Annotated in this window: 55 protein-coding genes (2 of these 55 only partly in view); 20 read left to right on the top strand and 35 right to left on the bottom strand. The window is 70.2% G+C overall.

Features of this window, described 5'->3' with window-relative positions; translation table 11 throughout:
• Both BZB76_RS19235 and BZB76_RS19230 read right to left on the bottom strand, forming a co-directional pair.
• Positions 1-120, bottom strand: partial view of a TlyA family RNA methyltransferase gene (locus BZB76_RS19235; RefSeq protein ID WP_121435785.1) — the start only. The gene continues 684 nt to the left of window position 1, outside the view; 120 of the gene's 804 nt are visible here — the first part of the coding sequence; its start codon is at positions 118-120; the stop codon falls past the left edge of the window.
• A 9-nt stretch (positions 121-129) separates the two neighbouring features.
• Positions 130-357 carry a hypothetical protein gene (locus tag BZB76_RS19230; RefSeq protein ID WP_121435784.1) on the bottom strand — a complete coding sequence of 76 codons (228 nt, stop codon included), beginning with the start codon at positions 355-357 and terminating at the stop codon, positions 130-132.
• A 114-nt stretch (positions 358-471) separates the two neighbouring features.
• On the opposite strand from BZB76_RS19230, the gene BZB76_RS19225 reads away from it, so the two are divergent.
• A complete protein-coding gene (locus BZB76_RS19225) occupies positions 472-813 on the top strand; it encodes an SCP2 sterol-binding domain-containing protein (protein WP_121435783.1) in 342 nt (113 codons plus the stop codon).
• A gap of 1 nt (position 814) precedes the next feature.
• On the opposite strand, the gene BZB76_RS19220 is transcribed toward BZB76_RS19225, so the two are convergent.
• Positions 815-1816 (bottom strand): HAD-IIA family hydrolase, encoded by a 1002-nt coding sequence (locus BZB76_RS19220; protein WP_121435782.1) that lies wholly within the window; start codon positions 1814-1816, stop codon positions 815-817.
• Between the two features lie 8 nt (positions 1817-1824).
• Positions 1825-2271: a tetratricopeptide repeat protein gene (locus BZB76_RS19215; protein WP_121435781.1), complete on the bottom strand. Its 447-nt coding sequence runs from the start codon at positions 2269-2271 to the stop codon at positions 1825-1827.
• 72 nt (positions 2272-2343) lie between these two features.
• Between BZB76_RS19215 and BZB76_RS19210 the strand changes: the two genes are divergently transcribed.
• Positions 2344-3678: a DUF1015 domain-containing protein gene (locus BZB76_RS19210; RefSeq protein ID WP_337959760.1), complete on the top strand. Its 1335-nt coding sequence runs from the start codon at positions 2344-2346 to the stop codon at positions 3676-3678.
• Between the two features lie 7 nt (positions 3679-3685).
• Here BZB76_RS19210 and BZB76_RS35935 read toward each other — a convergent pair whose 3' ends face one another.
• From BZB76_RS35935 to BZB76_RS19155, 11 genes are all read right to left on the bottom strand, one after another.
• Complete coding sequence (locus tag BZB76_RS35935; protein WP_246007050.1) at positions 3686-5311, bottom strand: hypothetical protein; 1626 nt, start codon at positions 5309-5311, stop codon at positions 3686-3688.
• A gap of 227 nt (positions 5312-5538) precedes the next feature.
• Positions 5539-6384, bottom strand: coding sequence for a crotonase/enoyl-CoA hydratase family protein (locus BZB76_RS19200; RefSeq protein WP_211343077.1), 846 nt, complete (start codon positions 6382-6384; stop codon positions 5539-5541).
• A 20-nt stretch (positions 6385-6404) separates the two neighbouring features.
• Positions 6405-6896 carry a metallophosphoesterase family protein gene (locus BZB76_RS19195; RefSeq protein ID WP_121436207.1) on the bottom strand — a complete coding sequence of 164 codons (492 nt, stop codon included), beginning with the start codon at positions 6894-6896 and terminating at the stop codon, positions 6405-6407.
• 332 nt (positions 6897-7228) lie between these two features.
• The gene (locus BZB76_RS19190) at positions 7229-7618 is read right to left on the bottom strand and encodes a hypothetical protein (protein ID WP_121435779.1); all 390 of its coding nucleotides are present in this window, start codon (positions 7616-7618) and stop codon (positions 7229-7231) included.
• 102 nt (positions 7619-7720) lie between these two features.
• Positions 7721-8569 carry an ABC transporter permease gene (locus BZB76_RS19185; RefSeq protein ID WP_121435778.1) on the bottom strand — a complete coding sequence of 283 codons (849 nt, stop codon included), beginning with the start codon at positions 8567-8569 and terminating at the stop codon, positions 7721-7723.
• A 43-nt stretch (positions 8570-8612) separates the two neighbouring features.
• On the bottom strand, positions 8613-9449 hold the full coding sequence (locus BZB76_RS19180) for an ABC transporter permease (protein WP_121435777.1): 837 nt from the start codon (positions 9447-9449) through the stop codon (positions 8613-8615).
• A complete protein-coding gene (locus BZB76_RS19175; protein ID WP_121435776.1) occupies positions 9446-10249 on the bottom strand; it encodes an ABC transporter ATP-binding protein in 804 nt (267 codons plus the stop codon). The genes BZB76_RS19180 and BZB76_RS19175 overlap by 4 nt, the downstream gene beginning before the upstream one ends.
• A gap of 1 nt (position 10250) precedes the next feature.
• Positions 10251-11348: an ABC transporter substrate-binding protein gene (locus BZB76_RS19170; RefSeq protein ID WP_170180681.1), complete on the bottom strand. Its 1098-nt coding sequence runs from the start codon at positions 11346-11348 to the stop codon at positions 10251-10253.
• Positions 11349-11416: 68 nt separating this feature from the next.
• On the bottom strand, positions 11417-12472 hold the full coding sequence (locus tag BZB76_RS19165; RefSeq protein WP_121435774.1) for an alcohol dehydrogenase catalytic domain-containing protein: 1056 nt from the start codon (positions 12470-12472) through the stop codon (positions 11417-11419).
• Positions 12473-13222, bottom strand: a complete 750-nt coding sequence (locus BZB76_RS19160) for an RraA family protein (RefSeq protein WP_121435773.1) — start codon at positions 13220-13222, stop codon at positions 12473-12475. It lies immediately after the preceding gene.
• Positions 13219-14124 (bottom strand): amidohydrolase family protein, encoded by a 906-nt coding sequence (locus BZB76_RS19155; protein ID WP_121435772.1) that lies wholly within the window; start codon positions 14122-14124, stop codon positions 13219-13221. Before BZB76_RS19155 ends, BZB76_RS19160 begins: the two co-directional genes overlap by 4 nt.
• Positions 14125-14326: 202 nt before the next feature.
• Here BZB76_RS19155 and BZB76_RS19150 point away from each other — a divergent pair, with 202 nt between their 5' ends.
• From BZB76_RS19150 to BZB76_RS19140, 3 genes are all read left to right on the top strand, one after another.
• On the top strand, positions 14327-15178 hold the full coding sequence (locus BZB76_RS19150; RefSeq protein WP_337959759.1) for a glutamate racemase: 852 nt from the start codon (positions 14327-14329) through the stop codon (positions 15176-15178).
• Between the two features lie 113 nt (positions 15179-15291).
• Positions 15292-18072 carry an FAD-binding and (Fe-S)-binding domain-containing protein gene (locus tag BZB76_RS19145; RefSeq protein ID WP_121436206.1) on the top strand — a complete coding sequence of 927 codons (2781 nt, stop codon included), beginning with the start codon at positions 15292-15294 and terminating at the stop codon, positions 18070-18072.
• Positions 18073-18296: 224 nt separating this feature from the next.
• The gene (locus BZB76_RS19140) at positions 18297-20441 is read left to right on the top strand and encodes a chitinase C-terminal domain-containing protein (RefSeq protein WP_246007047.1); all 2145 of its coding nucleotides are present in this window, start codon (positions 18297-18299) and stop codon (positions 20439-20441) included.
• A gap of 111 nt (positions 20442-20552) precedes the next feature.
• Here the strand turns inward: BZB76_RS19140 and BZB76_RS19135 are convergent, their stop codons facing one another.
• The gene (locus tag BZB76_RS19135) at positions 20553-21284 is read right to left on the bottom strand and encodes an IclR family transcriptional regulator (protein WP_121435770.1); all 732 of its coding nucleotides are present in this window, start codon (positions 21282-21284) and stop codon (positions 20553-20555) included.
• A gap of 92 nt (positions 21285-21376) precedes the next feature.
• On the opposite strand from BZB76_RS19135, the gene BZB76_RS19130 reads away from it, so the two are divergent.
• The 3 genes from BZB76_RS19130 to dmpG are packed head-to-tail and all read left to right on the top strand — an operon-like array spanning position 21377 to position 24092.
• Positions 21377-22174, top strand: a complete 798-nt coding sequence (locus tag BZB76_RS19130; protein WP_121435769.1) for a 2-keto-4-pentenoate hydratase — start codon at positions 21377-21379, stop codon at positions 22172-22174.
• The gene (locus tag BZB76_RS19125) at positions 22171-23067 is read left to right on the top strand and encodes an acetaldehyde dehydrogenase (acetylating) (protein ID WP_121435768.1); all 897 of its coding nucleotides are present in this window, start codon (positions 22171-22173) and stop codon (positions 23065-23067) included. Before BZB76_RS19130 ends, BZB76_RS19125 begins: the two co-directional genes overlap by 4 nt.
• The gene (dmpG, locus tag BZB76_RS19120) at positions 23064-24092 is read left to right on the top strand and encodes a 4-hydroxy-2-oxovalerate aldolase (RefSeq protein ID WP_121435767.1); all 1029 of its coding nucleotides are present in this window, start codon (positions 23064-23066) and stop codon (positions 24090-24092) included. Before BZB76_RS19125 ends, dmpG begins: the two co-directional genes overlap by 4 nt.
• A 37-nt stretch (positions 24093-24129) precedes the next feature.
• Here dmpG and BZB76_RS19115 read toward each other — a convergent pair whose 3' ends face one another.
• Positions 24130-24522, bottom strand: coding sequence for an STAS domain-containing protein (locus BZB76_RS19115; RefSeq protein WP_147449473.1), 393 nt, complete (start codon positions 24520-24522; stop codon positions 24130-24132).
• A gap of 136 nt (positions 24523-24658) precedes the next feature.
• Between BZB76_RS19115 and BZB76_RS19110 the strand changes: the two genes are divergently transcribed.
• The gene (locus BZB76_RS19110; RefSeq protein WP_121435765.1) at positions 24659-25261 is read left to right on the top strand and encodes a TetR/AcrR family transcriptional regulator; all 603 of its coding nucleotides are present in this window, start codon (positions 24659-24661) and stop codon (positions 25259-25261) included.
• 60 nt (positions 25262-25321) lie between these two features.
• The gene (locus tag BZB76_RS19105) at positions 25322-26173 is read left to right on the top strand and encodes an SAM-dependent methyltransferase (protein ID WP_121435764.1); all 852 of its coding nucleotides are present in this window, start codon (positions 25322-25324) and stop codon (positions 26171-26173) included.
• 31 nt (positions 26174-26204) lie between these two features.
• On the opposite strand, the gene BZB76_RS19100 is transcribed toward BZB76_RS19105, so the two are convergent.
• On the bottom strand, positions 26205-27071 hold the full coding sequence (locus tag BZB76_RS19100; RefSeq protein WP_121435763.1) for a universal stress protein: 867 nt from the start codon (positions 27069-27071) through the stop codon (positions 26205-26207).
• A gap of 76 nt (positions 27072-27147) precedes the next feature.
• Here BZB76_RS19100 and dacB point away from each other — a divergent pair, with 76 nt between their 5' ends.
• Entirely contained in the window at positions 27148-28602 is a 1455-nt protein-coding gene (gene dacB / locus BZB76_RS19095) for a D-alanyl-D-alanine carboxypeptidase/D-alanyl-D-alanine endopeptidase (RefSeq protein WP_170180680.1), read from the top strand.
• 94 nt (positions 28603-28696) lie between these two features.
• Complete coding sequence (locus tag BZB76_RS19090) at positions 28697-29689, top strand: TIGR01777 family oxidoreductase (protein ID WP_121435761.1); 993 nt, start codon at positions 28697-28699, stop codon at positions 29687-29689.
• Here BZB76_RS19090 and BZB76_RS19085 read toward each other — a convergent pair.
• The 6 genes from BZB76_RS19085 to BZB76_RS19060 all read right to left on the bottom strand — a co-directional run bounded on the left by BZB76_RS19085 (position 29674) and on the right by BZB76_RS19060 (position 36951).
• Positions 29674-30624 carry a sugar ABC transporter substrate-binding protein gene (locus BZB76_RS19085; RefSeq protein ID WP_170180679.1) on the bottom strand — a complete coding sequence of 317 codons (951 nt, stop codon included), beginning with the start codon at positions 30622-30624 and terminating at the stop codon, positions 29674-29676. The two genes, BZB76_RS19090 and BZB76_RS19085, sit on opposite strands and share 16 nt — an antisense overlap.
• Positions 30625-30667: 43 nt before the next feature.
• On the bottom strand, positions 30668-31672 hold the full coding sequence (locus tag BZB76_RS19080; RefSeq protein ID WP_121435759.1) for an ABC transporter permease: 1005 nt from the start codon (positions 31670-31672) through the stop codon (positions 30668-30670).
• On the bottom strand, positions 31669-33231 hold the full coding sequence (locus tag BZB76_RS19075) for a sugar ABC transporter ATP-binding protein (RefSeq protein ID WP_121435758.1): 1563 nt from the start codon (positions 33229-33231) through the stop codon (positions 31669-31671). Before BZB76_RS19075 ends, BZB76_RS19080 begins: the two co-directional genes overlap by 4 nt.
• 364 nt (positions 33232-33595) lie before the next feature.
• The gene (locus BZB76_RS19070; protein WP_121435757.1) at positions 33596-35611 is read right to left on the bottom strand and encodes an NACHT domain-containing protein; all 2016 of its coding nucleotides are present in this window, start codon (positions 35609-35611) and stop codon (positions 33596-33598) included.
• 127 nt (positions 35612-35738) lie between these two features.
• The gene (locus tag BZB76_RS19065) at positions 35739-36233 is read right to left on the bottom strand and encodes a phosphatase PAP2 family protein (RefSeq protein WP_147449472.1); all 495 of its coding nucleotides are present in this window, start codon (positions 36231-36233) and stop codon (positions 35739-35741) included.
• A gap of 124 nt (positions 36234-36357) precedes the next feature.
• Positions 36358-36951: a class I SAM-dependent methyltransferase gene (locus BZB76_RS19060; protein WP_121435755.1), complete on the bottom strand. Its 594-nt coding sequence runs from the start codon at positions 36949-36951 to the stop codon at positions 36358-36360.
• A gap of 122 nt (positions 36952-37073) precedes the next feature.
• Here BZB76_RS19060 and BZB76_RS19055 point away from each other — a divergent pair, with 122 nt between their 5' ends.
• Entirely contained in the window at positions 37074-37781 is a 708-nt protein-coding gene (locus BZB76_RS19055) for a hypothetical protein (protein ID WP_121435754.1), read from the top strand.
• 30 nt (positions 37782-37811) lie between these two features.
• On the top strand, positions 37812-38315 hold the full coding sequence (locus BZB76_RS19050) for a hypothetical protein (RefSeq protein ID WP_121435753.1): 504 nt from the start codon (positions 37812-37814) through the stop codon (positions 38313-38315).
• Between the two features lie 12 nt (positions 38316-38327).
• Here the strand turns inward: BZB76_RS19050 and BZB76_RS19045 are convergent, their stop codons facing one another.
• Together BZB76_RS19045 and BZB76_RS19040 are read right to left on the bottom strand one after the other, a co-directional pair.
• Positions 38328-38855, bottom strand: a complete 528-nt coding sequence (locus BZB76_RS19045; RefSeq protein WP_147449471.1) for a carbohydrate-binding protein — start codon at positions 38853-38855, stop codon at positions 38328-38330.
• Between the two features lie 207 nt (positions 38856-39062).
• Complete coding sequence (locus tag BZB76_RS19040) at positions 39063-39554, bottom strand: carbohydrate-binding protein (RefSeq protein WP_121435751.1); 492 nt, start codon at positions 39552-39554, stop codon at positions 39063-39065.
• A 392-nt stretch (positions 39555-39946) separates the two neighbouring features.
• On the opposite strand from BZB76_RS19040, the gene BZB76_RS19035 reads away from it, so the two are divergent.
• Positions 39947-40591, top strand: coding sequence for a hypothetical protein (locus BZB76_RS19035; RefSeq protein ID WP_147449470.1), 645 nt, complete (start codon positions 39947-39949; stop codon positions 40589-40591).
• 46 nt (positions 40592-40637) lie between these two features.
• On the opposite strand, the gene BZB76_RS19030 is transcribed toward BZB76_RS19035, so the two are convergent.
• Together BZB76_RS19030 and BZB76_RS19025 are read right to left on the bottom strand one after the other, a co-directional pair.
• Positions 40638-42185 carry an MFS transporter gene (locus BZB76_RS19030; RefSeq protein WP_121435749.1) on the bottom strand — a complete coding sequence of 516 codons (1548 nt, stop codon included), beginning with the start codon at positions 42183-42185 and terminating at the stop codon, positions 40638-40640.
• Positions 42186-42451: 266 nt separating this feature from the next.
• Positions 42452-43378 carry a hypothetical protein gene (locus BZB76_RS19025; protein WP_121435748.1) on the bottom strand — a complete coding sequence of 309 codons (927 nt, stop codon included), beginning with the start codon at positions 43376-43378 and terminating at the stop codon, positions 42452-42454.
• Between the two features lie 360 nt (positions 43379-43738).
• Between BZB76_RS19025 and BZB76_RS19020 the strand changes: the two genes are divergently transcribed.
• Together BZB76_RS19020 and BZB76_RS19015 are read left to right on the top strand one after the other, a co-directional pair.
• Entirely contained in the window at positions 43739-45751 is a 2013-nt protein-coding gene (locus BZB76_RS19020) for a DUF262 domain-containing protein (protein WP_170180678.1), read from the top strand.
• A 96-nt stretch (positions 45752-45847) separates the two neighbouring features.
• A complete protein-coding gene (locus BZB76_RS19015; RefSeq protein ID WP_147449469.1) occupies positions 45848-47107 on the top strand; it encodes a hypothetical protein in 1260 nt (419 codons plus the stop codon).
• Positions 47108-47455: 348 nt separating this feature from the next.
• Here the strand turns inward: BZB76_RS19015 and BZB76_RS19010 are convergent, their stop codons facing one another.
• On the bottom strand, positions 47456-47878 hold the full coding sequence (locus tag BZB76_RS19010; RefSeq protein ID WP_121435745.1) for an ATP-binding protein: 423 nt from the start codon (positions 47876-47878) through the stop codon (positions 47456-47458).
• A gap of 63 nt (positions 47879-47941) precedes the next feature.
• Complete coding sequence (locus BZB76_RS34250; RefSeq protein ID WP_147449468.1) at positions 47942-48142, bottom strand: hypothetical protein; 201 nt, start codon at positions 48140-48142, stop codon at positions 47942-47944.
• 83 nt (positions 48143-48225) lie between these two features.
• Between BZB76_RS34250 and BZB76_RS19005 the strand changes: the two genes are divergently transcribed.
• Positions 48226-49101 carry a helix-turn-helix domain-containing protein gene (locus BZB76_RS19005; protein ID WP_121435744.1) on the top strand — a complete coding sequence of 292 codons (876 nt, stop codon included), beginning with the start codon at positions 48226-48228 and terminating at the stop codon, positions 49099-49101.
• A gap of 2 nt (positions 49102-49103) precedes the next feature.
• Positions 49104-49304: a DUF397 domain-containing protein gene (locus BZB76_RS19000; protein WP_121435743.1), complete on the top strand. Its 201-nt coding sequence runs from the start codon at positions 49104-49106 to the stop codon at positions 49302-49304.
• Between the two features lie 408 nt (positions 49305-49712).
• Here the strand turns inward: BZB76_RS19000 and BZB76_RS18990 are convergent, their stop codons facing one another.
• The 5 genes from BZB76_RS18990 to BZB76_RS18970 form a co-directional block, all read right to left on the bottom strand.
• Positions 49713-50279: a hypothetical protein gene (locus BZB76_RS18990; RefSeq protein ID WP_147449467.1), complete on the bottom strand. Its 567-nt coding sequence runs from the start codon at positions 50277-50279 to the stop codon at positions 49713-49715.
• A gap of 873 nt (positions 50280-51152) precedes the next feature.
• A complete protein-coding gene (locus tag BZB76_RS18985; RefSeq protein ID WP_121435740.1) occupies positions 51153-52085 on the bottom strand; it encodes an HNH endonuclease in 933 nt (310 codons plus the stop codon).
• A 329-nt stretch (positions 52086-52414) separates the two neighbouring features.
• On the bottom strand, positions 52415-52792 hold the full coding sequence (locus BZB76_RS36695; protein WP_420534794.1) for a hypothetical protein: 378 nt from the start codon (positions 52790-52792) through the stop codon (positions 52415-52417).
• A gap of 237 nt (positions 52793-53029) precedes the next feature.
• The gene (locus BZB76_RS34840) at positions 53030-53269 is read right to left on the bottom strand and encodes a protein NO VEIN domain-containing protein (RefSeq protein ID WP_170180677.1); all 240 of its coding nucleotides are present in this window, start codon (positions 53267-53269) and stop codon (positions 53030-53032) included.
• 277 nt (positions 53270-53546) lie between these two features.
• A complete protein-coding gene (locus tag BZB76_RS18970) occupies positions 53547-55256 on the bottom strand; it encodes a serine/threonine-protein kinase (protein ID WP_246007045.1) in 1710 nt (569 codons plus the stop codon).
• Between the two features lie 322 nt (positions 55257-55578).
• On the opposite strand from BZB76_RS18970, the gene BZB76_RS18965 reads away from it, so the two are divergent.
• Positions 55579-56526 carry the 5' portion of an outer membrane protein assembly factor BamB family protein gene (locus tag BZB76_RS18965; protein ID WP_121435737.1) on the top strand. Its footprint extends 276 nt past the window's final position, so only the first 948 of its 1224 coding nucleotides appear in the window; it begins with the start codon at positions 55579-55581; its stop codon lies beyond the right edge, outside the window.

Below are 56526 nucleotides of genomic sequence, written 5' to 3'. Positions count from 1 at the left end.
CGCCGCCGCCCGGCCGCCGACCCGGACCCGCCCGTCGTCGATCAGACGGGACGCGTGCTCGCGGGAGCGGGCCAGGCCGCGCCGGACCAGCTCCGCGTCCAGTCGACGCCTAGTGGTCATGGTCGATGCTCACGGTCGGTGTTCATGCTCTTCGGGGTCGTGGTCGGCGGAGGCGAGGAGCTCTTGGAGCCGCTGGTGGACGTCCTCGAAGATCTCCACATGTTCGGGGACGGGTCGCCCGGCCAGGTCGGCGAGGCGGGCGATGGCGGCGTCCACCCGCGGATCGCCCGTCGGGTCGGGCGGCGGCGCGGCCGGGACGTCGGGGACGTCCGGTTCCCGCGCGGCCTCGTCGGACATCACGTTTACCTCCCAGTGGACCCTCGGCGCCCGGGACGAGTCGCCTCCGGCTCATGCTGAACGCTACCGTCCCTGAACGACACCGTTGTCGACGGAACGGGGAACGGCCTGACCATGGCGAACGAGGAGGAGTGCCTGGCGGCGCTCGGACGCATCGCGGCGCGACTGGCGGACGTGGACGCCGACCGGCTCGCCGAGCACGCCGTCGAGCGGACGATCAGCTGTCGCGTCGCGGACCTCGGCGTGGCCTACCGCACCCGGTTGCACGAGGGCGGTCTCGATCCGTTCGAGCCCGACGGCGACCCCCGGGAGGCCCAGGTGCGGCTCACCGTGGACAGCGACGACCTCGTCGCCATGGCCGACGACGACCTGCATCCGACCAGGGCGTGGGCGGAGGGCAGGCTCAAGATCGAGGCGAGCATCTTCGACCTGCTCCGCCTCCGCAAGGTTCTGTGAGTCACAGCGCCAGCGACTCCACGGCGTCGGTGAGGGCGGCGCGGGGCGGGGGCTCGTCGGTGGTCCAGGCGGCGGAGGCGAGGGCGCGGAGGCCGTCGTAGGGGTCGCCCGAGCCGGTGATCGTGAACGTGTCGCCGTCGCGGCGGGCCGTCCAGCCCCCACAGCGGTGGGCGTCGCCGTCCCGGACGGTCCGCGGGTGCGGGACGAGGAGCCCGGTCAGGTCGGGCGCCAGGTACGTCGGGCGCCGGTTCGGTGGTGCGGTGAGGGCGTCCAGGGGTTCGGTGACGCCGGTGAAGACCAGGAGGCTGTCGGCGCCGCCGTTGTGGGCGCCCTCGATGTCGGTGTCGAGACGGTCGCCGACGACGATCGGGTTCCGGGCGCCGGTGCGCAGGATCGACTCCTGGTGGAGTGGACGTCCCGGCTTGCCGGTGACGATCGGTTCGACGCCGGTCGCGGAGCTGATCACGCGGAGCAGGGCGCCGTTCCCCGGGTTCGGGGGTCCCTCCCCGCCGGGGATGGTCAGATCGCCGTTGGAGCCGACGAACAGCGCGCCCGCCGCGACGGCCTTCGCCCCCTCCGACAGCAGCCCGTAGCCGAGGTCCGGATGGAAGCCCTGCACGACGGCCGCGGGCCGCTCGGCCGCCGTCGACACCGGGCGCAGCCCCCGCGCGTACAGGGCGTGGCGCAGGCCCATGCCGCCCACCACGAGCACCGGCGCCCCGGCGGGCAGCCGCTCGGCCAGCAGCCGGGCCGCGGCCTGCGCCGAGGTCACGACGTCCGCCGCGTCCGCCGGGACGCCGACGTCGTTGAGCAGCGCGGCGACCGCGGACGGGGTCCGCGAGGCGTTGTTGGTGACGAACGCCGGCCGCTGGCCCGCCGCGCGGGCCTTGGCGAGCGACTCCGCCGCCGCCGGGACGGCCCGGCGGCCGACGTAGACGACCCCGTCGAGGTCGAGCAGGGCGACGTCGTACGCCTCGCAGAGGGGGGTGTCGCTTTCCTTCATCGGGCTCCTCATCGGCGCCGGTACTCCAGGGTGGCCCTGGCGTGCCGCAGCGCGTTCGCGTAGTCGCGGTTCTCGGGACGCATGGCGGCGGCGAGCGCGAGATGCTCCACCGCGCCCTCGAAGTCGCCCATCCGGCTCAGGGACAGTCCGAGGCCGAACCGCGCGTAGTCCTCGGCGGGCTCCGCCTCGACGATCCACCGGAAGCTCTCCGCCGCCGCGTCGAACCGCCGTGCCCCGAACTGGGCGCGGGCGAGCGCCTCCCGGATGCTGTGGGATCCCGGTTCGGCGTCGGCGGCCCTGGCCAGCAGTTGCAGCGCCGCCGCCGCGCTGCCCGTCCTGAGCAGCTCCAGGCCCCGCGTGTACCACTCGTAGACGCCTCCGGCGGGCGGGGCCGCATGCTCGCCCGGATCATCCCCGGGGGAATCCTCCGACCGTCCAGGAACTTGATCTTCCATGTGGACCTCCCCTCGGAATTCGACCGTACCCGCCGGGCCTCCGAACGCCCTTCGACGATTAGCATGCCCGGGATGGACGACGACCTCCCCTCCGGCCTCGGGCCGGAGGAGTTCAGCGCCCGCATCTTCGGCACGTCCGCGCCGCGGACGGGCGGCGCGCTGGAACTGGCTCCCTTCCGCGGCGTCCGGTTCGTCCCGGAGATCGCGGGCGACCCGGCGTCGGTGACCACGCCCCCCTACGACCTGATCGACGACGCGACCGCGTCACGGCTGCTGGCGAGCGGCGGCCACAACATCGTCCGGCTGAACCTGCCGCGCGCGGCCGGGGAGAGCTACGACGCGGCGGGACGGCGGCTGCGCCGGTGGCTGGACGAGGGCGCCCTCGCCATCGACCCCGACCCGGCCCTGTACGTGTACGAGGCGGCCCGCGGCGGGACGGTCCTCCAGCGCGGCCTGATCGGGGCCCTCGGGCTCCGCCCCGAGTCCGACGGGGTGGTGCTCCCGCACGAGAACGTGTTCCCCGGCCCGGTTCGCGACCGGCTCGCGCTGATGCTGGCCGCCGACGCCAACCTGGAGCCGATCTTCCTGGTGTACGAGGGCGGCGGCGACGCGGCCCGGATCGTGGACGACGCGTCCACGGACACTCCCCTGCTGGACTTCCGCGCCGACGACGGGCTCACGCACCGGCTGTGGCGCGTCTCCGATCCCGCGCTGCACGCGCGGGTCGCCGCCGACCTGCGCGGCCGGCGGGCGCTCATCGCCGACGGCCACCACCGGTACGCCACCTACCGCGCCCTCCAGGCCCACCGGCACGCCGCCGGCGACGGGCCCGGACCATGGGACGCGGGCCTGGCCATGCTGGTCGACTCCACCCGCTACCCACCGCACCTGGCCGCGATCCACCGCGTCCTGCCGGGGCTCCGTCCGGGCGATGCCGTGGCGCGGGCCCGCGCGGTGTTCCGCGTCACCGACTTCACGGACGAGCCCGCCGCGCTCCAGGCGCTCGCGGACGTGTTCGCCTCCGGAGGCGGGCCCGCGTTCCTCCTCGGCGGCGGCGACACCCTGCACCTGCTCACCGAACCCGAGGCGGACGCGCTGAGCCACTCCATGCCGTTCGAGCACTCGCCGCGCTGGCGCGGGCTCGACACCGCCGTCCTCGACCATCTCCTCGTCGGGAACCTGTGGAACGTCCCCGAGAACGAGGACGCCATCCAGGTCGTGCACGACGACCCGTCCGCCGCGATCGCCCGCGCACGCGCCGCGGGCGGGACCGCCGTCGTCCTGAACCCGCTCAGGGTCGAGGACGTCCTGGCCGTCGCGGACGCGGGCGAACGCGTCCCCCGCAAGTCGACCTCGTTCGGCCCGAAGCCCCGCACGGGACTCGTTCTGCGCCTCCTCGACCCCTGATCGGGCGTCAGTCCTCCGGGGGCGGCGGCTCCTCCTCGACGGCGGGCGTCGTCGGCTCCAGGAACACCGCCGACGTCCCCGGCAGGTCCGCCGCCTCCGCCTCGACACCGTCACCGGTGCCGGCCTGTTCCGTGCCGGCCTGTTCCGTGCCGGCCTGTTCCGTGCCGGCCTGTTCCGTGTCGGCCTCTTCGGTGTCGGCCTCTTCGGTGTCGACGATGTGGAGGCCGTCGAGTTCGGCGTACCGTTCGGCGGCGTCGGTCTCGCCGTCCCGGTCGGCCGCCGCGGCGCGGGCGAACCAGTCGGCCGCCTCGCTGCGCCGTCCGGCCTCCTCCAACGCGTCCGCGTAGGCGTAGAACAGCCGCACCGACCACGGCCGCAGGCGCCGGTCGCGCAGCTCGGGGATCTGCAGCGTCACCACCGCCGCGTCGTGCTGGCCGAGGTCGCGGCGCACGCCCGACTCCACGATGCGCAGCTCGACGCGGCCCATCGGGTCGAGGTTGCGCGCCTCCGGCGACTTGATCAGGTCGAGGGCGCGTTCGGGACGGCCGAGCCCGCGTTCGCAGTCGGCCATCACCGGCAGGTAGGCGTCCTCGCCCGAACTCAGCCGGCGCGCCGCGCGCAGTTCCGCGAGCGCCTCCGCCCACTCGCCCGCGTGGTACGCCGCGATCCCGGCGGCCTCCCGGACGATCCCGACCCGGGACGCGAGACGACGTGCCGCCCGCGCGTGCCGGTGCGCCTGCTCGGGCTCCTCCTCGGCGAGGCGCCCGGCCATCACCAGGTGCCGGGCGACCTTCGTGGCCAGGTCCTTGGGCAGGGTGCGCAGCTCGACACGGGCGTCCGGGTCGAGTTCCTCGCCCGTCACGTCGTCCGGCAGGAGCGGATCATCGTGCTTGGGCGCCGGACGCTCCCGCTCCTCGGTGCGCGCCCGGCGGTCGCGCGGCGGCCCGTAGGAGCGTCCGCCGCCGCGCCTGTCGCGGTCTCCCGGTCGCTCCTGACGCTTGCCGCCGAACCGTTTGCCGCCGCGCTCGTCCCGGTCCTGGGGACGGCGGCCTTTCGGACGTTCCTCGAACCGTCGCTCACCCCGGCGTCCACCCGTCCGGGGACCCTCCGGGCGTCCGTCACGGCGCGGCCCCCCACGCGGGCCACCGCCCGAGCCCTTTCCGGCGCGTCCGTCCGGCCGCTCGCCGCGCGGGCCACCGGAGCCGTAATCCCGGCGGGCGTCACCCCGTGCGCCTCGGGGACCGCGTTCGCCGCGTTCGCCGCGTTCGCCCTGCTGACCCCGTTCGCTCCAGCGACCCCGTTCGCCGCGTTGTCCCCGGTCACCCCGCTCGCCGCGTGGCTCCCAGCCGCGCGCCTCCCGGTCCTTGCGGTCACCGCCCGGACGGCCGCGACCGCCCTTGGGCGCGCCGGCTCGGGGTGCGCCGCCCTTGGGCGCACCACTGCGAGGCGCACCGCTGCGGGGTGCGCCGCCTCGGGAACCGCCTCCGCGCGGACCGCCGCCCTTGCGGGCTCCGGGGTCTCCGGGCCCGCCCCGGGCGCCGCCTCCACGACGGGCGGCCGGGTTCCGCCTCCCGTCGCCGCCCCGCCGCTCGCGGTCGTCGCCGCCGCGACCGTCCTCTTCCGCGCTCATCACGTCCGTCACTGTTCTAGAAGCTGGTTCCGTGGACTCCTGCAGCCTACGTCCCGGCCGCACGACACGCGTCGAGGGCCGCCCGGAAATGGGACGGCCCCCGACTAATTCGAGTCGGTCGCATCCTACTCCCCCGGGCGCTCTCCATGCGGCGTCATCGGCGTTGAAGCACGCCACTTCCGACGGCCGGACGCGAATTTCCACTATTAAGGGAGCCGGAATAAATGGCGTCAGACAGGGTCGGTGAATTCCGGTGGGCGCTTCTCGAAATAGGCGTGGACGGCCTCGACCTGGTTGGGGGAACCGCGCAGGGCGTCGAGCGTGCGGGACTCTTCGAGAAACTGTCCGGCCAGGTCGGCGTCCGCGGCCCGGTTGAGGAGGTGTTTCGCGCCGCGGACGGCGTCCGGGCTGTTTCCGGCGATCTCGCGGGCCAGCTCGAGCGCCGCGGCGCGCGGGTCGTCCGCGGTCCGGGTCGCCAGGCCGAGGCGGACCGCCTCCGCGCCGGTGATCATGCGTCCGGTGAAGGTGAGCTCCTTCGCCACGTCCTCGCCGACGAGGCGGACCAGCGCGGCGGTCCCCGTCATGTCGGGCACCAGCCCCCAGCGGATCTCCAGGACGGACAGCGTCGCGTCGGGCGCGGCGATCCGGATGTCGGCGCCGAGCGCGATCTGCAGGCCGCCGCCGAGGGCGTGGCCGTGGACGGCGGCGATGACGGGCTGCGGCATCTCGCGCCACACGTGCACCACCTGTTGGGCGAAGTTGGTGGCGCGGCCCGGCTCCCGGGCGGTGATGTCGTGCACCAGCCGTCGGAACCGGGCGCTCGCCCCGGCGGGCGGGGCGTCGGCGGCCATGGCGGCGAAGTTGGCGCAGTCCAGCCCCGCGCAGAACGCGCGGCCCTCGCCGGACAGGACGACGGCGCGGACGGACGGGTCCGCGGCGAGCGCCTCACCGGTCTCGGCGAGCGCGTCGAACATGGCCATGTCGAGGGCGTTCAGTTTCTCGGGGCGGGCGAGCCGCACGTCGGCGACCCCGCCGTCGACGTGCACGGTCACGCGGTCCGCCAGGTCATCGCCCATGCCGGGCCCCCGTTTCGGTGTCAGGTGACGGGAACGATCCTCGCGCCGGTGAGGCGACCGTCGCGGATGTCGAGAAGGCCGAGCGTGCCGTGCGGTTGGCGGCGCCGGTCGGTGGGCGAACCGGGGTTGAAGACGCGGACGCCGTCGCCGGTCTCGTCCAGGGGAATGTGCGAGTGGCCGAAGACGACCAGGTCGGCGCCGGGGAACCAGCGGCGCATCCGGGCCGTGCGGCCCCGGGCCTGACCGCTGTCGTGGACCATCGCGACGGCGAGGCCGTCGAGGTCGAGTTCGAGCCGCTCGGGGGCGCCCCACGCGGCGACGTCCGGGCCGTCGTTGTTGCCGAGTACGGCGTGGACGGGCGCGAACTCGGCCAGCTCGTCCAGGACGGAGGCGACGCACACGTCCCCGGCGTGCAGGATGACGTCCGCGCCGCGCAGATGCTCGGCCACGCGCGGCGGGCACGACCTCCAGCGTCTGGGAGCGTGCGTGTCGGAGATGGCCACCACTCTCACACCGCCCATTGTCCCGCTCGTCCGGACGGACGACACCGGACGTGATTCAGGCCACACCCGCACCGGTGGGTGATTTTGCCACGGCACCTTCTGTACACCAGTGGGAAACAACTGTAAGCACCGTGTCATTACACCCCGCTGACGGGCGGAGTTAGGCTCGAATTCCTCGCGTTCGTCCAGAAGGATTCCGGCCGTACGCCCCCGGTCGTTCCGACACGGCGACCCAGCACCGCGAGGACCCAAGGGGCGGTCGGGTCTCGCGGTGGATGATCACTCCCTTGCACCGACCTCGGGATCCGGCCGCCTCCGCGGTTGGCCCCCGCCGGGCGGGTTCAGCCGAGCTGGACGCCGAAGAACAGGGCGGCCAGCGCCCCGATCGCGCCGAGCGCGCCCCAGACGGCGAGCCCGGCCTTCGACGAGGCGCGCGTGTGCAGGAACGCGGCGACGCCGGACAGCAGGACGAACACCAGCTTCACCTCCAGGGTCCGCCGCGCGGCGTCGCCGAGGTCGCCCGCCGTGATGTTCCAGACGCCGGTGAGCACCAGGACGGCGAAGGCGGGCCAGGCGATCGTGTTGAAGCGGCGCGCGGCGACCTTGGTGACGCCCTCGTATCCGCGCAGCGCGGGCACGAGCGCGCCGAGCGTGATCTGCCCGCCGACCCAGATCGTCGCGGCGAGCACATGCAGGAAGATCCGCAGATCGGCGGTGGTGACGGCGAGCAAGGACGACCTCCGGGCGACGGAACGGTGGGACCGGTCTGGATCGGTTGACGGGACGTTATCGCCCGCCCCGACCGGACCCCCGCACCACCCCGGCGCGGCGCGTCATCGGGACGACTCGAAGAACCGTTCCGTGCCCGCGCGGACCACCCCGAAGAGGATCTTGTTCTGCAGGACGCCGAGCACCATCAGCACGACCAGCACCGAGAACTCCGCGGCCACGTTGATCGCCTCGCTGTAGGTGAGGAGCAGCTGGCCGAGCCCGCCCGCCGAGGGCGCGACGAACTCGCCGACGATCGCGCCGATCAGCGCGAACGCCATGCTGATCTCCAGCCCGGACACGATCCCCGGCATCGCGGACGGCAGCGAGACGCGGAAGAACCGCTGCCGGGGACTCGCGCAGAACGCCGTCGCCATCTCCAGCCGCGTCTCCGACACCGTGGTCAGCGCGGCCAGCGTCGCGATCACGGCGGGGAAGAACGCCAGCATCGCCGCGAAGCTGAACTTCATCGTCAGCCCGAACCCGAGCCACAGCACGCACACCGGAGCGAGCGCGATCTTCGGCAGCGACTGGAACGCCACGACGTACGGGTACAGGACGAACCGCACGAGACGGGACTCGGCCATCAGGGTGCCGAGCACGACGCCCGACCCGGCGCCCAGCACGAACCCGATGAGCGTCGCCTTCCACGTCTGCCAGGTGCTCTCCCCGATCTGCTCCATGAAGATCTCCGAGCGCATCACCTCGAACACGTCGGTGGGCCTGGGGATCACCACCCCGCTGATCTCGAAGCGGGAGATCACGAGCTGGATGAGCAGGACCCCGACCACCCCGACGACCACGGGCGGCAGCAGAAGGAACGCCGCGCGGGCGACGAGCCCGGTGCCCGGGGGCCTGCGGGCGGCGGGCTCCCTGCGCCGGACGCGGTCCGGCGCGGGCGTCACCTTACTCATGGACCACCTCACTCAACTCATGGGCCACCTCGCTCATCGGGCCTCACTCATTGGGCATCCGCTCCAGGACGAAGTGCCGGGCGAGCCGCACCAGCAGCGCGAGCGCCAGCCCGACCGCGACGAGGATCACCAGCACGGCGAACTCCTCGGCCAGCCGGAAGTCGCGCTGGTAGACCTGCAGGATCACGCCGACACCGGCGTTGGCGCTGATCAGCTCCCCGGCGATGGCGGCGAGGAACGACAGCACCACCGAGATCTCCAGCCCGGAGAAGATCGGCACCACCAGCCCAGGGAAAACGATCTTGCGGCGGATCTGTGACCTGGACGCGCCGAACGCGGTGGCCATCTCGATCCGGCCCCGGTCGGTCTCGGCGACCCCCGCCATCGTGCTCACCAGGATGGGGAACAGGGTGGCCGCGCCGACCAGTCCGATCTTGGACTCCATGCCGAGCCCGAACCAGATCACGAAGATCGGGGCCAGCGCGATCGGCGGCAGCGCCTGCAACGCCACCGCGTACGGGTAGAAGCCCTGCCGCAGGATCCGGGACTCACCGAGCAGCACCCCGAGCACCACCCCGGCCGCGAAGCCGATGAGCAGCCCGAAGAACGCCTCGCCGAGCGTCGTGCGCAACGCCCGCAGGTACTCGCCCCACTCGCCGGACGGGCCGAGCGCCTTCAGCACCGCGTCCAGCTTCGGCACCGAACTCCCGTCGCCCTGCACCCCGGACGGCAGGATCTGCCAGGCGGCGAGCAGCGCGGCGGTCACCACCACCAGGCCGCCCCAGCGCACCGCCGCGGCCCCGCGCCCCGCCGCCCCGTCCGCGCGCCCCTCCACGCGCGGCGGGGCGACGGAACGCGCGTCGGCGGACGGCGCGGTCATCCGCCGACCTTCGACTCGGCGGCGAACAGGCGGTCCCGGACCTGCCCGCACACCTCGGCGAACTCCGGCGTCGCCATCAGCTCCTTGGTCCGCTCCCTGGGGAACGGCGGGGTGACGACCTCCACGACGGTGCCGGGACGCTCGGAGAGGATCACCACCCGGGTGGACAGCAGCACCGCCTCGTCGATGCCGTGCGTGATCAGGACGGCGGTCTTCTCCGTCTCCCGCCAGATGCGGTTCAGGTCGATGTTCATCTGCTCCCTGGTCAGCGCGTCCAGGGAGCCGAACGGCTCGTCGAGCAGCAGCAGCCGGGGGTCGTCGGCCAGGGCCCGGCAGATCGCGACGCGCTGCCGCATCCCGCCGGACAGCTCCTTGGGTCGCCGCGTCTCGAAGCCCGCGAGCCCGGCCCGTTCCAGCAGCCCGGACACCCGTTCGCGGGCCGCGTCGGTGACCTTGCCGTGCAGTTCGACGGGGAACAGGCAGTTGGACATCACGTCCCGCCAGGGCAGCAGCGTCGCGTCCTGCAACGCGATGCCGATGTCGCGGCGCGGCCCGGTGACCGGCTCTCCCCAGACCCGCACCGTGCCATGGGTGGGACGGAGCAGCCCGGCGATCATCTTCAGGATGGTGCTCTTACCGCAGCCGCTCGGGCCGACGATGCTGACGAACTCGCCGGGCCGGACGGTGAGGTCGACGTTCCTGACCGCCTCGGTGTCCTGGACGACCCGCCGCCCCCGGCCACGCCCGGCGAACACGTGACGCAGACCGGTCAGCTCCACCGCGTGCTCTGTCGTGGTCATCTCAACCCTCGAACCTGTAGTTCTTCGCCGCGGTCTTGATCTTCTGGGGGTCGAAGTCGTTGAACGCCGGCACGAACTCGTTGGTCACGAACTGTTCGGCCTTGAAGGCGGTGGGGGTCAGCTTGGTGGCGACCGAGAAGTCGCTCCACGCCTTCACGCCCTCCTCGGGGAAGGAACCCCAGTTCTTGCCCGCGTCCGGGTCACCGCTGATGATGTGCGTGGTGCGCAGCGCGAGGATCCGTTTGTTGTCCTCCATCTTCTTGTCTTCGGGCACGCCGGGGATGTTCGTCTTGGGGTAGATCTCGTACATCATCTTGATGGCGGCCTCCGGATTGGCGGTGGTGAAGACGTTCGCCTTCGCCATCGCCCGGCCGAATCCCTCGATCACCTTCGGGTTGGCCTTCATGTACGACTGTTTCGCGGAGAACCCGGTGGAGAAGAGCTGCTGGGACAGCGACGACTTGAAATAGCGGAGTTTGGCGCCGAGGTTCTCCATCGCCGCGTACTGCGAGTCGAACAGCATCAGCGCGTCCACCCGCTTGCTCTGCAGCGCGTGGTACGCCCCGGCCTCCAGCCCGACCGACACGAACTTGACGTCCTTGTCCGGGTCCATGCCCTGTTCCCGCAGCAGCGCCTGGGCCAGCGGGATCGTCCCGCTGCCCAGGCTCTGCGCGCCGATCTTCTTGCCCCTGAAGTCGGTCCAGTTCCGGATGGGGCTGTTGGCCTCCACGGCGAAGCTGGCCACCTGCGACCGCGCCCAGTTGAAGAACATCCGCTGGTCGGAGTCGTTCTTCACCGCGTCCGGGATCAGGGCCTGCGGGACGGGCGCGGCCATGTCCATCTGCCCGGCGGCCACCGCCTGGATCGCCTGCGTCGAGCCGGGCGTGAACGTGGTCTCGACCTTGAGCCCCTCCTCCTTGAAGTAGCCGAGGTAGCGGGCCACCGAAATGGCCGCGAAACTGGAGTTCATCGCCTTGATGGACAGCGCGACCTTCACGGTCCGCAGGTTCTCGCCGTCCTCCTGGGAATTGCCGCCGTCGCCGCCGCATCCGGTCGCCGCCAACGCGACCGCGAGCGCCCCCACCACGACCCGGAACATCAGAGAGCGCGATCTACGAGGTCCCATCCTGGTCCTGCCTCCCAGTTGATGCGGCGTTCATCGGGGACTCATCCGGCGGTGTCGGGGACCAGAAGAATGCGTCCGGTCACCGAGCCGCTCTCCAAAACTTCGTGTGCACGCGGCGCCTCCGACATCGGAAGCGTGTCGGTCACCACCGGGGTCACCAGGCCCCGGTCCATCAGCGTCAGCACGTCCTCGAGCTGCCGTTTGGTGGTGCTGGCCGCCGACAGGATCGAGATGTCACGGCCGCGCCATCCGACCAGGTCCGCCTCCACCACGGGCGGTGTCCGCTGCACCTCTCCGATCAGGACGAGGCGTCCGTGGAGGGCGAGGGTATTGACGCTGGACAGGAAGGACACGGCGCCGACGTTCTCCAGCACGATGTCGCAGCCCCGACCGTCGGTGACGTCCATGACGTCCTTGCCGTAGTCGGCGCCGCGCTCGACGAGCAGGATCTCGTCCGCGCCCGCCTCCCGGACCGCCTCGACCTTGCCGGGCGAGGTGGTCTGCGCGATCACGCGGGCGCCCGAGGCCTTCGCGAGCTGGATGGCGTGCAGCCCGATGCCGCCGCCCGCCCCGGTGACCAGCACCGTCTCCCCCAGCTCCAGCCGCGCGACGTCCCGTAGCGCGTTGAGGGCGGTGCCGATGGCGCAGGACGCGACGGCGACGTCCGGGGACGTGAGGCCCGGCGGCACCTTCACCAGGCTGCCGTCCGACACCGCCACCAGCTCGGCGTAGCCGCCGTTCAGGCCGATGTCGCCGAGGAACACCTTGCGCGGGCAGCGGGTCTCGCGGCCCGTCCGGCACTCCCGGCACTTGCCGCACACCCGCTGCCGCTGGTTGGACACCACCCGGTCGCCGACCGCGAAGTCCACGACGTCGGCGCCGACTTCGACCACCTCGCCGACGACCTCGTGACCCGGAATGATCGGGAAACCGGTGCCCTGCACCCGGTCGCCGCGCCGGACGAGCACCTCGTGCATGCACGCCCCGCACGCCTCGACCCTCACCACGCACTCGTCACGCGCGGGTCGCGGCGGCTCCATGTCCGTCCACGTCATCACGCTCGGCGGACCGGTCTCCTGGGCGACGACGGCCTTCATCTACGCTCCGTTCCGTTTCTCCTCGCCGGGCTCCGGCCCGGCCTGATCCCATTCGGTGTCGAGGAAGCGTCCGCCGTCGGCGGGGAAGTTGCCGGCCCAGTCGCGCACCGCGAACAGCGACTCGCCCCGGCGCACGCGCGGCGTGAGCGTCGTCGTCTCCCGCAGGTCCCGGGCGGCCGCGGCGTCGGCGACCCGCGCCGCGTCCTCCAGCGGGACGACCGCGACCCCGTCGCCGTCCGCGACGACGAGGTCGCCCGGCCGCACGTACGCGCCGCCGCACACCACGGGGACGTTGCCCCAGCCCGCGCGGGTCTTGCCGGTCGCGGCCGGGGTCACGCCCAGCGCCCACAGCGGGAACCCGACCCGTTCGATGTCGGCGATGTCGCGGGCGTGGCCCTCGATCACCGCGCCCGCCAGCCCGCGCGCCGCGGCGGACTCGCTGACGTTGGCGCCCCACACCGCCGAGTCCACCGGCCCGTGCTGCGACGTCCACACCAGGACGTCGCCGGGTCCGGCCACCTCGAGCATCGCGTGCAGGGTGAGGTTGCCGCCGGCCAGGTCGAGCGCGGTGACGGCCCGGCCGACCGCGCGGGTGCCGGGCGCCAGCGGCCGGACGCCGCGCACCAGGTTCCGCTGGCCCATCGCCTCGTGGACGGACGCCACCGCCAGTTCGTCGTAGGCCCGCAGCACCTCCTCCGACGGTCTCGGCGCCCGGGTGAAGACCGTGCCTCGGGGATGCAGCCGGGTCATCGGGGCTCCGCCGGGAAGTCGGCCAGCCCGGCGGGGTTGGCGACGAGGACGCGGTGCCGGGCGGCCTCGTCCGGCACGATCCGTTCGATCAGGTCGACCAGCACCCCGTCATCGGGCATCGCGGGCACGTTGGGGTGGGGGAAGTCGGTGCCCCACACGCACCGCTCGGGCGCCTGCGCGGCGAGCAGGCGGGCCAGCGCGACGGCGTCCTCGTACGGCGGGCCCTCGGTCGACAGCCGTTCGAGCGCGCTGAGCTTGACCCACACGTCGCCGGTGTCGAGCAATCGGCGCAGCGCCCGGACCTGGTCGCCGTCCAGCCCGGTGGCGAGGTCGACGCGGGCCATGTGGTCGATCACCGCGGGCAGTCCCGTGGAGCGGAGCGTGTCGAACATGTCGACCACCGCGTCGCCCGCGATGTGGAAGGCCACATGCCAGGCGTACGGGCGGACGAGGTCGAGGACGGCGCGCAGCTCGTCGGGCGTCGGCCCCGGCCCGAGATGCGGCATGTACTGCACGCGCACGCCGCGCACCCCGGCCGCGTGCAGTTCGGCGACCTCGGCGGGCGTGGTCCGCGGGGTCAGCAGCGCCACGCCCCGGTAGGCGTCGGGGTAGGTGCGCAGCGCGTCCAGCAGCGCCGAGTGGTCGGTCCCGTGGGCCGCGGACTGGACGATGATGGCACGGTCCAGGCCCAGCAGGTCATGGCGCCGGCGCAGATCGTCCTTGGAGACGTCGGGTGGGTCGTACGCCCGGTCTTCCGGGTAGGGGAAGACATGTCCGGGTCCGAAGACATGGCAGTGCGCGTCGCAGCTTCGCGGCGGGAGTCGCAGGTCGGGAACTCTCGGATTCGGATGGGGTGGGGCGGCGACCCTCCTGCCGCCCCGCGTCGCCTCTGCGGGGGTCATGGAGCTCGTTTCGGTGAACGGATGTCGACGGAGCTGGTTCGTCCGTCGAACAAGTGTGCGCTGGTTGAAGCGAGTGTGCACGACCGGGCAGAGCAGGTCAAGAGGTGAACCAGGGGCGGTATCGCCGCGAGACGCCGCGTGAACACCGGGACGACCGGGCCGCCCGCCGGGACGGAGGGGTTGATAACTTGACCCTGTGTCCGTGGCATTGATCGATTCGGGGCTTGGTCTTCTCTGCACCGCCGGCTGGGTGCGGCATCTGGCTCCGGAACTCGATCTGGTGCTGCTCATGGACCCCGACGGCGCGCCGTGGGGGCCGCGGAGCACGTCCTTCATCACCGACCGGCTGTTCGCCGCCGCCCGCGAGGCGGTCAAGCGCGGCGCCGAGGCGATCGTCGTGCCCTGCAACACCGCCACCGTCACCGCGATCGACGAGCTGCGCCGGGAGTTCGAGCCCGAGACACCGGTGATCGGCACCGTTCCCGCCGTGAAACCGGCCGCCGCGGCGGGCCGGAGCATCGCGGTGTGGGCGACCGTCCGCACCACCGCCAGCAGCTACCAGACCCGTCTGATCGCCGAGTTCGCGAACGGCAAACCGGTGGAGCGGGTCGCCTGCCCCGGGCTGGCCGAGGCGATCGACCACGGCGACATGACCGCCGCCGCCGCGGCGATCGACGACGCGGCCGCGCGCACCCCCCACCACTGCGACGCCGTGGTCCTCGGCTGCACCCACTACCCCCTGGTCGCACCGGAGATCCTGCGGCGGCTGCCCGCCGGGACCGCGCTGTACGACAGCGCCGAGGCGGTCGCCCGCCAGACACTGCGACGCCTGCCCCGGGCCACCGACCCGGACGCCGCCGCCGGGCGGGTCGAGGTGCTCCTCAGCGGCCGTGAGGGCCCCCTGCCCGACAGCGCCCGCGCCTTCCCCGTCGGCCGTGCCCTGGCCGCCGCGGACCGGGTGCCCCGCGAGGCCCTCGTGGCGGAGGCGACCCTGACGCCGACCCTGGAACTGCGGCTCCCCCGCCTGCGGGCCGACGAGTCGGAACCGGCCTAGGGGCACCGACTACGGTTGGAACCGTGACCGATCGTCCCGAGCACGGGGAGCTGGTGGCCGCGCTGCGGCGGACCGGGGTCGGCGGGGTCGACGGCTCCGCGCTCGCCCGGTCGATGTACTCCTCCGACGCGTCGCTGTACCGGGTTCCACCGAAGGTCGTGGTGACGCCGCGCGACGCGGGCGAGCTTCCGGCGGTACTGGAGGTGTGCCGGGACGCGCGGGTGCCGCTGACGATACGGGGCGGCGGGACGTCCATCGCGGGCAACGCGGTCGGCCCCGGAGTGGTCGTGGACGTCAGCAGGCATGTCGATCGGGTCCTGGAGATCGACCCCGACGCGGGGACGGCGCTGGTCGAGCCCGGGATCGTCCAGGAACGGCTGCACCGGGTGGCGGCGGCGCACGGGCTGCGGTTCGGGCCCGATCCGTCGACGCGGACGCGGGCGACGCTCGGCGGGATGATCGGCAACAACGCGTGCGGGTCGCGGGCGCTCGGCTACGGGCGGACCAGCGACAACGTGCTCGGTCTCGACGTCGTCACCGGCGCCGGGGAGCGGCTGCTGCTCGGCGACATGCCCGGAGCGGGAGCCGGGGCGGGCGCGGGGAACGCGGAGGGCGCGGCCCTCGACCGGCTTCGGGGGCTCGTCGACGGGCATCTGGCGCTGGTCCGGACGGAGTTCGGCCGGTTCGGCCGGCAGGTGTCCGGCTACTCCCTCGAACACCTGCTGCCCGAGAACGGGTTCGACGTCGCGCGCGCCCTTGCGGGCAGCGAGGGGACGCTGGCGCTGACACTGGCGGCGCGGGTGCGGATGGTGCGCGAGCCCGCGTGCCGGCTGCTGGTCGTCCTCGGCTACGCGTCGATGGCCGACGCCGCCGACGCCGTCCCGGCGATCCTGCCGTACGGGCCCGTCGCCTGCGAGGGGCTCGACTCGCGGATCACCGGGGTCGTGCGGGAGCGGCGCGGCCCGCAGGCGGTTCCGCCGCTGCCGCGCGGGTCCGGCTGGATGCTCGTGGAACTCGCCGGGTCCCGGATCGAGGAGCTGCGCGCCACCGCCCGGCGGATCGTCAAGGAGTCCGGGTGCCTCGACTCGATGCCGGTCGAGGACATGGCGCTCGCCGACGCGCTGTGGCGGATCCGGGAGGACGGCTCCGGCCTCGTCGCGCGGACCCCGGACGGCGAGCAGGCCCACGCCGGCTGGGAGGACTCCGCCGTCCCGCCGGAGCGGCTCGGCCCCTACCTGCGGGAACTGGAGGCACTGCTGGCGGGCCACGGTCTGTTCGGCGTCCCGTACGGGCACTTCGGCGACGGCTGCGTCCACGTCCGGATCGACTTCCCATTCGGCCGGGCCGACGGCGCCCGGGTCTTCCGGGGGTTCCTCACCGAGGCGGCGACGCTGGCGGCCCGGCACGGCGGCACCATGTCGGGCGAGCACGGCGACGGCCGCGCCCGCAGCGAGTTGCTGCCGCACATGTACTCGGCCGAGGCGCTGGCGCTGTGCGCGGCCGTCAAAAACGTGTTCGACCCCGACGACCTGCTCAACCCGGGGGTCATCGTACGTCCGGCGCCGGTGGACGCCGATCTGCGCCCGGCGCGGACCGTGCCGCTGAAACAGGGCCTGGCGCTGGCGTACCGGGACGACCGCGGCGACCTCTCCCGGGCCGTGCACCGCTGTACGGGCATCGGCAAATGCCGCGCCGACAACACGGGCGCGGGCGGTGTGATGTGCCCGTCCTACCTGGCGACACGGGAGGAGAAGGACTCCACGCGCGGGCGGGCCCGCGTGCTGCAGGAGGTCGTCAGCGGGAACCTCGGGCCGGACGGCTGGACGTCGCAAGCCCTGCACGACGTGCTCGACCTGTGCCTGTCCTGCAAGGGCTGCGCGTCCGACTGCCCCACGGGCATCGACATGGCGTCCTACAAGGCCGAGGCGCTGCACCGGCGGTACCGGCGGAAGATCCGTCCGCGCTCCCACTACGCGCTGGGGTGGCTGCCCCGGTGGACGCGGCTCGCCGCGAAGGCGCCCCCCGCGATCAGGGTCGTGAACGCGGCGCTGCGGTCGTCCGCGCTGCGGCCGCTGGTCGCGTGGAGCGCGGGCGTCGACCGCCGCCGTGCCCTGCCCGCGTTCGCGCCGGTGCCGTTCCGCCGCTGGTTCGCGTCCCATCACAGCCCGGACGGACGCAACGGCGACGTGGTGTTGTTCGTCGACAGTTTCACCGACGCCTTCTCCCCCGAGGTCGGCCGGGCGACCGTCCGGGTCCTGGAGCACGCGGGTTATCGCGTCCTCGTCACCGAACGCCCGGTGTGCTGTGGGATCACGTGGATCTCGACCGGGCAGCTCGACGGCGCCCGCGCCCAGGCCCGGCGCACCGTCCGCGCGCTGCTCCCCCACGTCCGCCGCGGCGCCAAGGTCGTGGGGATGGAGCCGTCGTGCACGGGCGTGCTGCGCTCGGACGCCGAGGAACTGCTCCGGGGGGTGGACGCCGCCGCCGCCCGCGAGGTGGCCGCCGCGACCCGCACGCTCGCCGAACTGCTCGACGAGACGGACGACTGGACGCCGCCCGACCTGTCCACGGTCACCGGAGTCGCGCAGCCGCACTGCCACCACCACGCCGTCATGGGCTGGACGAAGGACGCCGCGCTGCTCAGGCGGGCGGGGGCCGACGTCGACCGGGTCGGGAACTGCTGCGGGCTCGCCGGGAACTTCGGCGTCGAGAAGGGGCACCACGACGTGTCGGTCGCGGTCGCCGAGCAGAACCTGCTCCCCGCCGTCCGCGAGAGCGGACCGGACGGGGTCGTCCTCGCCGACGGGTTCAGCTGCCGCACCCAACTGCGCGACCTCGCGGGACGCGACGGCGAGCATCTCGCGCAGCTCCTGGCGCGCCACCTCCCCGGGTGACGACCGCGCCCGGACCCACCCGCACCACGATTCCCGTCTCCCTCCGTGATCGTTCGAGCGCGAAACGTTCCTTCACAGTGCCCTTTCACTGGTCTGGCCCCCTGGCTGGGGCGGTTCATTCTGTAAGACGGCGTTAAATTTCAATGCTTGCCTATGGGTTTGAAGTGCGGTTATGGTCCAAATAATTAGTATAGTTTCCTAATAATTGAAGGGACAGGATTGCCGTGGCCGCAAGCCGCTCCCCACTCCGGGCGATCCTCACCGGATGTGCCGCGCTTCTGCTGATGCTCGGCCTCGCCGTCGCCGTACCGCCCTCCGCCAGTTCGACTCCGAGTTCCGCCTCGGCCAACGCGGACTGTCGCCCCGACGGGCTGTACCAGACGCCCGGCGTCACACCGCCGTACTGCGAGATCTACGACGAGGCCGGTCGAGAGAAGATGGGCGCCGACCATCCGCGTCGCGCCATCGGATACTTCACCAGCTGGCGGACCGGGGCGAACAACACCCCGCGCTACCTCGCCAACGACATCCCGTGGGACAAGGTCACCCACATCAACTACGCCTTCGCGCACGTCAACGAGCAGAACAAGGTCTCGGTCGGCGGCGATCTGCCCACCAACCCGGCGACGGGAATGGAATGGCCGGACGTGAAGGGCGCGGAAATGGACCCCGCGTTCCCGTACAAGGGGCACTTCAACCTGCTCAACAAGTTCAAGAAGCAGCACCCGAACGTCAAGACGCTGATCTCCATCGGCGGCTGGGCGGAGTCCGGCGGCTACATCGACGACACCGGTAAGCGCATCGCCTCCGGCGGTTTCTACAAGATGACCGACAGCCAGGCGAGCATCAACACCTTCGCCGACTCCGTCGTCGAGTTCCTGCGCAAGTACGGTTTCAACGGCGCCGACATCGACTACGAGTACGCCACCTCGATGCAGTACGCCGGGCACCCCGACGACTTCACCTTCTCCAACCCGCGCCGCGCCAAGCTGATGGCCGGGTACGTGGCGCTGATGAAGACGCTGCGCGAGAAGCTCGACGCGGCGAGCGCCGCCGACGGCAAGTACTACATGCTGACCGCGGCCGTGTCGGCCTCCGGCTGGATCCTGCGCGGGCACGACAGCTACCAGGTCGTCCCGTACCTGGACTACGCCAACATGATGACCTACGACCTGCACGGAACCTGGAACCACTTCGTCGGTCCGAACGCCGCCCTGTTCGACGACGGCAAGGACAACGAACTCCAGGAAGGCAGCGTCTACAGCACCTACGGCATCGGGTACCTGAACACCGACTGGGCCTACCACTACTTCCGCGGCGCGATGCAGGCGGGCCGGATCAACATCGGTGTGCCCTTCTACACCCGTGGCTGGCAGAAGGTGAAGGGCGGCACGAACGGGTTGTGGGGCAAGTCCGCGCTCCCCGACCAGAAGAAGTGCCCCAAGGGCACCGCGGGTGACGTGGGCTCCACGACGCCGTGCGGCGACGGAGGCATCGGCATCGACAACCTCTGGCACGACCTTGATGAGAACGGCAAGGAAATGGCCTCGGGCAGCAACCCGATGTGGCACGCCAAGAACCTCGAAAAGGGAATCTCCGGCAGCTACATCGGCGCCTACGGCCTCGACCCGGCCAATGACCCCGACGACCGGCTCGTCGGCACCTACACCCGCAACTACAGCAGCACCATGAAGGCGCCGTGGCTGTGGAACAGCCAGGAGGGCGTGTTCCTGTCCACCGAGGACGAGGAGTCGCTCGCCGCCAAGGCACAGTGGGTGGCCGACAAGGGCATCGGCGGAATCATGATCTGGGAGCTCGCCGGCGACTACGCCTGGGACCCGTCCCGCAACGACGGCAAGGGCGAGTACTTCATGGGCAAGACCCTGATCAACACGATCCACGACAAGCTCAAGAACGCGGGCCCCTACGGGAACCTCAAGTCCGACAAGGCGGTGCCCGGCGACGTCCTCGACGTCAAGGTGGAACTGGTCGACTTCCCGGTCGGCGATCGCAACTACCCGATCACGCCGAAGATGAAGATCACCAACAACTCCGGGCAGACCATCCCGGGCGGCGCCGTCTTCAAGTTCGACTACGGCACCTCCGCGCCCTCCACCATGACCCAGCAGACCGGCTGGACCCTCCAGGTCCAGGCAGGACACACCGGCAACAACACCGGCGGTCTGAAGGGCGACTTCCACAAGGCCACCCTCACGGTGCCGAGCTGGTCGAGCATCGCCAACGGAAGCTCCGCCACCGTCGCGCTGAGCTACCAGCTCCCCATCGCGACACCGTCCAACTTCACCCTCACCTTCGGAGGCAAGACCTACGCGCTGAAGCACGACTACCCGAAGACCGGCTCACGTTGAGCCGCTAGGTCCGGCACGTAGTAGGTCCAGCACGTAAGCGGGGCGGATGCCGGGAACGGCATCCGCCCCGCGCGTCCGTTCGCCGCCCGACGCCCGGACCTACTCGACGACCTACTCGACGCCCAGCGTGCGGGACAGGGTGAGCGCGGCGGTGTGCACCGCGGGCGCGACCACGGACGGCCGCAGTTTCGTGGACCAGCCCGACACCGACAGCGCGCCGAGCGCCAGACCGTCCGGGCCGAGGACGGGGCTGGCCGCGCAGACGATGCCCCGCCCCGACTCCTCCCGGTCGTAGGCGACGCCCTCGTGCCGGATCCGCTCCAGCTCCTTCGCCAGCAGCCCCGGCGCGGTGACGCTCCGCTCGCTGGTCTTGACGAGGTCGGCCTGGAGGACGGACTTCACCACCTCCGGCGGCGAGTACGCCAGGATCGCCTTGCCGACCCCGGTCACGTGCGCGGGCAGCCGCCCGCCGACCTGCGACGGCAGCCGCGGCCCGCCCGACGATCCGAGGATCTCCACGTAGACCACCTCGCGGCCCTCCAGCACCGCCAGATGCACGGTCTGCCGGGTCGCCTCCCGCAGGTCGGACATGTACGGGACGGCGGCGTCGCGCAGCACCCGCTGGCGCGGCACCCGCTGCCCGATCTCGAACAGTTTCAGGCCGAGCCGCACCCGCTCGCCCCGCCTCTCCAGCAGCCCGGCGTCCACCAGGTCGAGCGCGATCCGGTGCGCGGTCGACTTCGGCAGGCCGCTGCGGCGGGCGAGCTCGGCGGCGCCGAGGCCGTCGTCGTCCGCGCGGAACGCGGTCAGTACGGCGACGACCCGGTCAAGGAACGTCGTCATGAGGGCAGTGTCCCACCTCGCGGGACGCCCGCGTTGCCCGCGTCCACCCGGACCGGCGAGGCTCATCGGTGCCACCTACGAGAGGACGCCCCATGGATCCGGGTTCCGTGGAGAAGGCCGCGGACGCGCTGCTCGGCGCGTACGCGACCCGCACGCCCATCCCGCCGCCGACGACCGACCATCCGGACATGTCGGTGGCCGACGCGTACGCGGTCCAGCTCGCGCAGGTCGAGTCGTGGACCGCCGCGGGCGCGCGGATCAAAGGCCACAAGGTGGGGCTGACGTCGGCCGCGATGCAGCGCCAGTTGGGCGTGGACCAGCCGGACTTCGGCGTCCTGCTGGACTCGATGTTCTTCCAGGACAGCGCCCCGATCGACACCGGCCGGTTCCTGCAGCCGCGGATCGAACCGGAGATCGCGTTCGTGCTGGGCCGTCCGCTGGCCGGGCCGGGCGCGACCGCCGCCGACGCGGTCGCCGCCGTCGAGTACGTGCTGCCGGCGCTGGAGGTCATCGACTCCCGCATCGCCGACTGGAAGATCACCCTGCCGGACACGATCGCGGACAACGCCTCCAGCGGCGGGGTCGTGCTCGGCACCCGGCCGGTCCGGCTGGACGGGCTCGACCTGTCGCTGATGGGCTGCCTGCTGCACCGCGACGGCGACCTGGTCGACACCGGCGCGGGCGGGGCCGTGCTCGGGTCGCCGATCAACGCCCTGGTCTGGCTGGCGAACGTCCTCGGCGAGCGCGGCGTGACGCTGGAGGCGGGGCATGTGGTGCTGCCCGGCTCGGTCACCGCGGCCGTCCCCGTCACACCCGGGGAGACGCTGACCGCGACGTTCGGCGGGATCGGCACCGTCACCGCGAGATTCGGAAAGGAGGAACGGGCATGAGCAGGCTGACCGCCGCGATCGTCGGGCCGGGCAACATCGGTACCGACCTGCTGGTGAAGCTGATGCGCAGCGACCTGATCGACGTCCATTCGATGGTCGGGGTCGTTCCGGAGTCCGACGGCCTGGAACGGGCGCGCGAACTCGGCGTCCGGGCGTCGGCGGAGGGCGTGGACTGGCTGCTGTCCCAGCCGACGCTCCCCGACCTGGTGTTCGAGGCGACGTCCGCGAAGGCGCATCTGGCGAACGCGCCGCGCTACGCCGAGGCCGGGATCACCGCGATCGACCTGACGCCCGCCGCGACGGGGCCGCTGGTGTGCCCGCCGGTGAACCTGGACACGCTGTCGGACGCCCCCAACCTCAACATGATCACGTGTGGCGGGCAGGCGACGATCCCGATCGTGCACGCGGTGTCGTCGATCGTCCCGGTGCCGTACGCGGAGATCGTCGCGTCGATCGCGTCCCGGTCCGCCGGGCCCGGCACCCGCGCCAACATCGACGAGTTCACGCAGACCACGGCCCGTGCCATCGAGCGGGTCGGCGGCGCGGAACGCGGCAAGGCGATCATCATCCTGAACCCGGTCACCCCGCCGATGATCATGCGGGACACGGTGTTCTGCGCGATCCCCGCGGACTCCGACGCGACGGCGATCACCGAGTCGGTCGAGAAGATGGTCGCCGAGGTCCAGAACTACGTGCCCGGTTACACGCTGCGGGCCGAGCCGCAGTTCGACGGGCCCCGCGACATCTGGAACGGGATGGCGCGCGTCGCCGTGTTCCTGGAGGTCCGCGGCAACGGCGACCATCTGCCGCCGTGGGCGGGGAACCTCGACATCATGACCGCGGCCGCCGCCCGCGTCGGTGAGCAGCTCGCGCGCAGGAAGGTCACCTCATGAGCGAGAACCAGAAGATCAGGATCACCGACTCCACGCTGCGGGACGGCAGCCACGCGATGGCGCACCGCTTCACCGAGGAGCAGGTCCGCGGGGTCGTGCACGCGCTGGACTCCGCCGGGGTGGAGGTCATCGAGGTCACCCACGGCGACGGGCTCGGCGGCTCGTCGTTCAACTACGGGTTCTCGCTGGAGGACGACGTCAAGCTCGTCGCCGCCGCCGTGGACGAGGCCACCCGCGCGAGGATCGCCGTGCTGCTGCTGCCGGGCCTCGGCACGGTCGAGGACCTGAAGCTGGCGCACGACGCCGGCGCGTCCGTCGCGCGGATCGCGACGCACTGCACCGAGGCGGACGTGTCGCTCCAGCATTTCGCCGCCGCCCGCGACCTCGGCATGGAGACCGTCGGGTTCCTGATGCTGTCGCACCGCGTCGGCCCGGACGAGCTGGCGCGCCAGGCGCGGATCATGGTGGACGGCGGCGCCCAGTGCGTCTACGTCGTCGACTCGGCCGGAGCGCTCGTCCTCGGCGAGGCGCAGGAGCGGATCAGCGCGCTGGTGAAGGAGATCGGGCACGAGGCACAGGTCGGTTTCCACGGCCACCAGAACCTGTCGCTCGGCGTCGCCAACTCCGTCCTCGCGCAGCAGAACGGCGCCCTGCAGATCGACGGGGCGCTGTGCGCGCTGGGGGCGGGCGCGGGCAACTCGCCGACCGAGGTGCTCGTGCCGACGTTCGAGCGGCTCGGGGTCTCGACCGGCGTGGACGTGCAGGGCGTGATGGCCGCCGCCGACGAGGTGGTCAAGCCGTTCCTGCACCGGCTGCCGTTCGCGGACCGCGGCGCGATCACGCAGGGGTACGCGGGCGTGTACTCCAGCTTCCTGCTGCACGCGGAGCGGGCCGCCGAACGCTACGACGTCCCGGCGCACGAGATCCTGCAGCGGGTCGGCGAGGCCGGCTATGTCGGCGGTCAGGAGGACATGATCATCGACGTGGCGTTGCAGCTCGTCGCCGAACGCGACCGCGCCTCGTGACGTCCCGGCCCGCGCCGGGTCGCGAACGCCGGACACGCTAGAAGTGCCGGGCGTGCAGCTCGGCGATGGCCTCGTCGACGGTGGCGCGGGTCTCCAGGACGACCTCGGCGGCGGCGCGTCCGGCGAACGCCTCGCACGCGTCGGGATAGTGCGCGGCGATGAGGAGCCCGCCGGCCTTCCTGATGCGGCCCGCGCCGTCGACGAGCGCGTCGACGCCGGCGCAGTCGCAGCCCACGACCCCGTGCAGGTCCATCGCGACCAGCACGCGGCCCTCCAGCCTGCCGATGCGGTCCAGCCAGCGGTTGAGGCGGGGGACGTTGCCGACGACGAGATGTCCGCCGAGCCGGACCACGATGCAGCCGCGCTCGATCGTCATGTCGATCGACATGGGCGGGACGGGTGCCGCATGGGGTGCCGCGTCGTCGCTCACCTCAGGCCTCCGGGCGGGACCAGCGCGCCGTTCACTGGGAAGGCTCCGTCTTTTTCGGGGGGATCATCCTCGCACACGGCACGAACTCCGTGTGGGTGATCTTTGCACGGTGCAAGCGTTGGGATAGCTTGGCGACATGACCGACGAGGATCCGTCCGGCGTGCGCAGCGCGTCGACTCCTCGCGGACGGGCGCGCCGCGACCAGTTGGTGCGGATCGGTCTCGATCTGCTCGCCGAGGGCGGCTGGTCGGCGATCACGGCGCGGGCCGTCGCCGACCGGGCCCGCATCAGGCCGGGGCTGCTGCACCACTACTTCAACGGGCTGCCGGGGCTGCATGTGGCGGTGGCGCAGCGCGCCGGCGAGATGATCGTCGACCCGGTGGTGGAGGCGCTGCTCGCCGCGCCCGACCCCCCGACCGCCGTACGGGCGCTGCGCGATCTCGTCCCGGACATGGTCGCCGGGGAGCGCCGGCTGAGGCTGGCGGCGGAGTTGCTGGTGCGGGCGCTGCGCGATCCGCGGATGGGCGCCGAGCGCCGGGACTGGACACGCGCCGTGCGCGGGCGGGTCGCCGGACGGCTGGCGGAGCTGTGCCCGGAATGGCCCGCCGAACGCCGCGAGGGCACCGCCATGCTGGTCATGGCGTTGCTGGACGGTCTGATGCTCCAGCTGATCCTCGATCCGGCGCTGTCGGCCGGCCCCGCCCTGGACGCCACCGCCGCGCTCGTCGGCAAACCATGATCGTTTTCTTCTTGCGGCTTCGGCCGGTGGAACGCGGCATAGGCGCTAGCCTGAGATGCTGTGGCCGCAAACGAGGACGTCCCTGTCGATATCCCCTACGACGTGCCGACGCCCGCCCGCATCTACGGGTGGGCTCTGGGCAGCAAGGACAACTTCGAGGTCGACCGGCGGTTCATGCTGAAGAACCTGCCGGCGTTCCCCGAGATGATCGACGTCGCCCGGCAGAACCGGCTGTTCCTGTACCGGGCCGTCCGGTACCTGGCCCGGGACGCCGGCATCCGGCAGTTCCTCGACATGGGATGCGGGCTGCCGGCCGACGACAACGTCCACCAGGTCGCGCGGCGGTTCGCGCCCGACGCGCGCGTCGTCTACGTCGACATCGACCCGATCGTGCTCGTGCACGCCCGCGCGCTGCTGGCCGGTGACGGCTCCACCGTCGTGATCACCGCCGACATGCGCGACCAGGAGGCCCTCCTCGAACACCCGGACGTGCGGCGGCTCATCGACTTCGACGAGCCGCTCGCCGTGCTGTTCCTGTCCGTCGGCCATCACCTGGTCGACGCCGACGACCCGCGCGGCGTGCTGCGCACCGTCATCGAGCGCGCGGTCCCCGGCAGTCACCTGGCGTTCACGCAGATCGTCTGTTCCGACCGCGAGCGCGCCGCCGACATGGACGCCCGCTCGACCGCCGCGGGCCTGCGCTGGCAGACCCGCGACCGCGCCGAGGTCGACGCGCTCCTCCCGGCGGGGCTGGAGCCCGTCGAGCCGGGGCTGGTCGACGTCGGCGACTGGCGTCCCGACCCGGACCAGCCGCCGCTCGCGCCCGTCCCCGCCGAACTGATGCCGTACGCGAACGGGTCGAGCCTCGGACGCGCCATGAACGAGTACGGCGGCGTCCTCCGCAAGCCCTAGCGCTCCCGCCCCCGACGGCGTCGGGCGGTCGTCACCCGGCCTCGCCGCACGGGACGATCGCGACCGGGCACGGCGCGCTGCGCAGCATCCCGGTGCTGGTCGCGCCGAGCGGGTCCAGGCCGGTTCCGCGGTCGCCGAGCACCAGCAGACCGGCATGCTCCACCGCGTCCTGCAGCGCCTCGCACGGGCGCTCCAGCAGCAGCGACACCGTCATGTCGACCGTCGGATGGCGGTCCCGCCACGGTCCGACGGCCTCCTCCAACTCGGCGGCGCGGGTCTTCTCCAGCAGTTCCCGGTCGTTGAACAGCGCCAACTCCGAGTCGATCACGGCGCCGGGCTCCCAGCATCCGTACACGACCTGCAGCTCCCAGCCCCGCAGGGCCGCCTCCGCGAAGGCGAAGCCGAGCACCGCGTCGCTGCGCGCGCTCCCGTCGACGCCCACCACGACCGGCCCCCGCGGCCGGGACGCCCCGTCGACGGGACGGACGACCACCACCGGCCGGGTGGCCCGCGCCGGAACCTCCAGGGCCGTCGCGCCCTCGTCCAGCCACTCGTGCGCGCCCATCACGACCAGCTCCGCCGTCGTGGACGCGCGCAACAGGGCCCGCGCCGCGGGTCCGCGCGTCAGACGCCCGTGCACGGCGCCCGGCGCGCCCAGTTCCCGGGCCCGGTGGACGCCCTGCTCCAGCAGGTTCTCCCCCGCCCGTTTCATGATCGCCTCGGCGTCGCGGTCCACATGGCCGCTGGCGTAGGGCCAGTGCCAGCAGTGCAGCATCACCAGGTCGAGTCCGCGGCACCGGGCCTCCCCCACGGCCCAGCGCAACGCGGGCTCGTTCTCCGCCGTCCCGTCGAAACCGAACAGGACGTGCGGTCGTTGCGTCCTTTCTCCTTCGTCCATGTGCCTGCCCTCCTTCTGTAAAGTCTGCGCGTCGAACGCCCGTTCAGGAAGGGCCCCCGGCCTAGGCTCCCGTGTCATGGTCATCCGTCGCGTCGGGGCGGTCCTTCTGCTCGGCGCGGGTCTGGTCGCCGGCGGCGCCGTCCCCGCCCTCGCCGACCTGGACGGCAGTGGCCCGGACAGCGGCCGCCTGGCCCGGGATCTGGACGCCGTGCTGCGGGACGAACGCCTCGCCGGCGCGAGCGTCGGCGTCGTCGTCCGCGACGCCGCGTCCGGCCGGATCCTGTACGACCGGGGCGGCGACACGCCGCTCATGCCCGCGTCGAACAACAAGCTGTACACGTCCGCCGCGGCGTTCGGCATCCTCGGCGCCGGATACCGGTTCCGGACGACGGTGAGCGTCAAGGGCGGCAACCTCTACCTCACGGGCACCGGCGACACCACCATGCGCGCCGCCGACTACGACCGGCTCGCGGCCGCCGTCGCGGCCAAGGGGATCAGCGCCGTCGAGGGCGACCTCGTCGCCGACGACACCTGGTTCGGCGGCGGGCTCGTCCGGCGCGACTGGGACCCCGAGGACCTCCAGTACGCCTACGCGGGGCGGATCTCCGCGCTGACCGTCTCCCCCAACGCCGACCACGACGCGGGCTCGGTCGCCCTCTCGGTGACCGCCGCCGGTACGGGCGAACCGGTCGAGGTCACGCTGACCCCGGCCACCGGCGCGGTGAAGGTCGACAACAGGGCCACCACGGGCCCGGCCGGGTCGCGGTCCACGGTCGCGGTGAACCGCGGCAACGGCTCCGACATCATCGTGGTCACCGGCTCGCATCCGGTGGGCGCGCCCGCCAAGGAGTTCCTGCGGACGGTGGAGGACCCCGCGCTGTACGCCGCCGACGTGTTCCGCCGGGCGCTGCGGGCCCACGGCGTCCGCGTGGCGGGGACGACCGAACGCGGCCGGACGCCCGTGGACGCCACGACGGTCGCGGCACGGACGTCGATGCCGCTGTCCCGGCTCGCCGCGCCGTTCATGAAGCTGAGCAACAACGTCATCGCCGAGACCCTGGTCAAGGCGATCGGCCGGAAGGTGCACGGGCGGGGCACCTGGGCGGCCGGGCTGCCCGCCGTCGCCGCCCACCTGCGACGTCTCGGCGTGGACCCCGCCCGCGTGACCATGACGGACGGCTCGGGCCTCGCCCGGTCGAACCGCACGACGGCCGCGCAGCTCGCCACCCTGTTGCGGAACGCGCGGCGGCAGACGTGGTTCCCGGCCTGGTACGCCTCCCTGCCGATCGCCGGACGATCCGGTCGGCTCATGGGCGGGACGCTCGCGAACCGGATGGTCGGCACCGCGGCGGCGGGCAACGTCCACGCCAAGACCGGCACGCTGACCGGCGTCACCGCCCTGTCCGGCTACGTCACCCGCCGCGACGGCCGAACGCTGGTCTTCTCCAGCGTCTTCAACGGCTACACCGGACGTGCCCCGAAGGACGTCGAGGACGCGATCGCGGTGCGGCTCGCCACCGACACGCCCTGACGAACACCGACCGCCCGACCCGAGGTGAACGCACCCCGCTTTTGAACGCGTTCAGCGCTGCGCTAGGCTCGTCGGCGACATCGAGGGGCAGCCGATGAAGATGGTGATTCCCGGAGGCACCGGGCAGGTGGGCACGATCCTGCGCCGGGCCCTGACCGCCGCCGGCCATGACGTCGTGGTCCTGACCAGGAGACCGTCCCGCGAGCACGAGGTCGCCTGGGACGGCGAGACCCCGGGCCCGTGGACGGAGACGATCGACGGCTCCGACGTCGTGATCAATCTGGCCGGACGCAGCGTGAGCTGCCGTTACACACCGGCCACCCTGACGGACATGATGGAGTCGCGCGTCCGTTCCACCCGGGTCGTCGGCGAGGCCATCGCCGCCGCCGCGCGGCCTCCCGGCGTCTGGCTGCAGATGAGCACCGCCACGATCTACGCCCACCGGTTCGACGCCCCCAACGACGAGGCGACCGGCGTGATCGGCGGCACGGAGCGCGACGTCCCCCGCTACTGGTCCTACAGCGTCGAGATCGCCAAGGCGTGGGAGCGGGCGCAGGAACACGCCGCGACGCCGTCCACCCGCAAGGTCGCCCTGCGCTCCGCCATGGTGATGAGCCCCGACCGCGGCGGCGTCTTCGACGTCCTGCTGGGTCTCGCGCGGCTCGGTCTCGGCGGCCCGGTCGCGGGCGGCGCCCAGTACGTGTCCTGGATCCACGACCGCGATCTCGTCCGCGCCGTCGAGTTCCTGATCGACCGCGACGACCTCGCGGGCCCGGTGAACCTCGCCTCCCCCGACCCGCTTCCGCAGCGCGCGTTCATGCGCGCGCTGCGGACCGCGTGGGGCGTTCCCGTGGGCCTGCCCGCGACGGCATGGATGGCGGAACTCGGGGCGCTCGCCATGCGCTCGGACACCGAGCTGCTGCTGAAGAGCCGCCGCGTCGTCCCGGGCCGCCTCCTCGACTCGGGCTTCGACTTCGACCATCCCGAATGGCCGGACGCGGCCCGCGACCTCGTCCGCCGCGTGCGCCGGAGACCGCCGCGTCGCGCGCGGCGGACGAGGCCGTCGGACGGTCAGGCGACGCAGTAGGGCCGTGCCGCGGTCGTGTTCTCCCGGGTCACGACCACCTGGGGCACGTTGTCGATCTTCTTGGCGGACGCGTCCTTGCGGAGCAGCCCGACGACGCTCTCCACGGCCATCTCCCCGATGTCCCGCGGCGTGTTGCTGACCGTGACGGCGAACCGGCCGGCCTTGACCGCCTCGATGCCCTCGTCCGTGCCGCCGTTCGTGAGGATCTTGACGCCGTCGCGCCGGGCGGCGCGGAAAGCCGCCTCGACGCCGAAGGCCATGTCCTCGTTGTGGACGAGGACGTACTGGACGTCCGGTTCGGCCTGGAGAAGGTTCTCCGCCACGTCCTGCGCCTTCGCGCGCTGCCAGAAGGCGGGCTGTTCGAACACGATCTTCGCCCCGGGGCCCATGCTCTTCTTGAACGCGGCGGTCATGAGTTCGGCGGCGCCGCCGGGAGCGCCCCCGATGATCGCGACCCTGGCGGGCCGGCCGCCGGTGTCCTTGGCCACCCACTCGCCGAGCGACCGTCCGACCTGCGTCACGTCGGCGACGACCGCGCCGAGGATCTTCGACCGGTCGACTCCGGAGGCGACCCCGGTGAGGAAGATCGGGATGCCGGCCCGGTTGGCGCGGGCGACACCGCCGCGCAGGGAGTCGACGTTCACGGTCTGCACGACGATCACATCGACCTTCTTGGCGATCATGTCGTCGATGTTGGACAGCTCCTTGTTCGGGTCCGCGGCGGAGTTCGCGGTCAGGACCTCGACGTCCCGCTTCGCCGCGCGGGCCAGCAGCGCCTTCTGCAGGCACGTGTGGAACTGGATGCTGTTGCCGTTGACGAAGCCGATCGTGATCTTCTTGCCGGACGGGACGGCGGCGGCCTCCTTCCCGCCCTCGTTCACCGAGCATCCGACGGCGAGACCGAGGGAGACGGCGAGCGCGAGGCCCGATGCCACCGAACGGAGGCACCTGCGTGAAGTGACGGCCATGACGATCCTTTCAGTCCCTTCCGGGGGCGTGTAATGGGGTTGTTCCGCGGTCACCGCCGCGAAGCCGGTTGGTGACGGCCGCGATCAGCAGGACACCGCCGACCGCGATGTCCTGGTAGTGCGCGTCCACCTGGAGAAGGTTGAGGGAGTTGGCGACGACGCCGAGCAGGACGACGCCGAGCACGGTGCCGGCGACGGTTCCGCTCCCGCCGTGCAGCGCGGTGCCGCCGATCACGACCGCGGCGACGACGGTCAACTCCAGTTGCAGCCCGCCGGTGCCGGGGCTCGCCGCGCCGAGCCGGGACACGAGCATCACGCCGCCGAGCCCGGCGAGCAGGCCGCTCAGCGTGTAGAGCAGCAGTTTGGTGCGTGCCACCGGGATGCCCGCGAGCCGTGCCGCGTTCTCGTTGCCGCCGATGGCGAAGGCGTTGCGGCCGAACGCCGTCCAGCGCATGGCCAGCCAGGCGGCCAGGCAGACCAGCGAGGCGAGCACGACCAGCGCGGGGACGGCGCCGAGCACCTCGCCGAACCCGAGCATCTCCAGATGGTCGCCGATGGAGACGCTCTGCCCGTCGATGATCAGCAGTGCGACGCCGCCGAGGACGGTGGACGTCGCGAGCGTCGCGACGAACGGCGCGACACGGAAGAACGTCACGACGGACCCGTTCACCAGGCCGATCGCCGCGCCGACCGCGACGCCCGCGAGCGCGGCCGCCCAGTCGGTCACGCCCGCGGAGATCAGTTGGGCGACGGCGCCGCTGGTCACGGCAGCGATGGAGCCGAGCGAGAAGTCGATGCCGCCCGCCGTCATGAGCAGGGTGAGGCCCGCGGCCAGCACGGCGGTGACGGCGATCTGCTGCGAGACGTTGAGCATGTTCGTCCCGGTGAGGAACGCCGGGCTGTTCACCGCCGTGACGGTGCCGATGACCAGCAGCACCGCGAGCAGTCCCAGATGCCGGTTCAACCCGGCCGGGAGGGTCACGGCGACACGGCCGCGGAGAGTGGTGATGCTCATGCCGCCCGTCCTCCGGCCGTCAGCGCGACCAGCTCGTCGCGGGTCACCTGGTCGATGGGCCGGTCCGCGACCGTCCGGCCCGCCCGGACGACCACGACCCGGTCGGCGAGCCCGACGACCTCGTCGACGTCGCCCGACGCGAGCAACACCGCCGTCCCCGACGCGGCCAGCCCGCCGACGATCCGGTGGATGTCGGCCTTCGCCGCGACGTCGACGCCGCCCGTGGGCTCCTCCAGTAAGCACGCCGTCATGTCGGTGTCGAGCCACGCGGCGAGCAACGTCTTCTGCTGGTTGCCGCCGGACAGGGCGGCGACGGGCGGGTCCGCGTGGACGGCGGTGACGCCGTACCGGTCCCGCGCGGCCCGCGCGCGCTCACGCAGTTCGCGCCACCGCACCAGCCGGGGGCGGCGGAGCCCGCGGTGGACCAGGTCGAGGTTCTCGTCGACGGTCAACTCCGGGACGAGCCCGTAGGCGAGCCGGTCACCGGTGACACAGCGCAGCCCCGCGCCCAGCGCCGCGCCGACGTCCCCGGACGGCACGTCCCTGCCGTTCACCCGCACCCGCCCGGCCTCCGCCCGCCGCAGCCCGCTGAGCAGCGGGAACAGTTCGGACTGGCCGTCACCGACGGGCCCGACCACCGCGGTGACCTGCCCGCCGTGCACCTTCAGGTCGAACTCGCGCAGGCGCCCCGCGCTGAGCCCGCTGAGTTCCAACACCGGCTCGCCGGCGACGCGCGCCCGACCACCTTCCGCCCGACCACCTTCCGCCCGAACGTCGGCCTCCCGACCGTCGCGGGTGTCGGTCTCGTGGACGAGGCGGTCACCGACCATGGCGCCGATCAGGGCGGGAAGGTCGGCGTCCGCGGCGGCGACGGTGACGATCCGGTGGCCGTCCCGCAGGACCGTGATCCGGTCGGCGAGGTCGAGGACCTCGTCGAGGTCGTGCGAGATGTAGACGACGCCGGTGCCGCGGGAGCGCAGGGCGCGCACCAGCCGGTGGACGCGCGCGGCGTCGGCGCCGCCCAGCGACGCGGTCGGCTCGTCCAGGACGAGGGCGCGCCCGCCCAGGTGCGCCTCGCGGGCGATCTCGACCAGGGTCCGCTCGGCCGGGGCGAGCCCGGCGGCGGTCCGGTCGGTGGCGATCTCGATGCCGAGGTCGGCGAGGGCGTCCGCCGCCGTCCGGTGCGCGCGCCGCCAGTCGACCACGCCGAAACGGGTGGGGAGGCGGCCGAGGAGCAGGTTCTCGGCGACGGTCAGCCCGGGGACCAGGGAGCGTTTCTGGTGGACGATGCGCACCCCGGCCGCGTGCGCTCGCCGGGGGGTCAGCGCGGTGTGGCGGCGCCCGTCGATGTGGACGGTGCCGCCGTCGGGCACGAGGGCGCCGCACATCGTTTCGACGAGGGTGGACTTGCCCGCGCCGTTCAGCCCCACGACGGCGTGGACCTCTCCGGCCGCCAGGGTGAAGTCGACGTCGGTCAGGGCGCGGGCGCCGCCGAACGTCTTGCCGACCCCGCGCAGTTCCAACACCGGCGCGGCCTTGGCCGCGTTCCCGTCCCGCATGTCAGGCACCGCCCGCCCGGTCGGCGGCTAAGCGCCGGATCGGACCGTGGGTGCGCTCGGGTTCCGTGACGGCCGTCTCCCCGGGCATCGGCCGGTATGCGTACACGCGCGCCCGTCCTCCAACGGTGTCGACGGCGATCGGCCAGGTGCGCAGCCCCATGCGCCGTCGCCCCCAGGTTCCGGCGATGCCGTCGCCGCCTCATCCTAAACGTCCTCCACGCGGCCCCGCTCAGGCATACCGGGAAGGTCTCGATCGAACCGCGATCGAACGAGCCGGACCAGCGAACTCGTCAAGGAGTCCGGAAGTGGCCGTTCGGCGCCGACCTCCTCCCGGACGGGCTCGCCACCCGCGCCCCCGACGGCGTCAGCGCAGGCCCGAGCCGTTGAGGCCGCCTGCGGCGATGCTCGCCTGCAGGTCGGCGTGCCGGAACTGGTAGATGGTGCCGACCTGCCGGAGCACACCGCGCTGGTGGGCGGCCTCGAGGAACGCCATCGTGCGGCGCGGAAGGCGGCCCCGGGGAACCAGGAGCACGCGGATCAGCACATAGTGCACCCAGGCGATGACCCCGACGTTCTGGGTCTGGAACGCCAGCAGCCAGATCGGCCCGTACAGCAGCCCTCCGGCCAGCCCGCACCCGACGCCGAACACGACGCCGAACAGCGGCCCCATACTGATGCCGGACACGACGCCGGTCGTCACCGCGTAGAGCAGACCGAAGACGACCGCGACCTGTTGGTCCTGCCGCAGCAACCGGCGCGGACTGGTGGGGCGGACGGTCGCGTCCGGCTGGGCCAGGCCGTAACCGATGCCGATCGGCATGCCGAGCCCCAGCGCGACGACGGCGACGAAGCTCGTGCTGCCCTCCAGCGCCCAGGCCACGACGCCGCCGCCCGCCGCGGTCACGGCGCCGCTCAGCCCCGGCGCCCAACTCTTGCGCAGACCGAAGTGCAGTTCGGAGGGCGGGGGGAGCGTGCCCGCGCTGCAGGCGCCGAGGAGCACCGCGGTGACCAGCCCGGCGATCAGCCCCCACAGCGGCCTCGTCAGCGCACCGTACCCGAGGCCGACGGGAAACCCGGCGATCACCGCGCCCACCGCGGCCGCGAGGATCCGTTCGGTGCGGCGCGCCAGCAACGGCAGCTCCCACCAGCGAATGTCCCCGATCTGCCGCTCCTGCATGCTGCGCGCCAGGTACCGCAGCCAGCGCTCGGCGTGGTGACCGTCCCACGCGCCCGGTTCGCGCAGCGCCTCCCGCGACAGGTCGACGGGGAAGACGGTCGGGACCAGCGACCGCAGGACGTACGCCCGGATCGCCTCGGAGGTGGGGAACCGGCGCCGGTCGAGGAGCTTCTCCGGATCGTTGCGCGGATCCTGGTAGATGTCGCGGGCGATCGAGACGATCAGTGGGGTGCTGAACGCGGCGCCCAGCGCGGTGTCGGTGCCCGAGTGCAGCCGTTCGAGGACCGGTCCCCAGCGGCCGCGCTGCCCCGGCTCGTAGTCGCGGAAGAGCGTGAGGGTGACGTCGTCGGGTCGCAGCGGTTCCAGTCGGATCTCGGTGGCGTTGCGGACCAGCGCGCCCCCGCTTCGGGAGGCGTCGGCGTAGTCGGCGGACCGGCAGGTCAGGACGAAGGCGTCGAAGGACGAGCCGCCGATGCGGCGGATCGCGAGGGAGCGCAGGGCGCGTGGTAGCTCGTCGAGCCCGTCCAGCACCGGGATGACCTTCCGCTGGGCGACCAGCCCGGCGGGGGCGCCCCTGCCGTAGACGTCCGTGGAACGCAGGTACGAGTGGTCGTCGGCGATCCGTCCGGCGACCCAGGTCTCCAGTTCCTCCTCGGCGGGATCCCAGCCGGACACCGACAGCAGGACGGGCACGGGCGCCTCGGTGTCCTCGGCCCGCACCAGCCCCCGGGTCAGCAGCATCGCGAGGGCGGACTTGCCGCTGCCCGGCTCGCCGAGGATCACCATCCGTCCGGTCGAGGCACGGTAGGTCGCGACGATCGCCTCGGTGAGCGTGCCGGTGTGCGATAAGGGTTCGGGCGTCCCCTCGGGCGTCCGTACGCTCCAGCGCAACGGCAGATGCCGGTCGTGGTCGCCGATGCCGCGCCGGGCGGCCTCCCGGCGCCAGTACTCGTCGACGGTTCTGGACAGTTGGCCGACGGCGCGTTCGAGCGGATCCTCGCCGGGCGGCGGGTGCTCGGTGCGGGCGCGGCGTCGTTCCAGCCGCTCCAGCCAGTACAGGACGATCGCCAGCATGCTGATCAGGCCGAACACCGTCCAGAACCCGAGCTGGTGCCGTTTGATGAACTCCTCGGGGAGCAGGCCGCCGCCCGCTTCGTGGAAGAGCGGGAGCACGACGATCGCCAGGATCACCAGAACTGCCATGAGGCCACTGCCGAGGAAGGAGGGCCTTCTCACGTTTCCGCCACCAGTCCCTCACGGTGCGTGTTCGCTACATGCGTTCAGACTGCCGTGGTGGCCTCGTGACCGCACCGGGGTTGGCCACTTTAGGTCACTCGCGGCTCAGACGCAGTCCCGCCCAGCAGGAGAACGCCGCGACCGCCGCTCCACCCGCCATGTCGGCCACATAGTGCTGATGGACGAACAGCGTCGAGACCATGATCAGCCCGCACCAGGCCGCGACGCAACGCCCGATCCGGGGGCTGAGACGCACCCAGTGCACGGCCATGATGACCGATAAGGCGTTGTGCAGACTCGGGAAACAGTTGTACGGCTCGTCGTTGCGGTAAACGGTGCGGAGCAACTGCGCGAACACGTCGTCCCCGGCGATGGCCGGTCGCGGTACGTACGTCTGGGCGAAGCCGTAGACGGCGTACGCGACGAGGAGGGTGAGCACGGTCGCGATCAGCGCCGACCTGGCGAGACGGGCGTTCACGGTGAGCAGCACGGCCAGCGTCAGCGGGGCGAGGAGCATCGCCGACACGTAGGGGACGACGAACGGAGTGACCAGCGGGATCCACTCGTCCGGCGGGGTCTTCAGATCCAAGCGCGCCGGTCCGTCGTTCAACGGGCGGTAGAGAGCGAAGAGACCGGCGACCGACGTGGTGAGCCCCAGAAGTAACGCGAGGTCTCGGACGCCCTGGCGGTGGACGCCGCCTCCCGTCACCCGTTCAACGACCTCCCTGTCTCGGGTCGCGGCAGAAGTAGACGACGGCGGGCGGGGCGTTCCGCCAGACGACCGGGCTGACCTCGACCTCGCCGAACGCCGCGTCGAGCCGCCGCCGGAACCGCACGGCCGACGGCAGGAGCCGGGCATGGACGTACGCGAACGCGGAGAACACGCCGTCGTCCCGCATCGCGTTCAGGGTGGCGGCCAGCAACCTGTCCTGGAGTTCACCGCCGAACGACGCCCACGGCAGCGAGCTGATGACGGCGTCGGCGGTCAGGCCCCGCCGGAAGAGGATGTCCGGCAGCCGCACCGCGTTCCCGCGCACCACCGTCACCTGCGGCCAGCGGCGCTCCAGCAGTTCGGCCAGCCGCGGGTTGACCTCCACCGCGACATGCCGTCCGCGCTCCCCCAGCCGCTCCTGCACGGCCCTGGTGATCGGCCCCGTCCCGGGTCCCAGCTCGACCACGACCGGGTCCCCGTGTTCCGGCACGGTCCGGGCCGCCACCGTCGCCAGCGACGGCGAACTCGGCAGGACCGCGCCGACCTGTAAAGGACAGCGAAGGAATTCCCTGAAAAGGAACGTGCCATCACCCATCCACTCAAGGTACCGAAAGCAGACGTAGCGGAAGAGTCACTCTTGCCAAGCCGCATCTAGCCGGAACCGGCCCGCGTGCGGATGAAACACAAAGACGATCTTCGTAGGGTACAAAGAAGGACATGATCGACACCCGGTCGGACGAGCGCTCTCCAAGCCGTCCGCTACGAACCCTCGTGGGCGTGCTGGTGGCCGGAGCGGGTTTCGGCGCGCTGACCGCCCTGGCCAACGCCCTCGCCCTGCGCACCGTGGACCTCGAGAGCCGGACCGCCACGACCGAGGGCTGGTCGGTCGCCGAGATCGTCAGCCTGCTGCTGGACGTCGGATGGGCGTGGGCCGGGTTGGCGGTCCTGGTCGGATGGCTGGTCGTCCGCGCCGGACATGCCACACCCGGTACACAGGCCCTGACCAGGGGCGCCGCCGCCGGTGCGCTGGCCCTGCTGTTGGCGACGGCGGCCTACGGCATCGTGGAAGCCGTCGAGGACGGTGGAGGCGTGTTCTCCTTGAACACGGTCGACATCGTGTGGCTGCCTGCCAGCATCGTCTTCGGACTCCCCCTGGGCGTCGTGGGCGCCTGCATCCCCCGGCCCGGTCCGGTCGGTCTGCTCGCGAGGGTGACCGTCCCGGTCGGCGCCGCCCTGCAGATGGCCGTGCTGCCTCCCGGAAGGAACGAGGTCCTCACGACCGTCGGGCAGGTCATCGTATGGACGTCGGCCGCCGCGACGATCGCCTTCATCGTGTACCACTTCGTCCGCACGCGGCGACGCGGCCGAACCGCCGTCCCCGAGGCCCCGCCCTGCCTGGAAGGGCGCGGCGCTCCTGTGCCATGATCATGCCGTCCCGGACGAGGGAGTGTGCAGATGGGTGTCCGGTTCACCCCCGGCGGAGTGCTGAAGGTCGTCACCGAATCGGGCGACGTCGCCTACGCGGTGTTCATGCGTAAGAGCAGCACGGCCTTCTACGCCGAGGCCGCCCTCACCGAGGTCCGCCGGGAGGGACGCCGCCGGCGCTACGTCTTCACCGGACCGCCGCTGTTCATCACCTGGGTCGCGAACGCCGCCTACGCCAAGGGCCGCTGGGGGCGGGTCCTCGGAAAGGTCCACCCGGACGACCTGCCCGACGACCCGGTGTACTTCCGGCAGGACTCGGTCACCCTGGAACACTGCTGGCTCGTCGACCACCGGACCGGCCTCGACATCCGCCCCGCGGACCCGCACGAGTGCGTCGGCCTCGAACCGGCCGCGGCCTGGGACGACATTCACGTCGAGTCCCGGATCACCGACCACTACGCCGGTCGTCCCAACGACTTCTTCGAGATCACGAAGGTGGAGCTGCCCGGCGAGCGGATCCCGGAGGACCGGTAGCGCGTCTCCGCCTCACGCCGCGCTCCAGAGCGTGGGGGTGTCCTGGGGCTGCCAGTCGTTCTGCGACGTGTGCGCCTGCCTGCAGACGTAGTTCGACCCGTTGTGCGTCACCGCGTCGCCGGGACGGTAGCTGACACCGGCCGTCCACGGCGGGACGCCGGGCCGCCGCGGCGGATTCGTCGGCGTCTCCTCGGGCCGTGGCGGCGCCGTCGTGCGCGGCGGGCTGGGCTTGGTGGTGGACGACGGCGTCGGCGTGGCCGTACTCGTCGTGCTCGTCGTCGGGGAGGACGGCGTCGGGGAGCTGTTCCGTCCCACACCGACCGCGTCGGACGGCTGCGCCGCCGGTGCCCCCGACTTGACCGCGGGGCCCGCGCCGGTCATCGCCGGTGCGGGAGACGGACCCGGACCATCGGGAGATCCGACCGCGTCACCCAGGGCCGCGTACACCACCACGACCACGAGCACGACCGCGACGACGGCGCCGAGCACCGCGTGCCGACGACGGTTGGGCGTTCTGGAAGGAGGACGCGCGTGGGCCATCAGCCGGCCCTTCCAGGACCGTTCACGTCCACGACGGGACTTCGGCGCACACGACCTCCCGTTTCGGCCGCCCGGGGTCTCGCGGCGGCACCGGTGACTGAGCGCCGACAATGGTCGCACACTCCAACGAAACGTGTCACCCGGACTCTTTCCCCTCTACGAACAATGGCGCCGCCCCTCGTCCGGCCACCGATTCCGGCGTCGATTTCAGGCGGGACTCCACAGGTTGGGAGTGTCCTGGGGCTGCCAGTCGGACTGCGCGATATGCCCCTGCCTGCAGACGTACGACACGCCGCGATGGCTCACCCTGTCGCCGGGACGGTAGCCGACACCGGCCGTCCACGCGGCGACCGTGGGCCGGGTCTGTGACGGGGTCGGGCGCGGTGTGGCGGACCGGGACGTGGCGGGCGGCGACGTGACACCGGACGTCGTGGGAGCGGGCGTCCTCGGCGTGACGGCCGCCGCGGGAGACGGCGTGACGGTCCCGCTCCGCCTCGGCCCGACCGGAACCGGCGGCGCCGTCATCTCCCCGGAAGCCCGGACGCCGGGAGCCGCCCCGGTCACGACCGGCCCCGGAGACCTGCCCGGGTCCTCGGACAGCCGGGCCGCGTACCCCACAGCCGCGCCGAGAACGATGACCTGGACGACACCGAGCAGGACGTACCACCGGAGCCCGGTGGGCTGACGCAGGCGGATCATCGTCCCGTCCGTCCTCGCACTGAACCACCCACGACGGCTGTCTGGCGCACACGACCTCCCACGTCCCACGGCCCCCAACCAGGCTGCTGAGCGCCGACAATAGCGACAAACCCGACCGAAACTCAGACAAACTCAGCAGCGAGCAGCATTTCAGTTCGGAGCGACCTCCCCCCTTCGGAAGAGGGCATCGGACGCCGTCTGGCCGGTGTCGGCCGTGGCGGGAAGACGGGTGCCCGCCCGTGGCGGATCAGCAGACCGAACCACGTTCTGCGACCTCCACGGCCCCGCCCGGGCCCACTCGGGCCGCACACTCCGCGGCCGAACGTCATCGGCGCAGGTCGGAGCGGGGATTTCCAGGGACAGAGCGCACTGCCGACCATTAAGCTCCCGGCGTGAGTTCCACGAATCGCCAGCATTTGTTCGTCGGCACGCTGGTCCTGGTTCTGCTTTTGTTGGCGAGTTGCCTGGTGAGTCGCGCTGCCAGTTCGTCCGGTGTGGGCGCGGGCGCGGCGACCATGCCGACCGAGTCCTTCAGCCCTCTCCCTCCCCCGGCGGCCGTCGTCTACAACGTCACCGCCGTGAAGGCGAAGCGGATCGCTGGAGACAACTGCGTGGTCGCGCGGATGATCGTGACCAACAACGGGCTCACTCCCCTGGAACAGGGGACGCTCACCGGTGTGCCCTCTCCGTTCAAGTTGGTGAACGCCAAGGGCGTCACGGTCCGTTCGGTGGCCAAGTCCCTATACCTGGACGGGAACGTCCTCCCCGGTCACCAGGGCACCGGCGTCATCAGCCTCTGCGCACCGAGCATGACGAGCGGCAGCAGGGTGACCCTGCACCACGGCAAGCGAAAGTGGAAGGTCGGTTTCACCAAGCCCAAGCCGAAACCCAAGCCGAAGCTCGAACGCAAGCCGAAGCAGAAACGCCCGGCGCAGGCACCGCGCCCCACGTCGAACGCCAACAACGGCGGCGGCTACCCGGGCTACACGGGCCCGCGTTGCTACGCGCCCGGCGGGAAGACCTGGAAGCCGTGCTGAGTGATCTCCGACGGCCCGGCGTGGTGGCGCCGGTCACTCCGTCCCCTCAGGGGAGGGCCTTGGACGTCTCCTGAGGGAGGTCGGTCGCACCGACCGCCTCCTCCTGGACGGGCGCCTGTTCGTGGCGGGTCAGCAGACCGATCACGACGGCTCCCACGGCGACGATGGCGGCGCTGACGAGGGTCGTCACCTGCAGACCGGTGGTGAAGGCGTCCCGTGCGGCGTCCAGCATCGCGGGACCGACCGGCCCGGGAAGCCCTTCGGCGGTCTCCACGGCCCCGGCGAGGCTCTCCCGGGCCGCGCTCTCGGCGGCCGGCGTGACCCCGTCCGGAAGGGAGTCGTCCAGCCCACCCCGGTAGATCGCCGTGCCGAGGCTGCCGAGCAGCGCCAGCCCGGCGGCGAGCCCGAACTCCTGCCCGGTCTCCGAGATCGCCGAGGCCGCACCGGCCCGCTCGGGCGGTGCCGTGGTGATGATCCGGTCGAGCGCCAGAAGGATCCACGGGCCGAAGCCCAGGCCCATCACGACCATTCCGATGACGACCCACGCCAACGTGCCGATGCTGATCAGAAGCACGCCCACGGCCACGACGCCCATGGAACCCGCCAGCACCACCGCCGGACGGAACCTGCCGGTGACCCTCGGCGCGAACTGTGTGCTCACGAGCACCGAACCGGCCTGCGGAAGCATCCACAGCCCCGCCTCCAGAGGCGACAGCCCCCGGACCAGCTGCAGGTACTGGTTGACGAAGAGCAGCACACCGCCCATCGCGACGAGTCCCACCATCAACGAGGCGAGCGAGATGCTGAAGTTGCGGTAACGGAACAGCCGTAGGTCGATCATCGGGTCGTCCAGGCGCCGCTGCCGCCGCACGAACACGAATCCGAGCGCCAGGCCGAGCACGATGGCCACCGCGACCGTCCCGTCCACGCCATGGGTGGCGACGCGCTTGACGCCGTAGATGAGCGACAGCACCGTGCCCAGCGACAGGACGGCGCTGAACAGGTCGAGCCGCCCGGCCTTCGGGTCGCGGTACTCGGGCAGCAGGAACGGCCCGGCGAGCAGCAGGATCACCATCACCGGAACGCCCAGCAGGAAGACCGACCCCCACCAGAAGAACTCCAGCAGCAGCCCGCCGACCAACGGCCCGATCGCGGACCCCACCATGAAGCCGCCCATCCAGACGGCCAGGGCCTTGGTACGTTCCGCGTCGTCGGGGAACATGTTGCGGATCAGCGACATGGTCGACGGCATCAACGTCGCCCCCGCCACGCCGAGCAGGGCACGGGACACGATCAGCATCTCGGCACTGGTCGAGTACGCGGCCAGCAGGGACGCGACACCGAAGGCACCCGCCCCGACCAACAGCACCTTCCGCCGCCCGATCCGGTCCCCCAGCACCCCCATGCTGACCAGGAATCCCGCGATCATGAAGCCGTAGATGTCGAGGATCCAGAGCAACTGGTTCGCGGTCGGTTCCAGATCGGCGCCCAGCTGCGGAATCGCCAGATGCAGCACGGTCATGTCGATCGAGATGAGCAACGTGGGCAGCGTGAGCACCGCCAACCCGATCCACCGCCTGCGCGCAGACGCCATGTCCGATTCCCTTCCTCGCCCGAATACCCGGCGCCCGCCCGTCCGACCGCGAGTCGCCTACAGGTAAGGCAAGTCATCAACAAGGCAATCGATTCCGCCTTAAGGCCCGCTAGGCCAAAGGTCCCATACCGTCCAGTCCGCACGACCTAGGTAGGCAGCCGTCCCCGCTCGTCTGCTTCGCGGTCGGCCACCACTCCGCAGGTTCCGCCGGCTCCCACGCGGCCTCAGGCCTCCCCTGGTTCACCGGTCCGCGAACGGTTGCGCCATCAGGGTCCATCCGCTGAGGGCGATGGCGGCCAGTGAAGCGGAAACGCCTCGCGGAGACGGTCTTTGACCTGCTCACGGATCTCCGCCGACCCGTGCTCGGCGATCGGCTTGACGCAGTGCTCAAGGACGGCCTGGTGACGGCGCGGTTCCCGGCACATCAGCACGGCCAAGACGCAGATCGGCCAGCGCAGGGAAAACACGTCCTTGAGGACGAGACCGCCGGTCGCGAGGCGCGGCAGGTTCTCGAAGACCAGTTCTACCGCCCGCCTCATCACATCCGCATGCTGGAAAAGGGCGGTCCAGCCGTCCGGACGCTCCTCACCTGCGCTCATAAGCGCGCTGACCACCGCCTGCTGTGCTCGGTCGTACTGCTCTTCGTACTTCTTGAGGGCATTGGCTGTCTGTGCCAAGAGTTCGCACCAGAAATGCGCCGCACGAGCCTTCGCTTGAAAGGCGTCGATGCCCGGTTTGTCGAAGTCACTGCGCAGCCGCCAGATCACGTGGCTCTCGACGAACCGCTGGTGCTCGTCTTGGGTCGGCTTTCGCCGCGAGCCGTCCGGGGTCTTACGGGAGATGCAGAACGGTTCACCGAGCTCGTCTGTGGCTCGGTACAACGTGCGATCACGCCGCAGCCACCGGACGACATCCGCGACGAAAGATCCGATCGCTGCCAGCTGACCGTCCTTGGTCTGCGGCCACGGCTTGCGCGCGCGGGTGCCGGCGTTCTCGGCCTTGCCCTTGCCCGCGTACCAGGAGTCCTCGGCATTCCTCGTGAGCTCGCGCAGGTCCTCGTCGGACGGGTCGGCGGCGATGGCGAGGGCGCCCTGCCAGCCGTGCTCGGCGCCCCCGCAAGAGCAGGCGCATGGTGGCGTTCGGGCTTTCGCGCAATTCGTGCTGTGGCCGGTGCGTGCCGGTATCGACGCCATGCGTCCCCCGAGATGTACAAGCCGTAGAGGACACATCGTCCGCCAGCAGCAACAAACGGTAAAGGCACCCATCAGCCATCTTCTGCTGACCTCTCAGCTGGCGAACATCCATATTGGTCGCCTTGACAGCCCCGTACCGGACGGGACGTCCGACCTCGCCCCAGAACCAGCACCTTGCGCCAGAACTGCCCGAAGTACCGGTACACCGTTGGCGGAGAAGACCGTCTCGGCCATCAGCAGCTCACCGAAGGCTCTTCTCGATGTGACCGGGTGGCCGGATTGCGCAATCGCTGAAATATGGGCCGCGGTCGTCGTATCCTTTCCCCCTCCGCTGGCGGCGAGCGAAATGAGGCGTCCTCCATGCCCGTTGAGGAGACCAAACGCGACATCGGCACTCTGATCGGCCAGGTGACCTCCGGCGAGATCCGGCTTCCGGAGATACAACGCGGCTACGTCTGGAAGCCGACACAGGTCGCCAAGATGGTCGACTCGCTGTATCGAGGCTACCCATTCGGGTCCCTGCTGCTGTGGCGGACGACGGAAGCGCCGCAGACCCGAGAGTTGGCGGTCGGCTCCACCCCCGACGGCTCGCCGGTGCCACCTCTCTTCCTCCTCGACGGCCAGCAGCGCCTCACCTCACTGCACCGAGTGTTCACCGACCACCCGGATGCCCAGATCGTCTTCAATGTCGACACCGAGCACTTCCAGAACCAGAGTGCGGCGACCGCGAAGGACGCCCGCTGGATCAAGGTGCACGAGGTGCTCCGCGAGGACGCCGACCTGTTCGAGATCCAGAGGAAACTGCTGGAGGCCGGAATCCAGACCGGGTCGTGGGATCTCGGCAGGCGACTCAACAAGTTGGGCGCCATCCCCAAGCGAACTTTCCACATGGAGATCCTGGCCGGCTTCGGCTACGAGGAGGTCGCCCAGATCTTCGTCCGGGTGAACAGTGGCCGGGCGTTGAAGACCAGCGACCTGGCGCTCGCCACCCTCTCGGCGCGGTGGCCGGGTGTGCTCACCAAACTGGAAGACGAGGCCGAGCACTGGGCGACCCGTCACTACGGTGATCTCGATGTGACGTTCCTGACCCGGGCGTTGACCGGTGCCGTCCTCGGACGCGGCCTGTCCACCTGGTCGCACGGCCGTCTCGCGGCCGCGTCCGACGATGAGCTCGAGCAGGGGTGGGAGACCGTTCAGCGGGGACTTCGCCACCTGGTCCCGCTACTCCAGCAGAACCTCAGGATCACCAGCAGTGCCCTCATCACCTCCCACATCTCGCTTCTGCCGCTGATAGTGCTGCTGGGAGAACGTCCGGACGCGCCGCTCGAGGCCGAAACCAGAGACGGAATCCTCTATTGGTTCCTCCTCGCCGGTCTCCGCAACCGCTACAGCAGTTCCACCGACACCCGTCTTGGCCAGGACATCCCCGCCGCGCGCGAACCCGAACCGGTCAGGCGTCTCCTCACCAATCTCGGTGTTGTCGGAAGCCACGTCGAGGTGACACCACAGGACCTCGTCGGTAAGACCCGGGAGAGCGCGTACTTCACTCTCAGCTATCTGGTGGCCAAGGACGCCGGCGCGAAGGACTGGTGGTTCGGCACGGAGATCTCGGCGACCGCGGAGGGCGCGCAGAGGCTGGAGTACCACCACATTCATCCGCAGGCCACGCTGAAGGACCACCCGAAGAAGTACAGCAAGGCCGAGATCAACGACCTGGCGAATCTGGCCTTCATCTCGGGACGCGCGAACCGCACGATCAGCGATCGGTCGCCCAGTGTCTATTTCGTCGACACTCGCCTCCCGCCCCTGACCAGGGAAGAACTGCGAGCACACTTCGTCCCGTTCGACGTTCCGCTGCGCGACGCGGCAGCGTACCGCGAGTTCCTCACGGCCCGCCGCAAGCTGCTGGCAACGGCGATGACAGAGTTGCTGGATCGTTTCCGTCCAAGCTGGCTCGACCAATCCGCCGACCGGGTGGAGCAGCAGCCCGGCTGCTCCCTGCGGTTCGAGCTGTACCGCAGCAGTTGGGACATCGGTCGTATGGTGGCGACAGCGAAAGGCGACGATCCGGAGTTGACTTTCGAATGGACGGGCTCGTTCGTCTTCGACGACCTTGTCACCGCTATCGACCAGGCCGACAACGGCACCGACGGCGATATCGAGATCGCCGGAGAGCCGGCACCCGTCCGGGTGGAGAACGACACGGTGGAGATCGCGGTCGGCCCGTATCTCGTCACCGGAACCATCACCGCCTGGCGGGAGATGATGGAGCGGGAGGAGCAGGACGCCCGCCCGCTTTCAGAGCTCCCCGAGTTCGAAGAGATCCCCTGGACGGAGGACCGGCTGCCCTTCCCGGTGACCAGCGTCGAATAGACCGCTACCAGACACGTTTGCGCAGTTCATACCCCTACCAGCGGCTGAAGTCGCGGAGTACGTTGCTACCGAGGGATTTCGGCATACGGGTGGCATATGGCAAGAAACGCCAGGCGGCGGTCGAAGAAACAGCAGGGGACGGCATCCTCCGCGACAGTCAGCGGGCAAGCCCACGACCTCCGCTCCAGGGTGGCGCGCGGAGTGAACCCGGGCGTGCTCATCCGAGAGCTCCGGATGGGGAGGGGCAGGACAGCGGCGCTGCGCATGGCGCTGTGGCAGGTGCGCGGGGAGATCGCGGCGAGCGAGCTGGGCGATCCGTCCACAGCGGAGTTGGGCATCCTCAAGAGACAACAGCATCTGCTCCTCGACATCCACGCCCGCGTAGACCCGGCCACTCACAGGCGGGTAAAGGCCGCACTCGAGAAGGCGACCGAGCATCCGGCAGTGAAGGCGGTCGCCCGACGCATGGCGGAAAAGCCTCCTCAGCACAGAACGCCCACCGACTTCAGCGCGCTGACCAACGCCTTCATGAAGGCCGGTGGGTTCGTTGAACCTCAGCAGCACAACCGGAAACCTCTCGGCCGACCAGCCGAACAAACTCCTCCTGGTACCGGGCCTGAGGCGAAGCCCGGCCACATGGAGAACGGAGTCTCGGCGTTCCGCACGTCCGCGAGGATGCCCACCTGGCGTCAGACGCTTCACCGCGAACATCTGCGCCGGGGCGTTCTCCCGATCCCCGCCGGAGTGAAGATCACTGCTAGGCGCGCAGGCCTTGGCATATCTCTGGGGATCGATCATCGGTCGTGGGCTGAGGCGGGCAGGGTCCGCGTGGTGAGGACGAAACTGAGCGATGACGGCTCGCACCTGGTCCTTGAGCCGCCGGGCTGGCCCAGTGATTTCTTCCCCGGAATCGTTCTCGACATGTCCTGGATACCAGAACGTAGAACGTTCTTCGGGCGAACGCACGAGCTTGAGGGTCCTCTCGTGATCCGGGGAACGGCGGCCACAATCGACGGTCGTATCATCGCGCACCGTTACGATCCGCAGGTCATCATCAGGGAAACCGCACCTGGCGGCTCCAGGAGCGCGGTCCCGACCGGCCTGAGCGATACCGACTGGGTGCTGAGGACACTCCAGATCCTCGGATATCTCGATGCCGAAGGACGCGCGGTCCTGGCGGAAGACGCACTGGAACGTAGCATGGTCGGCGAGCTCGGATTTCCGCGCGGGCAGACCCAGCGGATCACCCAGGCTGTGGCGCGGCTCATCGGGTCCGGTCTGGTCAGCCGCGTCAAGGCTCCCTCGACTCACGCGGGCGTCCCACCTATCCACCGGTGCCGGGAAGAACTCCGATAACACTGCTCAGTTACTCCCCGTTGGTTGTGCCGAGCCGACCGAAGCGGCGTCCCAAGCAACGGACGCGCCCCCTGGCCGTCCAGGAGGTACAGGCACACACCGTTTCCGGGTTCGTCCGGCGGCTTCCTGCCGGACACAGTCCGAGCGACGAGGCCATCGACGCGCACAGGGCGGCGCATATGCGGCGGAAGTCGCCAACCGGGGACCGTTGAAGCCCGGCTACACCTTCGTTCGCCGCCACCGCCGGAATGGCGAACGGTACTGAGCAGAAGCGGGCCTGCGTATCCATGTCCCGAAGACCTCCCGCGATGACGCGGCATCTCGGCGGATTTCCGGGGAGGCGACGGGTCACGCCCGGACGGGAAAGGTGGCGCGGATCGTGCGTCCGCAGGTGTCACCCATCCATGACCAAGTGGCCGCCAGTGCCTCGACGGTGAGCAGGCCCCGGCCGCTCTCAGCCAGTTCCTCGCCTACGGGGACGCACGGCTCCCCCGGGCCTCCCGCGTCCGACACCATGACGATCACCCCGGCCGCGTCCTTCTGAATGTCGACGGTGAAGTTGCCGGCTTCCAGGCCGGATCGCGTGTGCCTGATCGCGTTCACGGACAGTTCGTCCAGGACGAGAAGCACGTCGTCCAGGCCCGGAAATCCGGCCAGCAGGTGCGCGGCGAACGACCGGACGACACGCGCCTGATCGGTCGTGCCGGGGAAGTCGCGGCGCCAGAACATCATCGAACCGGAGTCTGCCGGGACGGAAACGGCGAGCAGCATAGGTCACCTCGTGGGTTGTTGGAACGGTGCGGCACTGAGCCGTCCCATCCTCACCGTGAGTGTTCACTCGAGTACGCCCCAGTGGCCGCTCGGCCTGCCCACCCGTAGACATGCACGGTCCGCCCACGAACGTTTATCCGCGTCACGTAAACGAACGGAACTGTTCGGGCGCGGAACGTTCACCGCCGGAACGTCACCGAACGGATCGGCATTCACCGGAATGCCGTGTTCGAACACGCGGCAATCGATGCCACGCTCGGACATCACGTGATAACACAGAGTTGGGACATGCCGACCCCCGAGCGGCGCCCCTCCCCGCTCACCGGCACGATCTTTGGAGGTCACCGGTGTCCAGCCCGTTCGTCCGGCGGCGACGTCTCGCCACCGACCTCCGCACCCTGCGCGAGCAGCGCGGCCTGACCGCCGACGATGTGGCAGGGCGGATCTACCGGTCCCGCATGATGATCTCCAAGCTGGAGAACGCCCGCTGCCGGCCCGACATCGGCGTCGTCATGAAGTTTCTGGACGTCCTGGAGCCCCCAGCCGACCAGTACCAGAACATCGTCACCATCGCCCGCGACGCTGCCGAACGCGGCTGGTGGGACGCCTACGGCGACACCATGGGCGCCCGCCAGCGCATGTACGCCGACATCGAATCCGGCGCCGCCACCATCCGCGGCTACAACCAGTTCGGCCTACCCGGGATCCTTCAGACGCCCAGATTCGCATTGGCGCTGGTCGAACTGGACAAGGCCGATGGTCCACTGGCCTATCACCCAGACCGGATGCTTGAAGCTCGTCTACGGCGGCAAGAGGCTGGGTTCGGACCAAGTGGCCCGAACTATGAGCTAGTCCTCGATGAGTTCGTCATCCGCCGTTTGGCCGTCCCCACCGACGTCATGGGAGCGCAGTTAATGCATCTGGTGGAGACCGCAACGGCAGAGCCACGCCTCACCATCCATGTCTTGCCGATCAACGCAAGGATCGAAGGTGGCTTCCTCGCGAGATCGACGTTTGCGATCTACACCTTCCCCGATCCGCAAGACCACCCAATCGCGATCGCCGACACCGTGAACGCCGACCTCGTGCATACTGAGACCTCGGAGGTAACTCGGTACGTTGAGCTGTACAAGCGCTTGCGAACAGCTTCCCTGTCGCCCGTCAGAAGCCTTACGTTTCTGGAGGATGTCGCCAACGAGTTGAGGGACCTGGCAGGATCGTAAGTATGAACTCCCCCTACGAACACTGGCGCAAGTCCAGTCACAGTGCACCGAACGGCGACTGCGTCGAAGTCAGCTACTCCCGTAACAACGTAATCCGTGTACGCGACAGCAAATCAGGCAAGAACAGTCCGATCCTTGAGTTTACGCCTCACGAGTGGAGGACTCTCCTGAAGTCCATCCATGCGGAAGACAGGACCATCTAAACCGTGGCCGAGTGCGAAAAATGCGGACTCACCATCGGCCTGGGCTGCGCCTGCAACCTTCCGACGGCCGCGCCGAGGCGACCATACGAGAATTACTACCAGTGGACACGGTTCGGACCGGACGCATTGTTGATCTCCAGCCGCAACATGGCACACGTCCCGGGAGCGTGCAGCCACATCGCTGAAGATGACGTCTTGAACCCGGAAAGCGGTTGGGGCTGGATACCCGACCCTGATCCCGCGCTCTGGGATCGCATCAGCGCTGACCACCCGGTACCGGCAACGGAGGGCAACACCTCAAGAGCCGCCGTCGTCCGCTGCGCGGACTGTCTCAACAACCTCTAGCCAGACAGCCATCAGCCGCACTCACCAGCCGGGCCGGGAGGATCGCTCCCGGCCCTTCGCCTCTTACTGGTCCTCGAAGCCGAACGGGTCGAACTTCAGGACCTTGGCGTTCTCGGAGACGATGCGGATCTTGTCTTTCGGAAATCCTTCAGCGTTCTTCGCGCTGATCTCCAGCGTGATCTCCAGCTCGGTCCCGTCCACGGCGCTCAAGTGCTGGATAAGCTCCGTGTAGATCTTGGTGAAGCTCTTCTGCGGCAACTCGGGGTTGAGCTTGGCCACCCCGAAGAACCGGACGTTCGTCGGCCCTGGCGGCGGCGGTGGCGTCGAGTCCGTACCAGTCCCTGGAACCCGTGCGACCGTCGAGGTACCCTCTCCGCCTCCGGGAGTCGTGCCCTTCTGCTTCTCCCGCTCGGCCACGCGAGCCTCTGCCTTGTCCGCCTCGTACTGCGCGAGTGCCAAGTCCGCCCGGACGAGCAACGTCCCATCGGTGACCTGCCACCTGGAGCCGTGCAGGTGAGGGACATGCAGGTCGCTGAACCGGTCGGTCTTCTCGTCGTAGCCCGCTGCCAGCGCGAAGCCGGTGTTCTCCCAGTCCAGCTCACCAAGCCCCGCGAGGACACCGCCATCCAACACATCACGGTCACGCAGTCGTGGAGGTTATGGGTACCGGCAGTAGTAGTCCCACAATTCACCGACCGAGATGTAGCCCTTCTCCCATACACTCGCGAGTTCCCGGTCTAGGTTGCTCCTGATCACGGACGCAGCCTGCACCACCCGCAGGCCGTCAACCTGCTTCAGCTTGGCGCTGACCCGCTCGGCCAGCCAGTCTTGCCGACCTTCGGCCTTCTCGACCTGCCATGTGATGTGCCCGCCGGACTGCTGGACGGGAAGAAGCGTCCAGTAGAGAGTCTCCCCGGATGCGTAGCCCTACGGCCTGGTTTGCATTCGCCCGCCGCGTCTCAACCTGCTTGATCTGCTGGGCCGTGAGGTCCAACTCGTATGTCCGGCCGAAGATGTGATCCCAGGCGAGGAACTCACGTACCGAATCGTTCAGTTCCTCCATGCGCTTGGCGTCACCCGCCAGGAAGACCACCATGTTGCGGTTGATGTAATAACACACGAATGCCGAAGGATACTGCCATATCGACACACGATTGCCGTCTATGCCGGCCCTAAGGGACGCAATACCACATTCTGTAAGTATGCAAAGTGCGCAAGGCCGCTTCACTCAGGCGTAGAACTGAGTGCCTTCCTGCCAATCGCCGATAGACGAATTTACGTGGTCGGCAAGGCCCAACGACAGCTTGCAGAATCACGCTGGCTCCGCCTTGAAGACGAGGTGACACTAGACTACCAAGCGAACTCACCGCGCATTTTGGCGAAGCACCCTTATCGGATGCCGGTTAGCAGACGTTGAGAACGGCATAGAGCCAGTGGCCGCCGCCAACACCGGAATCACTGATGTTCGATTATCAGTAAGTGTCGCAAAGGACAGCGTCACGCCTACTTTTTAAAAACCTCGTCCGCGTGCCATTCGAGAAACTCTTTGTTCGGCCGGTCTATTTTGCGCTGCGGTAGCCTGATCTGCTCACCAGCTCGACGGTAGTACTGCTCGCCATTGCCGAACTCGTCTCGCAGTCGAGAGCTGACAAGGAGGCGGTAGTTCGGGTCCACACCGAGGTATCCTCGGTCGAACAAGGTATGTACATCGGAACGTAGCAGGACGCCATTGTCAAGCCTATGCTCTCCACCTTTGGGAAGGGGCTTGACATGGGCCGCCTGAAGAATCGGGCGAATCTTGGTCGCGGTAATAGCGCATCGACCGTCATAAGCATTTAGCACTACCGCCTTAAATGCGGTCTGGCCAAGCCGGCGTGGCGCTAGCCTTGGGTCGCCATAAACAGGGCCAGGACGGTGCCAAGTCTCGGCCAAGTCCACATCGACGCCGTGTCCGAGGAGGCGGGTGATCAGTTCACGAAAATAATATGCCTCGCCATGAGTTGCCAGATCATATCCTTTGCCCTGGACGATGTTACGCGCAAAGTCTTGCGGCGGATCCGGTTGCTCTTGGGATGGAAAGAAGCGTACATCGCGCAGCAGCACGCAGCCGATCACCGGATCCTCACCAGGTTTGATCACTTCCTTCCGGTAGGAGCCAATGAGATCACGCATGGCCAGGAGGTCTGACGCGCCGTTTCCTTCCTCGTAGAACTCCCATGCTTCCGATGCACGCAAGCGCGCAAACCCGCTATAGAAACCTCCACCCACTATTCTATTACTCGGGTGGTGTGATTTGAAAAAAAATGGTTCTCCCGGAGTTAGTACGCGAAACTCATTGCCACTTGAAGGACGCCAGAAGTTGACCTCACTGAGCATAGGCCGCGCTGCGAGGAAGCTCGCCCACTTCCCATCGGTGACACCCACATAAGCTTTCACAAAGTTATCATTGCGTGCGAAGCTCAGATTTTCAAGAGCCTATGCGCTTGTCCGTTGCACCCACGATGCGATCACGGCATCGCCACACCATCAAGCGCGGTTTTTCAACCCGGCATCCGCGGTCAGGAGGATCGCGACAGACGCGAACCGCGACGTGCCGTCACGAGTGTCCCCAGATGAGGCGGATATGGGGCGTGTTACGGTACGGTCCCAGTTCCAGGTGATGACGGTGGTTTCGGTACCCTCGTCCAGTTCAGGCCTCGGATAGAAGGTAACCTTTGCGCCATTCCGCCTCGTCACGCATACGTTTACCCGTCGCGGCGGACCTCCTACGCCAGACCGGCGACGCCGGGCCAGTCGCCGAGACGCTCTCGGCGGCCCCGGGAAGACGGAGGCTTACCAGCCCACTTCGGCGGGACCTCGGTGAGGGCCATTGTTGATACGAACGTGCAGGGGCTCAGGTCAGAGGCGTGGCCCTCGAAGCCAAGGCGCTGCGCTTCCAGCGGGATCAAGCCGCCGTCGGCAAAGTAGGCCAGGAAGGGCTTGGGGTGGCCGTCGCAAGTCCTCCAGATCACTTTGCGGGCCTTTTCGTTCAGGGCCTTGTCGTTGCAGTTATCCCAATTGACGAGGCGATCGATCATGTTAAGCAGGCGCTTGCGTTCGGTCGCCCGGTCGGACTCGTCCAGGCGGAAAGACGGGCCACCCACGAGCTGGACGAACAGAACGGCGTGGCAGGCGGCGAGCGGACGGCGTGCCCATCACAGATCCAGGGCAGGCGGGTGGCGTGATGGATCGACCTCCTGCAGGCCCGAATGGCCGCTACTGTCGAGTGGGAGCGCGACTTCTTACGAACTTCTTCTTGGGACCGACCGGCAGGCTCCCTGCGCGTACCGATGCCCCTCCTCGATTCGCATCCTCTTGCCGGTCGCCGACCAGTTCCGTGGCTACGACTTCACAGAAGTCCACGTGCCTAAACTAGTGCAGACGTCGTGTTTCAGGGCGGCCGGATGGGCGCTGACGAGCGCGAGCCGGTAGTTCGGGCCGGAGTTCTTACCGGTGAGGATTTCCGTGCGTGTGACGTAGAAGTCCTTGGCCCCGTGGATCCGTCCCTTGACCTCGATGAACACCCAGTGGTCGTCGATGTTCCGGGATCGGATGTCGAAGCCGGGGTTGTTGTGCGGCATTCTCCTCGGGGATGCGGCCGAGCTTGCGCTCCTCTTCGAGGACACGTGCGACGGCGCGGCGTTCGACTTCGGCCGTGTCGCGGGCGTAGGCGTCGGGCGGACCGCCGCGGAGGCCGGACAGGCGGTCGAGGAAGCCCCCTGCGAGACGACGAGCGCCGCATCGGCCGCGACCGGGTACGAACCTGGAGGAGTTCGGCACGGTCTAGATCGGCCATGCGGCGCTCGAGGCGTCCTTCGAGTTCGCGGGCGCGCCGGTAGGCCGTCTCCGGGCTGATCTTCAGTTTGCGGCCGGTCTGCTCGGCGTCCAGGAGTTCGGCGTGCCGGGCGTCCCAGTAGTTGATGCCTTGGAGGAGGCGGCGGCGCACCATGGTCCGGGTGCTGTCGTTCTGGCGTGCGAGGCGGGGCGCGGATTTCTGCGACGTGGGCGGCGAGACCGTTCTCGATGCTCCAGCTGACGGAGAAATCCTGGGCGCCGGAGGCCAGCCGGTCCTCGTCGAGCAGCGGGCGGTCCGTAGGTCTCGGTGAGGTCTGCCGGGAGAACGGTTCCGCCATCGGTGTCGCCGGCGCCCAGTTCAAGAAGTCCGATCTGGCGCCGGAGCTCGAACACGGACGGCTCGTTAGGGCCGTAGATCTCTTCCTCGTCCGCGAGCAGCCTCCGCAGAAGCATGATGGCCTGCCCGGTTTCGCCGAGAAGCGCGAGTGACATCGCCTCCTGGCGACGGCAGAGCAACACGCGGTCATCACGCGGCCCATACCGCCCGGCGACATCCCGGACGAGATCTCCGAAGGCCGGTGCCGCACGGCGGTAGTCACCGCCTTCGAACAGCACCTCCGCCAAACAGATCCGGAGTTGTAGGACGTCCGCGTCCCGGGAACCGAGCACCCGGCCGGCCAGGGCCAGCACGGTTTCCAGCACCTCCACCGCCTGCCCGTACCGGGACGCACTGGCGAGACTCTCGGCCTGGGCGCGAACGCGCTGTAGGTCACCACGGCTGAAGTCCGTCGACACCGAGTCCGGCTGTGGGCTCAGTGCGGGGAACCTGGCCGGCTGATGTTCCCGGGAGATCTGGACGAGCACGTCAGCGTACATGCGTATCGAGCTGGGTTCCGCGTTTATCACGCCGACGAGAAGGGGCAAATCGGTTGCGTGCCGCTTCAGCTCCGCGTGGAGGCCGACCGCGTCGGAGGGACGATCCTCGGCCCGTTTGGACAGCATCCGAAGAATCAGCGCATCCAGCTCGGCAGGTACGTCCTCGCGGTGAGCGCGGACGGGGCTCGGCGGTTCGTTGACCTGCTGTTCGAGAACCGCATACTCGGTCGAGCCGTCAAACAGCCGGCTGCCGGTCAGCATTTCGTGTAAGACCAGACCGAGGGAGTAGAAGTCCGACTGCGGCCCGACCGCCGCTCCACGTACCTGTTCCGGGGACATGTAGGACGGGGTGCCCAACAGAACGCCGGTGCGTGTCAGCCGCGTCAGTTCCGGGTCGTGGAACATGGCCAGCCCGAAGTCGAGCACCTTCACTGTGCCGTCCGGGCACAGCATCAGGTTGGACGGCTTGAGATCACGGTGGAAGATCCCGCGCCCGTGTGCCGCATGTAGAACAGCGACGACCTGCGCGGCTATCGCGGCCGCCCAGCCCACCGGGAGCGGACCGTGCTCCGCCTGTAGATCGTCGACAGTGATCCCGTCGATGTACTGCATGACCAGGTACGGCTGGGGGCCGCGCTGCGGGTCGTCATGCACGTCGGCCTCATAGACCGACGGCGCTCCGGGATGCTCCAGTTTCGCCATGATGCGAGCCTCATGACGGAAGCGCTTCACCAGCTCCTCGTCGTACTCGCCATAGGGGAACCGGATGAGCTTGACCGCGACCTTGCGGTCCAGACGCTGGTCGTAGCCGACATAGACCTGACCCATGCCGCCCTGGCCGATCGGAAGCGCTTCGAGTTCGTAACGACCCCCGATGATCGTCTGCTCCGACGGCAACAGCCCTCCCAAGAACCCCGTTATGGGGCAAAGTTACACCGCACGTGGTCACGGTTGTAGAGATCCGTCAGCAATCCCGCCAAACGCCGGAGGGGGTCCAAGGATGAGGCGTTAACAGTAACGGCGTTCTGAACGGAGCCAACGTGTGGAGAACTCCGACAACGTCCCCAGCCTCAATCAGCAGAACCGTACCCGTCGGTGCGCCACTCAGCCTCGTTGTCCCCGCCGGTCGCCTCGACACCGTCGCCGGATCCGGCTGGCGAGAGCAAGGCTCCATGGTCGAAGCGCAGACTTGTCCGGGGCCGCTTCCTACACTGGCGCGATGAAAAGACTGATCTTGTACTCGGTCGTGGGGTGCCTCGTGATCGCTGGTTGCGGCGGTGCGCGGGAACACTCGGCCGAGGACACGTGCCGGCGGCACCCCAGTGACGAGGGAAGATTACGCTCCGCCGCCCCGACCAACACACGTTTCACCGGTGACCGCTACGTGAGCCGGCTGCGCTGGGTCGCCGAGCACGACATCGTCGAAGCGTCCGGCGCGGTCGGCACGCCCCGGCATGGGGTCGTGCCGGTGACCGGGGGCAGCGATCCCGAGCCCGACTACGGAGTCCCGACTCGGCACCACATGGGCGTGCTCCGCCTGCGGGACGGCAAGGTGATGTGGCAGCGCCCGGGCTCCTTTTCCCGCGGCGGCCCGGCGAGCGCCGATGTACTGACGGCTTCGACCGGTCAGACGGGCCTCAGCACCTTCGCAGCGTTCGACCTGGAGACCGGACGTGCATCGGCCTGCGGGCTCCCACGCCCCGCACGGATCCTTGGCGACGGTACGGCCGTGGGTATCACGCCCGACCGGCTGACGCGTGTCCGGCTGCGTGACGGCGCGTCGCTGTGGCGCAGTCCTGTCACCGCGCGGTTCCAGCACGCCGTGACCGGTGACGGGGTGGTGGTCGCCTCCACCGACCCGGCTGATCCCACCCGAGGCTTGAGCGCCAGTGAGACCGTCACGCAGGTCAGCGCACTGCGGCTCGAGGACGGCAGCCCACTCTGGAAGATCACAGACCGGGCCGAACCCGGACCGGACGCCGTCGAGCTGCCCGAACGGACGGTTCTCGGCATCGCCGACGAACGCGTGGTGATCACCGATCGGCGTCGCCTCAGTGGCCATCGGGCGGCCGACGGAAAACCGCTGTGGTCCCGTCCCTCCCCACGCTGGCACGACGGCGCGACTTTCACGGTGGTGGACAGCCGGTTGCTGATCGCCGCACAGGGG

The organism is Actinomadura pelletieri DSM 43383, from assembly GCF_003634705.1.
Classification (GTDB): Bacteria; Actinomycetota; Actinomycetes; order Streptosporangiales; family Streptosporangiaceae; genus Spirillospora; species Spirillospora pelletieri.
The sequence above is the reverse complement of the archived record's forward strand: the minus strand, read 5'-3'. Positions and strand labels throughout refer to the sequence as shown.

What these genes read in the sequence shown, in the direction of transcription:
- BZB76_RS19230 (WP_121435784.1), bottom strand. Translation starts at nt 357, where the DNA reads ATGTCCGACGAGGCCGCGCGGGAACCGGACGTCCCCGACGTCCCGGCC.
- BZB76_RS19225 (WP_121435783.1), top strand. Translation starts at nt 472, where the DNA reads ATGGCGAACGAGGAGGAGTGCCTGGCGGCGCTCGGACGCATCGCGGCG.
- BZB76_RS19220 (WP_121435782.1), bottom strand. Translation starts at nt 1,816, where the DNA reads ATGAAGGAAAGCGACACCCCCCTCTGCGAGGCGTACGACGTCGCCCTG.
- BZB76_RS19215 (WP_121435781.1), bottom strand. Translation starts at nt 2,271, where the DNA reads ATGGAAGATCAAGTTCCTGGACGGTCGGAGGATTCCCCCGGGGATGAT.
- BZB76_RS19210 (WP_337959760.1), top strand. Translation starts at nt 2,344, where the DNA reads ATGGACGACGACCTCCCCTCCGGCCTCGGGCCGGAGGAGTTCAGCGCC.
- BZB76_RS19200 (WP_211343077.1), bottom strand. Translation starts at nt 6,384, where the DNA reads ATGGGCGATGACCTGGCGGACCGCGTGACCGTGCACGTCGACGGCGGG.
- BZB76_RS19185 (WP_121435778.1), bottom strand. Translation starts at nt 8,569, where the DNA reads ATGAGTAAGGTGACGCCCGCGCCGGACCGCGTCCGGCGCAGGGAGCCC.
- BZB76_RS19180 (WP_121435777.1), bottom strand. Translation starts at nt 9,449, where the DNA reads ATGACCGCGCCGTCCGCCGACGCGCGTTCCGTCGCCCCGCCGCGCGTG.
- BZB76_RS19175 (WP_121435776.1), bottom strand. Translation starts at nt 10,249, where the DNA reads ATGACCACGACAGAGCACGCGGTGGAGCTGACCGGTCTGCGTCACGTG.
- BZB76_RS19170 (WP_170180681.1), bottom strand. Translation starts at nt 11,348, where the DNA reads ATGTTCCGGGTCGTGGTGGGGGCGCTCGCGGTCGCGTTGGCGGCGACC.
- BZB76_RS19165 (WP_121435774.1), bottom strand. Translation starts at nt 12,472, where the DNA reads ATGAAGGCCGTCGTCGCCCAGGAGACCGGTCCGCCGAGCGTGATGACG.
- BZB76_RS19160 (WP_121435773.1), bottom strand. Translation starts at nt 13,222, where the DNA reads ATGACCCGGCTGCATCCCCGAGGCACGGTCTTCACCCGGGCGCCGAGA.
- BZB76_RS19155 (WP_121435772.1), bottom strand. Translation starts at nt 14,124, where the DNA reads ATGACCCCCGCAGAGGCGACGCGGGGCGGCAGGAGGGTCGCCGCCCCA.
- BZB76_RS19145 (WP_121436206.1), top strand. Translation starts at nt 15,292, where the DNA reads ATGTACTCCTCCGACGCGTCGCTGTACCGGGTTCCACCGAAGGTCGTG.
- BZB76_RS19135 (WP_121435770.1), bottom strand. Translation starts at nt 21,284, where the DNA reads ATGACGACGTTCCTTGACCGGGTCGTCGCCGTACTGACCGCGTTCCGC.
- BZB76_RS19130 (WP_121435769.1), top strand. Translation starts at nt 21,377, where the DNA reads ATGGATCCGGGTTCCGTGGAGAAGGCCGCGGACGCGCTGCTCGGCGCG.
- BZB76_RS19125 (WP_121435768.1), top strand. Translation starts at nt 22,171, where the DNA reads ATGAGCAGGCTGACCGCCGCGATCGTCGGGCCGGGCAACATCGGTACC.
- dmpG (WP_121435767.1), top strand. Translation starts at nt 23,064, where the DNA reads ATGAGCGAGAACCAGAAGATCAGGATCACCGACTCCACGCTGCGGGAC.
- BZB76_RS19110 (WP_121435765.1), top strand. Translation starts at nt 24,659, where the DNA reads ATGACCGACGAGGATCCGTCCGGCGTGCGCAGCGCGTCGACTCCTCGC.
- BZB76_RS19100 (WP_121435763.1), bottom strand. Translation starts at nt 27,071, where the DNA reads ATGGACGAAGGAGAAAGGACGCAACGACCGCACGTCCTGTTCGGTTTC.
- dacB (WP_170180680.1), top strand. Translation starts at nt 27,148, where the DNA reads ATGGTCATCCGTCGCGTCGGGGCGGTCCTTCTGCTCGGCGCGGGTCTG.
- BZB76_RS19090 (WP_121435761.1), top strand. Translation starts at nt 28,697, where the DNA reads ATGAAGATGGTGATTCCCGGAGGCACCGGGCAGGTGGGCACGATCCTG.
- BZB76_RS19080 (WP_121435759.1), bottom strand. Translation starts at nt 31,672, where the DNA reads ATGAGCATCACCACTCTCCGCGGCCGTGTCGCCGTGACCCTCCCGGCC.
- BZB76_RS19075 (WP_121435758.1), bottom strand. Translation starts at nt 33,231, where the DNA reads ATGCGGGACGGGAACGCGGCCAAGGCCGCGCCGGTGTTGGAACTGCGC.
- BZB76_RS19070 (WP_121435757.1), bottom strand. Translation starts at nt 35,611, where the DNA reads ATGGCAGTTCTGGTGATCCTGGCGATCGTCGTGCTCCCGCTCTTCCAC.
- BZB76_RS19060 (WP_121435755.1), bottom strand. Translation starts at nt 36,951, where the DNA reads ATGGGTGATGGCACGTTCCTTTTCAGGGAATTCCTTCGCTGTCCTTTA.
- BZB76_RS19055 (WP_121435754.1), top strand. Translation starts at nt 37,074, where the DNA reads ATGATCGACACCCGGTCGGACGAGCGCTCTCCAAGCCGTCCGCTACGA.
- BZB76_RS19050 (WP_121435753.1), top strand. Translation starts at nt 37,812, where the DNA reads ATGGGTGTCCGGTTCACCCCCGGCGGAGTGCTGAAGGTCGTCACCGAA.
- BZB76_RS19045 (WP_147449471.1), bottom strand. Translation starts at nt 38,855, where the DNA reads ATGGCCCACGCGCGTCCTCCTTCCAGAACGCCCAACCGTCGTCGGCAC.
- BZB76_RS19040 (WP_121435751.1), bottom strand. Translation starts at nt 39,554, where the DNA reads ATGATCCGCCTGCGTCAGCCCACCGGGCTCCGGTGGTACGTCCTGCTC.
- BZB76_RS19030 (WP_121435749.1), bottom strand. Translation starts at nt 42,185, where the DNA reads ATGGCGTCTGCGCGCAGGCGGTGGATCGGGTTGGCGGTGCTCACGCTG.
- BZB76_RS19025 (WP_121435748.1), bottom strand. Translation starts at nt 43,378, where the DNA reads ATGGCGTCGATACCGGCACGCACCGGCCACAGCACGAATTGCGCGAAA.
- BZB76_RS19020 (WP_170180678.1), top strand. Translation starts at nt 43,739, where the DNA reads ATGCCCGTTGAGGAGACCAAACGCGACATCGGCACTCTGATCGGCCAG.
- BZB76_RS19015 (WP_147449469.1), top strand. Translation starts at nt 45,848, where the DNA reads ATGGCAAGAAACGCCAGGCGGCGGTCGAAGAAACAGCAGGGGACGGCA.
- BZB76_RS19010 (WP_121435745.1), bottom strand. Translation starts at nt 47,878, where the DNA reads ATGCTGCTCGCCGTTTCCGTCCCGGCAGACTCCGGTTCGATGATGTTC.
- BZB76_RS34250 (WP_147449468.1), bottom strand. Translation starts at nt 48,142, where the DNA reads ATGTCCGAGCGTGGCATCGATTGCCGCGTGTTCGAACACGGCATTCCG.
- BZB76_RS19000 (WP_121435743.1), top strand. Translation starts at nt 49,104, where the DNA reads ATGAACTCCCCCTACGAACACTGGCGCAAGTCCAGTCACAGTGCACCG.
- BZB76_RS34840 (WP_170180677.1), bottom strand. Translation starts at nt 53,269, where the DNA reads ATGCCGCACAACAACCCCGGCTTCGACATCCGATCCCGGAACATCGAC.